The following is a 52,039-nucleotide window of genomic DNA, read 5'->3' as shown; positions in this document are numbered from 1 at the left end:
CAGGAGGTTGGCTTAGAAGCAGCCATCCTTTAAAGATAGCGTAACAGCTCACTGGTCTAAATAAGACGTCCTGCGGCGAAGATGTAACGGGGCTCAAGCCATGAGCCGAAGCCGAGGATGCACATAGTGCATGGTAGCAGAGCGTAGTGTGACATAGTCTCATTCCTCCTTAGTATCTTCGGATACATTGGAGGAGAGAGGCTTTCGATGAAGCCGGGGCGTGAGCCATCCGGTGGAGAGATCACTAGCGAGAATGATGACATGAGTAGCGACAAAGAGTGTGAGAGACACTCTCGCCGAAAGTCCAAGGGTTCCTGCTTAAAGCTAATCTGAGCAGGGTAAGCCGGCCCCTAAGCCGAGGCCGAAAGGCGTAGGCGATGGGAACCAGGTTAATATTCCTGGGCCGTGGAGTGGTGACGGATTGTGAAGGTAGTTCGCTCTTATCGGATTGAGCGGGCTGCTGATCAGTCCCTGGAAATAGCCCTCCTGTCAGACCGTACCCTAAACCGACACAGGTGGACTGGTAGAGAATACCAAGGCGCTTGAGAGAACGATGTTGAAGGAACTCGGCAAAATACCTCCGTAAGTTCGCGAGAAGGAGGCCCGGGTTCAAGGCAACTTGGATCCGGGGGCACAAACCAGGGGGTGGCGACTGTTTATTAAAAACACAGGGCTCTGCGAAGCCGCAAGGCGACGTATAGGGTCTGACGCCTGCCCGGTGCCTGAAGGTTAAAAGGAGGGGTGAGAGCTCCGAATTGAAGCCCAGGTAAACGGCGGCCGTAACTATAACGGTCCTAAGGTAGCGAAATTCCTTGTCGGGTAAGTTCCGACCTGCACGAATGGCGTAACGACTTCCCCGCTGTCTCCAACATCGACTCAGCGAAATTGAATTGCCTGTCAAGATGCAGGCTTCCCGCGGTTAGACGGAAAGACCCCGTGCACCTTTACTACAGCTTCGCACTGGCATCAGGATTGTGATGTGCAGGATAGGTGGTAGGCATCGAAACCGGAACGCAAGTCCCGGTGGAGCCTCCCTTGAGATACCACCCTTCGCACTCTTGATGTCTAACCGCGGTCCGTTATCCGGATCCGGGACCCTGCGTGGCGGGTAGTTTGACTGGGGCGGTCGCCTCCTAAAGAGTAACGGAGGCGCGCGAAGGTTGGCTCAGAGCGGTCGGAAATCGCTCGTTGAGTGCAATGGCAGAAGCCAGCCTGACTGCGAGACTGACAAGTCGAGCAGAGACGAAAGTCGGCCATAGTGATCCGGTGGTCCCGCGTGGAAGGGCCATCGCTCAACGGATAAAAGGTACGCCGGGGATAACAGGCTGATACTGCCCAAGAGTCCATATCGACGGCAGTGTTTGGCACCTCGATGTCGGCTCATCTCATCCTGGGGCTGGAGCAGGTCCCAAGGGTACGGCTGTTCGCCGTTTAAAGAGGTACGTGAGCTGGGTTTAGAACGTCGTGAGACAGTTCGGTCCCTATCTGCCGTGGGTGTAGGATACTTGAGAGGAGTTGCCCCTAGTACGAGAGGACCGGGGTGAACGATCCACTGGTGGACCTGTTGTTGCGCCAGCAGCAGTGCAGGGTAGCTATGATCGGACAGGATAACCGCTGAAGGCATCTAAGCGGGAAGCCCCCCTCAAAACAAGGTATCCCTGAGGGCCGTGGAAGACCACCACGCCGATAGGCCGGAGGTGTAAGCGCAGCAATGCGTTCAGCTGACCGGTACTAATCGCCCGATAGGCTTGATTTGATCCAGTAACAGACAGTGTTACTCAAAACCAAACAAGCAAACACATCCCTAACAAACACTTGGACATGTTGATTGTATTGCCTCCTGCATTTGGAAACGTCTTCGTGACATAACTCCTGGGCGGTCTCTCGCGTATTTACTTCGTAAACACGCTGCCGACCGCGAACCGAGAAAATCCAAATGCCGAAGGCATCTGGATTTTTCTCGGTTTGGTGGCTACAGCGCAAGTGAAACACCCGGTCCCTTCCCGAACCCGGAAGTTAAGCACTGCCGCGCCGATGGTACTTGGGCTCAAGCCCTGGGAGAGTAGGTCACCGCCAAACCTAGTAAAATCCAAAAAACTCTAAACAAAAGAACACCTGTCGCGGGATGGAGCAGCCAGGTAGCTCGTCAGGCTCATAACCTGAAGGTCGCAGGTTCAAATCCTGCTCCCGCAACCAACACAATTTCCTCAGAAATATCAAAGGCTTCGGATCTACTGTCCGAAGCCTTCGCCGTGTTCGCCACTTCCGCACCCGACGCCAGCCGCAACAGCCCGGCCAGATCCCCTTCCAGCGTCAAATCCAGGCCGGTGCCCTCCGCGGCAGGCGTCAGCACGATCCGCTCCACCAATGCGCGCAGCGCCTCCTTGGCTTCCTCCATGCCTTCGGTGGAGCCAAGGGTCTGGATCAGCCGCGACACCCGTTCGCGGTAGGCTTCCGCCATCGACGGGTGAAACACCACCGTGTCCGGGGCAGGGGTATGCTCCAGCTCCCGTTCCAGCTGCTGGCGCCGCGTGTCGAGCTCGATCATCCGGTCCTTCACCTGATCTGCGGGAATGCCCGCAATGATCGCATCCACCAGCTTCTGGTGGTCGCGTTTGGCACGGGCGAGCGCCTGTTCCTTTTCCTTGCGGTTTCCGGCGGCTGCCGCCTTCAGCCGGTTGCGCTCGGCAGTGTATTCTTCGCAGAAGATCTGCACCGCGTCCGGATCCATCAGGTGGTTCGCCAGCGCATCCAAAACTCGGGCTTCCAGATCAGCCTGCTTGATCGTGCGTTTGTTGCTGCAGACCGCGGCGCCCTTGTTCCTTGCGGGGGAGCAGCCGAAGCTGTCCTTCGAAATCTTGGCAAAGCCGCCGCCGCAGCAGCCGCAGGCCATTAGCCCGGAGAACAGCGTCTTTGGCCGCCGCCGGTCCCAGACCGGGACATTGGTGCCTGCGGTCTTCAGCGCGCCCTGGCGAGCCCGGACTGCATCCCAGAGATCCTGTTCGACGATCCGCAACTGCGGAACGTCGGTGATCGTCCACTCGCTTTCCGGGTTCAGCCGCGAGATGCGCTTGCCCGTTTGCGGATCCTTCACGTAGCGCAGCCGGTTCCAGACTTGCCGGCCGGTGTAGAGCTCATTGTTCAGGATGCCGGTCCCGCGCTGGCGGTTGCCGTGAATGGTGGAGGCACCCCAGTGGCGGCCGGACGGGGCAGGCACGCCTTCATTATTGAGCGCCTCTGCGATCTTCTTGGGAGACAGACCCCTGGCATAATCCTGGAAGATCCTGCGCACGATCTTGGCCTCTTCCGGGTTGATCTCGCGCTCGCCGCGGATTACGTCGCCATTGCTCGTGAGTTGCGGCTTCATGCGGTATCCGTAAGCTTTGCCGCCTGCGGATTTGCCCTCCAGTGCGCGCCCTTTGAGACCGCGGTGAGTTTTCATCGCGATGTCCTTGAGCTGGAGCGCATTCATCGTCCCCTTCAGCCCGATATGGATCTCCGAAATCAGCCCATCCGCCACGGTCTCGATCGGGAGGCCGTTGAAGCAAAATTCCTGGTAGATGTGGGCAATGTCGGCCTGGTTGCGGCTTAGACGGTCGAGGGCTTCCGAGATAACCACATCGAAGGTGCCGCCGCGCGCATCGCGCAACAGGGCCTGCATGCCGCTGCGCATAAGGCTGGCGCCGGAGATGGCGCGGTCGGAATAGGTGGCCACGACCTCCAGCCCCTGGGCCTTGGCGTAATCGGTGCAGTCTCGGATCTGGGCCTCGACAGAGGCGTCGCGTTGCAGGTCTGTCGAGTAGCGGGCGTAGATGGCTGCTCTGAGCCTGGGCTGGGACATGGCGGTGTTCTCCGGTGGTTTGGTGTTAACCGGGAGTTTTGCCGTCCCGGTGGTCGGTGCGGGCTGCCTCGCGGGCGAGGGCGCGCAGGAGTTCGTGAAGTGACGCGCGGGTGCTGGCGTCCTGCCGGCAGGAGCCGTTTTGCGGGCGGCCGGGTGTTTCCGGCGCCTGCTGGCATTCGGCATGTCTCTTCCGGTCCCGTGCCATTGGCCGAGGTCTCCTGTCTCCGGTGGGCGGTGGCCGCCCGCGTGTGCTGGTGGAGACAGTTTACTGCGCTGGATTGGGTTGGAGCGACCCAGGTTGTTACCCTGCGGAGACGGAAATTGTGGATAAGGGCCTCGAAATACGGAACTTTCCCTCTGCAGAGGGGGCTGGGGAGGGATGCGGGCATAGACCGCCCGGGCGGGGCTTTGGGGCAAAGTATTTCCAGGAGGGAATTATCCGGATTTTGGGTCAACCGGTGCCTGCACCGCGGAAGTTTGCGCAAAAGCCTTGTGCAAATCCGGTGGCGGCGCGGCTTGGTTGGCGGGCGCATCTACTGGTCCTGGACCGGCTCTGGGCCACTTTTGCGCGGCACATCACGCAGCCAGGACCGGACCGCCTTGGCATCGAACTCACGCTCACGCACCAAAGCCGCAGCCATGTCCTGCAACAGCCGCTGATGTGGGTACAGCAATGCACGCGCGTGGTCCTCTGCGTAGTCGAGCTTCTCACGGAGGCGTTTGCGGTCGGGTTCTGCCAGCTGCGCCGGATCCTGCGGTCCGAACCAGCCGTTGCCGAAGGTCCCTAAACCCAGTTCAAAATCCATCGCCAGGACCATCCGCGCAGCCTGTGCCAAATCGGACGTCGCGCCCCCGCCGGCCCCGGCAGAAACAACCCCGAAGATGAGCCGCTCCGCCGCCCGCCCTGCGAGGTGGATATACAGCTGGCATTCAAAGTCTGCCGGCAGACCCGCGTTCGGGGGAACATCCCGCTCAATTGTGCCGCCAGATGGAGACAGGCTGATCCGCGTGATCGTCTCGCCGTAGCTCCACGAGGTGATGGCGTGACCGGCTTCATGAATGGCGATGCGGTAAAGCAGGCCGTGGTTCTCCTCCTGTGCCATGACTTGCAAATGGCGGCGCAGAAGCTGCAGATCGAGCGCGCAGCCGCTGTGCCGGGCCTCACTGCGGGCTGAGCGCACCGCCGCGTCCACGTCGGCAGCGGTTTTGCCAATGCAGTCCCGCGCCAGCTGCTGCAGCGCATCCGCGGGAACTGCGTCCTGCAGCCGCTCAGCAAGGAGGTGTTGCAGCATCGCCATGCTTGGCAGCGGCATCTCGATCTTGATGTCAAACCGCCCGGCTCTCAGCACCGCGGGGTCGATGTGCTGCGGGTGGTTGCAGGCACCAACCACCATGATCCCTTCCTCCAGGCTAATGCGGTCCATCTGCTCCAGGAGACCAGCGATCACCTGCGATCCATATCTGCTGCCGTGGGTGTCGCCGCTGGTGCGCGAGCTGATCGCGTCGACCTCATCGATGAAAAGGATACAGGGCGCATTCTTCCGGGCTTCGTCGAAGCTTTTGCGCATCGCGAGCAGCAGGTTGCCCAAATGGCCGGCGCTTTGCCACTCGGCGCAGCTGGTCTCGACGCAATTGACAGCGGCGCTCCGGCCCATCGCGCGGGCGAGGTGGCTCTTGCCGGTGCCCGGCAGGCCAAAAAGCAGCAAGGAGTGCGGGATCTCATTCCAGGCCACTTCGCCTTCGGCCCAGAGCCGCAGGTCTGCAACCAGTTGCCGGGCGGTGTCATAGGACGGGCCGATGCCGGTGATCTCTCTTGGTGGTGTTCCGGCTTCGGGTTCCGGCGTTGCCGGGGCGGTAAGTGCCTGGGACAGGCGCTGCGCCATCTTCTTCGCTGTGGGCGCACGCAGGGCGAATGAGAGCGCGGCGGTGGAGAGCTCTTGCAACTGGCCGTTCGGGGGCAGCGCGGCGCGGGCGGCGGCTTCATCAATGCGGCCCGTCCGGCTGTGCGTCTGACGCAGCAGGGCGATCAGAAAATCTGCGTCCACTTGCGGCACTGTCAGCTGATGGCAGTGCTCCGTCACCAGCGGCGCCGGCAGCGCCATCTCATCCGGCAAGCAGATCCACAAAGGCTGGCTATGCGCCAGGCCTTTGATGATGAGATCCTGCAGGTCATCAAAGTGCCGCTGCTCAATCTCGTCATCGCGGACGCTGGGGACAGCGAGGGTCACGCGCTGAGGCAGCTGCACCTGGCGTCGGGAATCATAGGCCTGCCAGCCCGGCGGCAGCAGGGCGTGGTTGAGGAAATTTTCCACGCCGGAAAACCCGGGAACTGGAATGTTGCGCAGGATCAGCACGGCGCCCCGGGTAAGCTGCGCGTCTACTGCCGCCGGGGAGCCGAAGGCCGCGGCGATCCGCAGCAGCAGAAGCAGCTTGTCTGCCGGCAGGTCTGTTTCCGGCAGCCATTGGCCTGAATCGTTACATGCGTACGGGTCGGCGCCTTCTTGCTCCAGCGCTTCCCAGAGTTCCGGCGGTAGATGCCGCGCGTCCGGGTGCTCGCTCAGATGCTGCAGCAAAGAATGGGGGTGATCCGGTGCAGGGGGCACAAGGGGCTCCCCGGTGCCAGCACTGTCGTCTGGCGCGTCTTCTTTGAGTGTCTTGCGCCGAGTTTGCTGCAGCTCTCTGTGATAGAGATTATAGCGGCGGGCGCAGTCTTCGGCGAACTGCCACCAATCGGGGCGCGCGGGGGAGTGGTTGGATTGGTTCATGGCAAACCTCCAGTGAACAGGCAAAGAGGATCAGGCGCCTGGCAGAGCCGGGCGTGAAACAGTTCGGAAATTGAAGAGGGGGGCGCTTAGGTGTCTTCTTCCGCTCGGATGGCGTCGAGCATCGCGAAGATCACCTGGGTCGCATCGGCGAAGTAGACCTCGCTTTTGACGCTCAGCTCTTCTGCGTAGAGGTCTGGCGGCGCGACGCTGTCGGGGTGCTCCGCCTTCAGCCGCGCATGCAGGCCTTTTTCAATTTGCACAGCTGTGTGGCCGGAGCTGATGGGAACTGTCCGCAGGACCTGCGCCTCCGTCTCCTTGGTCTTCAGAAGTTGGTGGTAAAGGCGGGAGACGGGATCGCGGCTGTAGCCGAGTTTGATCAGCTTGGCACCTTTGGCGAGTTTAAGCTTCATGACGTAGAGAAAACTTGGCGCACTGCTCCAGCCCTCGCCGCAGTTGCTGCATTGAAACCGGCCAGTCTGCATGTTGGCACGGGCAATCCGCTGAACATGGCCGCAGGCCTGATGCTGGTACAGACGGTAGTTTTGGTTCCTGTTCGGATCCGGTCCAATCAGCTCCCAACCCTGCGCGGAGGCTTCTTCTTGCTCCTTCTGTTGCTGGCAGAGTTCGCAGCGCACGTCGCAGGTCCCGGCGGCACGCTTCATCATCTCAAATTGTCGGCGCAAGTTATGGCCGCAGGGGGCGATATAGTGGGCATAGTGACGGTCTTCCGGATCGCGGCCTGCCCATTCAAGGCCGGCTGCCGTGGCATCGTCCCGCCAGCGCGCTTCAATGCAGTGCGGGCACTGCGGCTGGCTGTTCATAAGAACAAAGATCTTGCTGGCATGTGTCTGTCGGCAGGTGTGGCAGGACAGGAGCAGGTGATAGCGGTCCTTGACCCGCTGCAAGATGCCGAAGCCCTTGGCTTCGGCGGCGGCGCGCCAGTGGGGGTGAATGGTGAGCGGGAAGGCGGCGGACGTGGCGGTTGATGTATGGGTCATTGAGAACTCCGTTTGCGCAAGGCGGGAGAGAGGGCAGGCGCCGCATATGGGGCACCTGCCGGGAAAATCTGGAATTGGGCATGAAGCGGCCGGGCGCAGGCGGGGAGAACCGCCGCGGGCCGGGTCAGGTTATGTCACGGGGGATTGGGGGGATCAGACCGGCGCGAATTCCGGAGCTGTCACTGCCATCTCCACCACGGTGTCGACTTGCCGCGCCGCGCGGTTCAGCGCTTCGCGGACACCGGGATCATCGGTAGTGAAAAGGTCCCGGTGCTCATGCATCAGCTGCTGGAATCGAAGTGCCTCGTCCAGGCTCTCAGATTCGATCAGAAAGTGCAGCAGCATGCTCATGCGCTGCATTGGCAAATCTTCGGCACTGACCACTTGTGCCGTCAGGATGTCGCCGCTGAGTTGAAGACAATCCTGCCACTTGGCTTCGGCGGCCTCTTGGATATCGGTGGACGCGGGATCCCAGGACAGCGCGTGCAACAGATCACGGTCCAATTCGAGGGCTTCGTCCACTGCTTTGGTCAGCGTGTCGAAGGTGCGGGTGATGAAGGTGGGGCTGTCATCTGCGACAGATGCCGGCCACAGGGCTTTTGCCGCGCCGGGGCGCGTGATAACGGGGATGGTAGTCATGCTGGTCTCCATAGCCGAGGTCAGTGTGATTAGGGCGAGGTAAGAGGTTCCAGCTCTTGCCTCGCCTGAACAATGTGCGATAATGCCATCATGATGTCAACATCAAAATGGTAATATCGGAATGGCCCCTCCCAAGAAAGACACAGAAGCGCTAACGCTCAGATTGCCGCGAGAACTCATAAATGCAATCGATGACCGACGTCGTCTCGAACCTGATCTCCCAACCCGTCCGGAAATGATTAGGCGCGCATTGATTGACTGGCTGGATAAAACAAGCTGATCGGCAACAGGCTACGGAAGCGAAACACCCTTCTGCCATTCAAGATTATCGAAAAAGAATAAGTCATCCACGGCCCCCGGCAGGGCGGGTCCAGCAGGCTGCTGGCCGCAGGAAGCTTTTGAAGGCGAAGGCCTGAAACAAGCTGACGAGGAGGGGATCGAAGGGGGTATCCCCCTCGCGAACTGGTAAGTTGCAATTCCGGGGCCCAGCCCATGATTGCAACTTGCCTAGTGAGTACAAGCCTCACAAAAACAAAAATAAGCCTATCGGGATTTTCTTCGTCTTCGCGGAGACTCGGATCAGAGAAGCAGATCCGAGCAGCAAGATGACCCTACAGCCCAAGTTCACCCAAGCCCAGCCCGTAATTCTAAATGAAGCACCGGTTGTGCTGCGATTTGCAGGCTTGTTTCCGCGGGACCTTGGCAAGTTCAAGATGCATGACAAGCGCGGCGGCGGCGACCTGGATCATGTCGACCTGGAGCTGTCGCGGCTGAACCAGGTGCTGGCCGGCGAGCCGGGCTGGCAGCAGCAGATACGCGGCGAAATTGCTGAGATGCGCCGTCACAATCACGAGGAGCATTTGCGTGCCCTCAGAGCCAAATCACGCATGAAGGACGCCAGGAAGCTGGAGGCGGAAGGGCCTGCAGACCCCTGGCGGTCCTGCAGCAGAGGTCCGCTTCGGGAAGGCATCATCACAGTCAACAAAGATTGGCTGGGCGGGGCAGGGCTCTCTGAATGGGATCCGGAACGTGTCTCTGCTTTCCGCAAAACCGCCATGTCGTTCCTCGGTCAAAACTTTCCACATGGTCAGCTGCGCTATGCAAGCGCCCACGTCGATGAGGAGGCTTACCATATCCACTTTGTCGTGGCCGTTTGGACCGAGAAGCCATCCGCCAACCGCGGGCATCAGATCCTGCTGCAGCCATCTGAGAACCCGCTCATCAAAAGCTATGAGCATGCCCAGGATCTTGCCGGAGAGGCCTTCGAGACAATCGGGATCATCAGGGGGGAGCGCCGAGCCGAGGCCCTGCGCCAGGCTCGGGCAGAGGGAAAACCTCTGCCCGAGCGGCGGCAGCATGTGCCGCCATCAAAGTGGCGTGCCGAGGAGCGCCTCAAGGCGCAAGCGGAGAAGAAGCGCATCCTGGGCGATGCTCTGGATGAGGCAAAGGCGGCCGTTGAAAACGGCCGGGACCTGGCCAAGGCCACGGTAAAAAAGTCGCGCAAGCGCGCGGTGAAAGAGGCGCGGGCCCGCAAACAGCGGACCGCGCGGGAAACTGCAAAGATGATCCGCCGCCGCGATGCGGCGGAGGCAGAAGCTGTGCAGAAGGAAAAAGCGGCTGACGCCGCGAATGCTCTGAAAAAGAAAATTGTGGCTGAGGTCGGGGCATTGGAGCCGAGGGTTAAGGGGTATGAGGCAAGGGCGGAAGAAGCTGCAGAAAAGTACCGGGACGAAACGGCAGCGCGAAAGGCCGAAGGGGAAAAACGCGCGCGGATTATCCAAGAAAGGCAACAGGCCGAGCAGGTGCTGAACGCCACGAAGGCAGAGAAATCTGATCTGGCCGCTCAACTGCGGCGGATGGTTCAGCACCGCGGCCAGGAAGAAAAAGCGGCTGCTGAGGCCCGGGCTGCCCGGCTGGCTGAGGAGAAGAGGCTGCAGGAGGCAGAAGAAAAGGTCCGGTTGAAGGCAACGGAGGCAGAGGTCATCACGGATGCCATCGAGACCGGGTTGGATTTGGTTGCTGATGGGGCGGTCTTCTGGCGGGAGGCGTCTGCGGATCAGCAGGCAGGCTTGACTTGGGGCCCGGCCGCCCCGGATACCAAGGGCGAGCGGGATGAAACGCTGAAAGAAATCCGCCCGGCAATGCCGATGGTCACGCGCATTGCTCAACTGGTGGTGCGGACCGTGAAACGCGTCCTCGCCAAGGAACGGCAAAAGCTGAAGAGTGACGCGGATTATGTCCGCGGCCTGCGCCAGAAATGGGAACCGGAAAATGCAGCGCGGCTGTCGAGGATCACGCTCGGTGGGATAGACAGCGGACCGAAATAGGGCCGATTGCTGACTTTTGCTGCGTGAAAAGCCAAGGTTTGCTGTGCCGGACAAACCCGACATTGGAATTTTGGCCTTTGCTGACGCAGCATCCGTTCGCGCACGCAGCGCGCCCATCTTTGCGATGCAGCGCATTTCGTCGAAGCGGTCGTTCGCGGGTGTCGATTTGACCCGAACCGAGACCGCACTTTCGCCGCAGCCCTCGCCGACAATCCAGACGCCGGACAAACCTGACATTGGACTTTTCGCCTTTGCTGGCGCAGCATCCCTTCGCACACGCAGCGCTCCCATCGTTACAGTGCAGCGCGTGTCGTCGAAGCGGTCATTCGCGGGTGTCGATTTGACCCGAACAGAGACCGTGTTTTCGCCGCGAACCTCGCCGGCAATCCAAACTCCGGACGTTGCGGACATAGTAAGGGGAACAGACCCGATACCAGTTCTTGACCTCCTGAGCGGCTTTCTCGTGATTCATTGCAGCCTCTATAGAAGTGATTGCATTCACGACTTCATTCCTTCCGACGCCGCGGATTGCAGGAATGTCGATCGCCGAACCTCAGCCAGAGGAAAACTACCCCATGCTTAAAGCCTGAGAGACCGAAACGACTGGCAAGAGCGCCTTGTCCAGAAACACAGATACATTAGAGCCGGCAGAAGGGAGGTGTACCGACACGCCTGCAATTGCTGTTGCCCCCTGTAAGACCGGGCAGGCCAGCGTCATTATGCCAGGTGTCACCTCTTGCTGAACTAGCGCATATCCCCTTTCGCGGCAGAGAGAGATTTGCTGCATAAGCTCCTCGGTATCAGTGAGAGACCAAGGAGTAAGTGCTTCTAGTCCGTAGGCAGACAGCTGGGTTTCCACGTGTTCGCGGCTCCGGAAGGAAAGAACGCAGCGGCCGCTGGCTGACAAGTGCATCGGCACTTTCTTTCCGGGGAGCGTGTTTTCGAAATTCCCTGAATATCCTGGCAGCCGGTGAACGTAGACCATCGATCCGCCAAGGGGCACCGACAAAGACACATCCAGCCCAAGCTCCTCCCGGAGTTTTACCAGATGCGGCCAGGCTCGGTTTGCAAATTGATTGCGGGATAGGTAGCTGAATAGCAAATCTACAGTTTTAACAGTCGGTCGGTAGCGTTTAGAGCTCGACTCCTTTTCCAGATAACCTGCGGTGACAAGTGTGGCAGTCAGCCTTTGCAACGTCGGGACCGCCAGTTCGGTTTTCCGTGAAAGTTCAGTCAGCGACATAGAGTTTGAACTGGAGGATAAGGCATCTAGAACCCGAAAGCCCCGCTCGACTGAGGTCAAGTATCTCGGATCCTGCGTCGGGTCGTTACCAGTGAGTGTCTGTTCGAGGAGAAGTGTTCTCATGACAGATTGTATGCCCCAATGGCCAGTGCTGCTTTCTTAACCGCTTCCCCCAGAATGTTCCGCTGGCTGGAAGTCTCAAATGCCGAAGCGGGACCTCCCAGAATGACCGCACCGTGAACCTTGCCATCCGCACCGCTCACCGCCGCGCCAACTGATGCCGCGCCGATCAGAACCTCTTCGCTTTGATAGGCGTAGCCGGCAGATTGAGCTTCGCGGATGGCCTCTTCGACAGCGTCCAAACTGGTCAGGGTCATTGGGGTAATCTTCGAGAAAGCGGAACCCGCCAGGATTTTGCTTCGCATCTCTTCCGGCAAGGCAGCAAGAATTGCTCGTCCTGAAGCTGTACTGACCGCCGGCCAGCGTCTTCCGAGAGGGGAGAGATTCAGGAGTTCATCCCGGTTTGGAATGCGGGAAAGGTAAACAATTTCGGTTCCGTCCAGAACTGTCAGGTCAGCCCGTGTGGAATACCTTTCCGACAGATCGATGAGATAAGGAGTGGCGGCTTCCAGAAACCTGTTATTGCGCAGGTAGCCATAGACCGGACGCAGGCAAGACCGGCCGGGAACGTACCTGCTGCCAGCGTTTTCCCGTTCCAGATATCCAAGCGCTTCAAGGGTATAGGCGCTCCTTTGAACGGAGCTCTCCGTTTCCCCAGTCAGTTTTGAGATATCTTTCACAGTCAGCGACCCGGAGGAAGACTGGAATGCTTCGAGAGCGTTCAGAGCTTTCAGCAATGCGTTTGAACTCATTCGTATCCACTCCCTTCTGGTCAAGTGAAGCATAGGTATCGCGACAGGTGCAACAAGGAGGATGGAAAGATTTGTTGACTGCCTTAAAAAAAGAATACAACATTGATTATCGATCATGAAAATCGATATACGATAACTGGGAGGAGCAATGAAAATTCTACTTAAAGCAGCCGCCCTTGGCCTGGCCGTTTTCGCCACTGCAGCGACAGCGGGGGAATGGCCGGAAAAAAACATCAACCTGACCGTCGGCTACGGAGCAGGCGGCACCACGGATTCGACCGCACGGGTCTTGGCTTCGTTGTTGGAAGAGGAGTTGGGCGCAACCGTCACAGTCATCAACAAACCGGGTGGCGGTGGTTCGGTGGCCGCAGGGCTTGGCGCTGCACAAAAGCCAGACGGCTACAACGTCTTCACCTTCACAACTGGGGCTGCGGTTCTGTCGCCCCATACGCAGGAGTTGCCCTATGACACGCTGACGGACTTCACGTTCATCTCGCAGTACGGAGCTTGGAACCTGGGGGTCGTCGTTCCTGCAGACTCTCCCTACCAAACCTTTCAGGACTTGGTGGAGTTCGCCAAAAGCAACCCAGGCGAGATCAGCTACGCGATTGCCGGCACCGGAACACCCCAGCATCTGACCATGGAGCGCCTTGCGGCTGAAGAAGAACTGGATTGGAAAGCCGTGCCCTTCAAGGGTGGCGCCGCTTCCGTCACAGCTCTGCTCGGCGGGCATGTCGATGTTATGGCAGGTGCAACCGAGTGGCTGCCGCAGGTGCAATCCGGCGAGTTCAGGCTCCTTGCCATCATCACTGGCGCGCGCATGGACCAATTCCCCGACGTGCCGACATTGAAGGACCTGGGCTATGACATCGAGGCGCCCTCCATTCTCGGTATCGCAGGCCCCAAGAACCTCCCTGAAGAGGCAGTGCAGCGGCTTGACGCTGCGATCAAAAAGGCAACTGAAAGCGAGGAGCTTCAGTCGATCATCGACAAGCTGGCCATGAAAATGACCTATCGCAACAGTGCTGACTTCGAGCAGAATGTTCGTGAAAACTATGAGATCCAAGGCGAGATCATTCGCGCCGCGGGCCTCGGCAAGTAACGGGCAAATTACTGGCCCGCCAGCTTGACTGGCGGGCCTTCTTGGTTGGGAGGCCAAGATGAACATCTACAAACTGGACATGATTTCAGGAGCGGGCCTGCTGGTACTTGCGCTCGTCCTGTATTACTTCCTGATACCGAATTTCGTTGCGGACAACGGAATAGGCGCCATGTCGCCGCGCTTTTTTCCGAAACTGGGCACGGTGCTGATCGGAGCTGGCGGATGCATTCTGATCGCGGCCTCACTGCGGTCATCTGATAACCCTCGCAAGGCCGAGGCTCCGTCCGCTCTGAACCAGCCGCAAAAACTAAGCCCGCTGCTGTCCGCAGCAGCCATAGCGGGCTTCATCCTCGTATTCCAATGGTTCGGCTACTTCTTCGCAGCGCCACTGCTGATTGCAGCTCTCATGATTGTCTTCGGCTGCAGGAACCTACTGGCAATCCTTCTGCTTCCGGCTGCGGCCACAGCAATTCTTTTTGCAGTGTTCAGCTTTGGTCTGAACCTGCCCCTTCAGTGAGGTCCCGAAATGGCTGCAGATATTCTATCCGCTCTGGAGATGCTTCTGTCGATCCAGAATATGATCGCAATCTTCGCCGGTGTTGCATTCGGTGTATTCATGGGGGCGGTGCCGGGTTTGACAGGCACAATGGGCATTGCGCTGGTCATTCCCTTAACCTACGCATTTGAACCTATTACAGCTTTTGCCCTGCTGCTGGGAACCTACAAAGGCGCCCTGTTCAGCGGTTGCATCCCTGCCATCCTGATAAACACACCAGGCACACCCGCTGCAGCAGCGACTGTTCTTGACGGGTATCCGCTAACGCAGCAAGGGCGAGGCGGCGAGGCAATGGGTATGGCGCTGTGGTCTTCTGTGATCGGCGACGTGATCTCAACAATTGCGCTCATCTTCGGCGCTTTACTGCTCGCCCAGTTGGCGACAAAGTTTGGTCCTGCCGAGTTCTCAACGCTGGTCCTTTTCTCTCTGACAATCGTTGCAGGCGTTTCTGGAGACTCGTTGACCAAAGGCCTGATTGCGGCGGCTTTTGGGTTTATCTTTGGAACTGTCGGGCTGGACCCGATGATGGCCACCCCGCGCTTTACTTTCGGGGAAATCACCATGCTGAACGGTATTTCACTCATGGCGATGCTGATTGGCTTGTTTGCAGTATCAGAGCTGTTCATTCAGGCCGAGGCCCCGCTTTCAGAAGTGAAGAAAGTTGCCGTACCAAAGGCAAAAATCAGCTGGAAAAAGATCCGGGAGAAGCTGCCCACCATCATGCGCGGTTCTGCCATCGGCATTGTTCTTGGCTCCATTCCGGGGCTGGGCGCTACCCCATCTGCGTTTCTTTCATATTCCGAAGCAAAACGGGCGTCGAAAACACCTGAGAAATTCGGCAAGGGCTCGCTAGATGGAGTTGCCGCGGCGGAATCCGCCAACAATGCAACTGCTGGCGGCGCGTTGATCCCATTGATGGCTTTGGGCGTTCCCGGCGACGTTGTCACTGCTGTGTTGCTGGGGGCATTCCTTATTCATGGGCTGGCACCTGGCCCGCAGCTTTTTGCGGAGCACTTGGACCTGGTTTACGCAATTTTCATTGCGTTGCTGATTGCTGCGCTCATGCTGCCGGTGATCGGTCTCGCTGCCATTCGGCTTTTTTCCCGAATTGCCATGATACCGCGGTACGTTCTCTATCCGGTCATTGCCATCCTGTGCCTGCTGGGTGTTTATGGCTTCAATTCGAGCCCGACTGATCTGTGGGTCATGCTTGGTTTCGGAGTTCTTGGCTATGGCATGCGCAAACTCGCGTTCCCCTTGGCACCGATGATGATCGGATTTGTGCTGGAACCAATCGGTGAGCAATCCGTCCGGCAGGCGCTGACGATATCGTCTGGGAACTGGTCGGTGTTCGTGTCGACACCGATCTCCATCCTCTTTCTCGTCCTGACCATTCTGTCTGTTGCATTCATCACGCGAAGAACAATCAATGACCGGAAAGGGGTTCAAGCATGAGCCGGGCAGCGAGCAAGTCACTTCATATCCGCAAACCGGCCGTCACTAGTAAAAACGGGCTGGTTACTTCACAAAACCGAATTGCGTCGGAAATCGGGGCGAATGTTCTGCACCAGGGCGGTAACGCAATTGATGCTGCGATCGCCACATCACTTGCCCTTGGTGTTGTTGAACCATGGATGAGCGGCATCGGCGGCGGCGGTTACATGGTCATCCGGCGCCGGCAAGACGATTGCGCCCAGGTTGTTGACTTTGGAATGCGTGCTCCAGCGGGTTTGCAAACAACGGACTACCCAATCATTGGCGGCAAAGCCAGCGATCTGTTTCCATGGCCCGCGGTCGAGGATGACGCCAATGTCTTTGGCGCGAAGGCTGTGGCCATCCCGGGTCTGGTTGCAGGGCTTGGTGAAGCCCACCGGGAATTCGGCACCGTTCCATGGGCGGATCTGGTCGCCCCGTCGGTAGCAGAAGCCGAGGAAGGGATGCTGGTTGATTGGTATGCGCAGCTGATCATTGCCGGTTCTGCAAAGGGACTGTCGCATTTTCCAGCCTCTAAAGCAGCGTACTTGGATGAAGATGGTTTCCCCAGGGCGTCGGCGTGGACAGCCTTGGGGCAAACCCGCTGTGATCAAAGCGCTCTTGCTGTGACGCTCGCAACTATTGCGGCCCGAGGGCCAGAGGCATTTTACTCAGGCGCACTGGCAAACAAAATTGTTGGAGATCTTCGGGCAGCGGGCGGCCGTCACAGCATTGAAGACTTCAGTGGTTACCGTGCTCAAATCGTGCCGGCATCCGAGTTCGACTATAAAGGTCATAGGATTTTTGGCACCCCGCATATGACAGCGGGCCCGACTTTGGAAAGGGTGCTTCAGCTGCTTTCAGATTGGTCGCCGAAAGGCCCAAAGCCCTTAGCTGAGGACTTTGCAGAATACGACCGGGCAATTCGGATGGCCAATCAAGAGCGGTATGACACAATGGGCGACATTGCCCACGAACCAGCTCCTAGCTGTACGACCCATTTCAATGTTGTCGACAGCGAAGGCACCATAGTGTCGGTTACACAGACACTGCTTTCGATCTTCGGCTCCCGTATGACCTTGCCGAATAGCGGCATTCTGATGAACAACGGGATCATGTGGTTTGATCCAGAGCCAGGCAAACCAAACAGCATTGGACCTGGCAAACGCTGTCTTGCGAATATGTGTCCAACACTGCTGGAGCGCATTGATGGCCAGAGGTTCGGACTTGGTGCAGCTGGTGGCCGGAAAATCATGCCCGCCGTCGCCCAACTTGCATCCTATCTTCTGGATTTCGGAATGGATCCGGAAGAAGCGATCCATGAAGCACGTATTGACGCGAGCCTTGACGGCACCACAATTGCAGACAGCGCTCTGCCGGCCTCTGCCAAGGAAGCTCTAAGCCAGCTTATTCCCTGTATCACCTTTGCCCCGCGCACGTCCTATCCGTACAACTTTGCCTGCCCGTCGATAGCGGGATGGGATGATGCCTCAAGCCACGGAGTGACTGAAGTCATGGCTTATTGGGCCGATACTGTTGCGGCAGGGGGAGAGTAGGCGCGGCAAAGTACCCAGGGGAAGATCAACCTGTCTGGCAGGCGTTTGCTTACCCGGAGAAAGGCCTGATGAATGATTTGCCTTTCTCTATTTGCTCTGAATTGGCGGGCATTGGTTTGAATGCGTCAACGCAATTCCTCTCAAATAACGCCTTTTGTTTTGAGAGTTGCTGATCGCGGCATCAGATTGTTGGGTGAAAACTAATCTGTAAGCGCGCAATAAACCTGATGCTTGAAAGCTTTGCTGAACCTTTAATAACGCTCGGTGGTTCAACAGTTGCTGTTTGCAAAAACGAAGAATGGAATAAATGAGCACTATACTTGACATAAAGGCGCGCGAGATTCTCGACAGCCGGGGTAACCCGACGATTGAGGTCGACGTGATCCTGGAAGACGGCACCATGGGCCGCGCGGCTGTGCCTTCGGGCGCTTCGAGTGGTGCCCATGAGGCGGAAGAATTGCGCGATGGCGACAAGAAGCGCTACGGGGGACAGGGGGTTCTGGAAGCCGTCGCAGTTATTACCGGTGAGATTGCCGATGAACTGCTCTGCTTTGATGTGCTGGATCAATCAGCATTGGATCAATTCCTGATTAGGCTGGACGGAACTGCCCGCAAGAGCCGCCTAGGCGCGAACGCAATTTTAGGAGTTTCTTTGGCGGCTGCCAAGGCAGCAGCTAAAGTAACTAACCAGCCGCTCTACCGCTACATTGGCGGCACCTCCGCCCGCGTGCTGCCGGTTCCGATGATGAACATCATCAACGGCGGCGGGCATGCCGACAATCCGATCGATATCCAGGAATTCATGATCATGCCGGTGACCGCGGACAACATCCGCGAAGCGGTGCGCATGGGTTCCGAAGTGTTCCACACCCTGAAGAAAGAGCTGTCCGCGGCGGGCCTGTCCACCGGTATCGGCGACGAAGGCGGCTTTGCCCCCAATATCGGATCCTCCCGCGAGGCGCTGGATTTCATCCTGAAGTCGATCGAAAAAGCAGGCTACCGCCCTGGTGAAGAGATCTATCTGGCGCTGGATTGCGCGGCGACCGAATACTACAAGGACGGCAAATACGTGCTGGCGGGCGAGGGCAAGACCCTGACCTCGGAAGAAAACGCCGACTATCTGGCGGCGCTGGTCAATGACTATCCGATCATCTCCATCGAAGACGGCATGTCCGAGGACGACTGGGACGGCTGGAAGCTGCTGACCGACAAGATCGGGAATTCCGTGCAGCTGGTGGGCGACGATCTGTTTGTGACCAACCCGGCGCGTCTGGCCGACGGCATTGAGCGCGGCGTCGCCAATTCGATGCTGGTGAAGGTGAACCAGATCGGCTCCCTGACCGAGACCCTGAAGGCGGTCGATATGGCGCACCGCGCCCGCTATACCAACGTGATGTCGCACCGCTCGGGCGAGACCGAGGACGCCACCATTGCCGACCTCGCTGTGGCCACCAACTGCGGCCAGATCAAGACCGGTTCGCTGGCGCGCTCTGACCGGCTGGCCAAGTACAACCAGTTGATCCGCATTGAGGAAGCGCTGGGTGAAGTGGCTGAATACGCAGGAAGATGTGTATTAAAAAATGGCAAATGACTGGCAAATAAACTGCGCACCGCGCATTTTGACACTTTTTTTGCTGGGGTGTCTTTTTGGAAAGTGGGCGACTAGAGTTTTAACTTCTGGTTTCGTGACGGATTGCGAGCCGCTAGGCCCGGCTCTCTAGTGGCAGTGCATTCGTATTTGATGAGCAGCCAAAAGGAAGAGGTGATTATCTTTCAGTTTGACCTGCCCCTCCCATACAATCAGGAATGATGAGATGAGACTTCTTAAGAAATTCGCGGCTTGGAAATCTGCAATTGATAACCTTAGCACCAAAACAAAAATCGTTCTGGTCGCGCTTTTCCCATTGGTGTTGGTATTGGCGGTTGGGGTTCTTTCGGCGATCAACCTGGGGCGAATTGAAAAAGCCACACAGATGGTTTCTGACACGCAGGCAATTCTAAACGAGGCGCAGACGCTGGCAGAGGCCGCCTCTACGATGGAATCTGGACTGCGTGGCTATCTTCTCGCTGGCAGAGACGAGTATCTAATTCCTTTTGAGACCGGGAAGACAAGGGTAGCACAGTCTTTAGAGATCTTGCGGCAGATGGCAGCTGGTGAGGCAAAGATCTTAAGGCATTTATCTGATGCAGAACAGATGCTTGCTGGGTGGCAGAGCGAAGTGGCCGTCAATGCAATAGAACTGCGCCGAGAGATTGGCGATGCCATGACCATGAATGACATGGCCGATGAAGTAAAAAGGGCCAAGAGCAAGGTATACTTTGAAGAGTTTCGTACACTTGTCGGCCAGATGATCGGAATGGAAGAGCTGCTGCTGGTAGATAATCGTAAATCTCTAACATCACGGATCACTGCGGGCTTGTCAGATCCAGGTTTACTCCAAGAGCCATTCCAAGATGTTGAGAGAAACTATCTTGTACTTGGCATGGCAAAAAACCTACTTGCCGCAGCTGTAGACATGGAGACCGGCATGCGCGGGTTTCTTTTGGCGGGAGAAGAGTTTTTCCTCACACCCTTTGTGCAAGGAACCCAGCGGTTCGATGCTGGTATGGATGCTTTCCGGGCCGCGATGCAGGAAGACATTCTAGTTTTGGATCAGTTGAATGGCATTTCCGAAGTAATTGAAAAATGGCGCGGTGAGGTTGCGGCGCCAATGCTGGACTTGCGTCGAGAAATCGGTGACGCGGCCACTATGGATGACATGGCGGATTTTGTGGCAGAGGGGCGCGGCAAGGCCTTTTTTGATAGCTTCCAATCCACTATGGCGAAACTTCGAAATGAAGTTTCTACGGCGATGGCTGCCAACCAAGCTGCCAGCGAAGAGATAGCAGCTCAGACGCGCAAAATGATCCCTGCCGCCATTGTTGCTGCGATAATAATCGGTGCTGCAATGGCGCTGGTGACAGGATCCGGCATCGCTTCGGGCATTCACCGGATTGTAGTATCCATGCGTGGCCTGGCTGAAGGCAACAACGCAGTGGAAATCCGCGGCCAGAAGCGCGGCGACGAAGTTGGAGATATGGCCCGGGCGCTGGAGACGTTTCGCGCCGAACTGGTTCGTATGCAGGAGGCCGAACAGCAGAAGGCCCAAAGCAAAGACGCCGAATTGGCATATGTGGTGCAGCAGCTAAGCGAGCGCCTATCACGTATGGCAAATGGCGATCTAACTATACGCATCACCGAGGCATTCCCGGCGGAATATGAAAATCTGCGCGACGATTTTAACGGCTCGATCGACAACCTGAACACCACAGTGCAGCAAGTGATCGAGGCTTCTTCGAGTATCCGTAACGGCGGGGCGGAAATCAGCCAAGCCTCGGATGATCTGTCGCACCGTACCGAAAGCCAGGCTGCTACCCTGGAGCAGACAGCGGCGGCGATTGATGAGCTTACAGCCAGCGTGAAATCCGCAGCCGAGGGCGCGCGCCGTGTAGAAAATACCGTCCGAGAGGCCCGCCAAGAGGCTGAAAGCAGCGGCGAAGTGGTGCGAAACGCAGTCGCCGCAATGGGTGCAATAGAGGATAGTTCCAGCAAAATCGACCAGATCATTGAGGTGATCGACGATATTTCCTTCCAGACTAACCTACTGGCACTCAACGCTGGTGTAGAGGCCTCCCGTGCTGGTGAGGCCGGCCGCGGCTTCGCGGTGGTAGCCTCAGAGGTGCGGGCACTGGCGCAGCGTTCCTCGGATGCAGCAATGGAGATCAAGACGCTGATTACCGACAGTTCCCGCCAAGTAGATCAGGGTGTCGATCTGGTAGGTCGGGCAGGCGAGGCTCTGCAGTCAATTTCCACCCGTGTCAGCCATATCTCGAAGCTGGTCACCGAAATCGCCGAAGGCGCAGAGGAGCAATCTACCGGCTTGCACGAAATCAACACCGGCGTGACCCAGCTCGATCAGGTGACCCAAAAGAATGCCGCGATGGCGGAAGAAGCCACGGCCGCAGGCCATATGCTGAATTCCAACGCCATCAAGTTGGCAAAACTGGTGGGCCGGTTCAAGGTCGATGGCAATGGTGCTGAGCCCGTGGCCCCGGCAGTGACGGAAGCGGTTGAGACACACTCCTCAGTACATGCTAGTAAGCACTGGGAAATCTAGATTAACCTGTAAGACACGGGACTTGATCTGACATTTCTGCTCTTCTGGAGCGCAAGCATGAAGGACCGCTCCTTCCGCTGCTCTGCGGCGCTGAAATCTGAGCGCTTGTAGCATTTCTGATCTTGCGTGTGCATGCAGCGCGAAATTCGAATTCACAGGTTGGGCTCGAAATCAGATTTCGCCGCTTGCAGTGCGAACCACTGCTCTTGAGATGCTAACGTCCGCGCGCCGCACGATTCGGCCAAAGATCAACGGCTTGCTGGAATATTCCGGCGGCTGGTTCCGTTACCGCTTCAACTTTAGACCTGCTTCATGAGCATTCGGCGGCTCTGAGCCCAATTCGACAGATGCTGCGTTCGGGACGAACGTCAGCGTTGCAAGAAAATCTGACAATTCCATCGGAATTGACGTCAAAGTTCCGGCAACCGCCGCTTTGGCAATTTAATCTGAGCGCGGTCTATTTTGGCGGCATCTTTCAACGGCCATCAGCTGCAAAGCCGCACCAGTTCCGTGGTTGTCCTGTGACCCTCTTGCAAATGTCGATCTTGCTACTTTTTGAAACCATTAATTACCCACGCAGCAGAAAGGCGACGGTCATTCCCAGGCCAACAGCGATGACGATAGCACGCACGGCCTGAACTGGCAGGCGGCGGGCCAGACGCGCACCGGCGTATCCGCCGATTGTGGCCGCAACCATCATCAACGCCGCCTCCTGAATGTAAATGATGCCCGCCAGGGCGAAGGTCGCTACCGAGGCTCCCGACAGGATGAAGGACAGGGCATTCTTCAGCCCGTTCATCAGGTTGATGTCCCGGAATCCCAGGCCAGAGAACAGCGCCAGAAGCACGATCCCGAGACCGCCGTTGAAATAGCCACCGTAGGTGGTCACAGCAAGTGTGGCTGCTGTCCTGCCGAAAGGACCGCTGCCAGGCCTCCCGGGTGGTCATTGCCCGCAGCTGCTTGTCAAAGGCAAATAGCAGTGTGGCGAACAACAACAGCCAGGGGACCACAAAACTGAACACTTCGGAAGGCGTCACCAGCAGCAGCAAAGCACCCGCAATACCACCGGCGATAGACAGGCCCGTCAACGTGAACAGCGCACGGCGGTCATAGCTGCGCAGTTCTTCCTTGAAGCCCGCGGCCCCTGACAGGTAGCCAGGGAAGACGGCAACCGCGCTGGTGGCATTGGCCGGGATCGGCGGCACACCGGTAAAAACCAGCGCCGGAAAGGTCAGAAAACTGCCGCCGCCTGCAATGGCATTCAGGACTCCGGCCAGGAAGGCGGCCGTGAACAGGATGGTCAGATCAAGCATTGCTCACCAGGTAGTCATGCGCGGACAGGGCAAAGATATCAACCAGCGCAGTCAGCTCTTCAAGCAGGATATGTTCATCCGGCGCGCCGAGGTTAAATGCGGTAAGGCCGCAGACCACCGAAGGCACGCCCGCATATCGGTAGAGCCGCGCATCAGAAGCACCGACGCGCATGGTCACGGCAGGTTCCTCACCCAGTACGGCGGCGCAATTGGTTCTGACGGTTTCGATCACTGGATGATCCGGCGCCGTCCAGCTGGGCTCATAGCGGCGGGTGATGTCCAGCGTGACACCTTCGATCTCGTCGCAAATCCTCTGCAGCTCCGCCTCAGCACGTGCCACAGACACACCAACCGGCAGGCGCAGGTCACAGGTGAACTCGGCATGATCCGCCACCAGGTTCGATAACCGCCCGCCGCTGATCGTGCCAAAGGTGATTGTGGCAGCCTTCAACACCCGGGTTTCGCCTTCACCCGAAAGTGCCTCTGATTTCTCGGACCAGCGGTCGATCAGTGGGAGCACATTGTTGCCTTCGCTGCCGGTTGGCAGCTCGCGGATGGATTTGAACGCCTCCATCACGCTGGTCAGCCTTTCAATGGCGCTGTCACCCTTGTGGACATGAGCAGCATGGGTCGACCGCCCTTTTGCTGTGACTTTGGCCCAGATCATCCCTTTTTCTCCGAAGCGCAGCACATGGGGAGAGCCGACATCACCGCTGATCATGGCGTCGCCGCGCGCGTGGGGCACGGTGTCGAGGAGAAACTTGGTACCCAGAACCCCCATGGTTTCCTCATCCCCGGCGAAGGTGCAGACCAGTTCTCCAGGGAAATCCGCACCGGTTTCTGCCAGGCATTTCAGCGCCATGAGGCTGGCGGCGATACCCCCTTTCATATCCGAAATGCCCAGGCCATAGGCCTTGTCGCCAACCACTTCTCCCTCGGGAGAGCGGGTCCATGCGCTGAGATCACCGGCAGGGAAGGTGTCCAAATGCCCGTTGAACACCAGCCGCTTGCCGGGGCGGTTGCCCCGCAACCGCAGCACCAGGTTGTGGATCGGCTCCTCTGAAATGTGCCGTTCTATCTCCACCCCCGGGATCTGTGACGCGATGGCCGTGATCTGATCCGCCATGCCGCGCACGTCGCCTTCGGGCTGGGGACTTTTGATCCGCACCAGGCGCAGGGTGAGGTCCAGGACCTCCTCCCTATGTGTTTCGAGCCAGAACCAGATCCTGTTGCGCAGGTTTGCTTCGGTCAGTTGTACGGCCATGGTCACACTTCCACTGGTTTGGGATTTTTGGTTTTCATTCTGCGCCGCTGCATCAGAACAACGCCCGCATAGGCCAGGAGACCGAAAATATAAATGATCTCCTTGGGCGGACGGCCAGACTGCTCCAGCCCGACGGCTGTCACATAGTCGCCCCAGGTGATGCCGATCTGCTCGGCAGGTGCGTTAAAGGCAACATCGGTCACGCTGGCGCGCCCGTCCGGCTCTGCGGCCAATTCCAAGCCGATCGCCGATGCTATATTCTCCGCTGCCTGCGGGGCGGTGACAGTAAAGAGTTTGTAACGGTCGCCGTATTCGGTCTCGCGTGTCACATAGACACGGATCCTCTGGCCTGCCTCGACGGGCATTGTTCCGTTTACAACCCTCTCAAGCGGCGCATCCGCAAAGGCCGGGCTGAAACGGTCGAGCACGAAATCCGGGCGGAACAGGCTGACCACGACAAACACCAGCAGCACCGCCTCGACCAGCTTGAGGCGCACGAACATCCACAGCAAAGTGAGTGAGGAGAAGGCGAAGATCGCAATCAGCGACACGATAAACACCAGAATGGCGTGCCAAATGCTGTCGACTCCGACCAGCAGCAGTTCAGGGTTGAAGATGAACACCAGAGGCAGAATCGCAGTACGGATCGCGTATTTGAACGACTGCACACCCGTCTTCATTGGGTCAGCACCGGAGATGGCCGAAGCGGCGAAGGCAGCCAGGCACACCGGGGGTGTCGCATCCGCCATTAGTCCGAAGTAGAAGACATAGAGATGCACGGCGATCAGCGGCAGCACCAGGCCCGAGGCATTGCCCAATTCCACCATCACACCGGCCATCAGCGAGGCCACCACGATGTAGTTCGCAGTGGTTGGAAGGCCCATTCCCAGCACGATGCTGACACCAGCCACCAAGCCCAACAGGATGTAGATATTGCCCTGCGACAGCGCTTCGACAATTCCCAGCATGGCGTTGTTCAGCCCGGTGGACGACACGATACCCACGATGATGCCAGCGGCGCCGACGGCAGCTGTCACCGCAGTCATCGACTTTGCGCCTGCCACCAGAGAATAGAAGACAATGATGCCGCCGGACCGGATGCCCTTGGCGATGGACAACCCGTGTTCGCGCGCCAGCACAACCTGCTGCACAACGATGATCCCTGCCATCATCAGGATTGACCAGAACACTGCACTGCCGGGGCTCCAGCGTTCGACAAGCAGAAGGTAAACCAGCATACCGATCGGGATCAGGAAGTACGCACCTTCTTTCAGTGTCTTGCGGATTGCAGGCAAGTCAGCCTTGGGCAAGCCTTCCAAACCCAGCTTTAAGCTTTCCAGATGCGAGATGTAGAACAGCGAGAGATAAGCGATGAAGGCCGGGATCATCGCATGCACGATCACATCGTAATAGGAGATGCCAATGAATTCCGCGATGATGAAGGCCGAGGCACCCATGATCGGCGGCATAATCTGCCCGTTGATCGACGCAGACACCTCAATCGCCCCGGCCTTGTCTCCAGGGAAGCCGGTTTTCTTCATCACCGGAATTGTGAAGGCGCCAGTTGTCACCGTGTTGGCAATGGATGAGCCAGAGATCATTCCAGTCAGACCAGATGCCAGAATGGCCGCCTTGGCAGGCCCGCCGCGGTACTTGCCAACAGCAGCAAAGGACAGGTCCAGGAAGAACTTGCCGGCACCTGCGGTATCCATGAAGGCGCCGAACAGCACAAACAGGAACACGTAGCTGACGGAGACCGCAATCGGGATCCCGAAAATCGCCTCGCTGGTCAGCCAGTTGTAGCCCGTCATCCGAGAGATCGACACGCCGCGGTGGGCGATGATCTCGGGCATGTATGGTCCGAACAGCGAGTAAACCATGAAGATACCGCAGACGATAACCAGAGGCAGCCCCACGCCCCGGCGCGTGGCCTCCAGCAACAGGGCCATGCCCACGGCGGACAGGACGGCCTCGAACGGAACGGAAATGCCCCAAATATCCAGGTCAAGCAGGATGCCCGCACGCAGGACGATACCGTCATAACCCAGCCAGACATACAGCGCACAGGCGGCTGAAATCCCTGCCAGGATCAGGCTGAACCATGCCTTCCCAGCCCGCTCCTGCTCGAACTTGGCAGGAAACAGCAGGAAGCACAGGAACAGGCCAAAAGCCAGGTGAATGCCACGGGCGGGCAGGTCCACGAAAATGCCCCAGCCAAGTGCATAGGGAACCGGGGATGCGATCCACAGCTGGTAAAGGGACCAAAGGGCGGCAACGGTGATGAAGGTTTTGGGCCAAGGGCCGAAGTAGTCGCTGCGTTCGACTTTCAACGCCTCATCAACTGCAGCTTGTTGCAGTGATTTATCAGACATGGTGATTTCCGGGTTGAAGGAAAATTCGGTCTCTGCCTGAACGGCAGAGACCAGCTGTAATCGAGTGGGGAGGAGATCGTTACTCGATCCAGCCTTTCTCGCGGTAGTATCGGGCCGCACCTTCATGCAGCGGTGCGGAATTACCGTTATGGATCATGCTTTTGGGATCCAGATTGGCGAAGGCCGGGTGCAGCGCCCGGAAATCGTCCAGGTTTTCGAACACCGCCCGGACGACCTCGTAGACAAGATCTGCATCGACATTCTCATGCGAGACGATGGTGGCATAGCCGCCAAAGGTGGTCACATCTTCTTTCTGCGAGGAATAGACACCCGCCGGGATGTTTGTTGCCGCATAGAACGGGCGTTCTTCGATCAGCTGCTTTTCCACATCGGTGTTCAGGCTGACGATCTGCGCCCCGCAGCCTTCGGTTGCCACCGCAACGCCCGAGTTCGGAACACCAACAACATAGGTGAATGCATCAATGTTGCCATCGCACAAAGCGTTGGAATGCTCCGATGACGTCATCTCGGTTACCAAGCCGAAATAGTCGCGGCCCGTGCCATAGCGCTCCATGAGAAGCTCGGTGGTGCCGCGCTGCCCGGATCCCGGGTTGCCGATGTTGAGCCGCTTGCCCTTTAAGTCTTCCCAGGATTTGACCCCGGAGTCTGCGGACACGATCAGCTGGAACGGCTCCGGATGCACTGAGAACACGGAGCGGAAGCCAGGATCGTTCACAACTTTTTCGGAGGTGCCGTTCACGGCATAATACTGCCAATCGGATTGCGAGACACCGAACTCGAACTCACCCTGCGAAATCTGGGCCAGGTTATATGTGGACCCGTTTGAGGATGGTGCCGCACAGCGGTAACCATGCTGACGCCCCTGCTTACGTCCTTCGGCCGCTTCTTTGTGGATCATTCGGCAAATTGCGTTGCCGGCTACGAAGTAGACGCCGGTCGGCCCACCGGTTCCGATTGTCACAAACTTTGTTTCCGCCTGTACAGGCTGTGAGACACCAAACGCCGCAAAGGCCGCCAGTGCTGTGGTTGCCAGGAATTTCTTCATTATTCCCTCCCTTGAGTTCTGAACGAATTCACGGGGACAGGGTAAATTTAGCAGGCCATCACTTCTAATAATTTTACTTACATAAACTATAATCACTGATTATAGTAAATCCATGCAAGTACGTGAAATTGAATGTTTTCAAGCAATTATGACCGCAGGCACCATGACACGTGCGGCGGAAATCTTGCGGATTTCACAGCCGGCAGTAAGCAACACCATTGCCACCTTGGAGCACCGGCTGGGTTTCAAGCTGTTCCTGCGCAAGTCCGGCCGTCTGCAGCCCACTCCTGAAGCGCTCATCTTCTATGACGAAGCTCAGCGGGTACTGGAAGCGGTGGGACGCGCCAGCGATGCTGCGCAGCGGCTGCGCCGCGGAGCAGCTGGCCATCTCACCATTTCCGCTTTCCCCGGCATCTCGATTAAGTTCCTACCGAGGCTCATTGGCCAGTTTCAGACCGACCGGCCTGATGTGAAGGTGCGCCTGCTGTCGCGCAGCTCGCATATCGTGATCGATCAGCTGCCCAGCCAGCTGTTCGATATTGCCATTGCGGAAAAACCAGCGGAATTCGCCGGAGTGAACGCCGATGAATTCACTTTCGCTTGCCAATGCCTGCTTCCGCCAGACCATCCGCTGGCTGCACATGAGACCCTGACGCCTGAACTGCTTGATGGCGTCCCATTTGCCGCTCTGTTCCGCGACCACATGACAACCTTTCAAATCGCCCGCGCCTTTTCGGATGCTGGTACACGCTGGAACGTCGTACTGGAGGCACAGTATTTTGCATCAGTTGCAGAATTCGTGAAATCCAGCGGCGGCGTCGCCATCGTCGACCCGGTGAACAGTTCAGGATTTACGGAGGGCTGCATTCTGCGCGAGTTCGCACCGAAAGTGAGCTACCAGATCGGTCTGCTCGTGCCTCAGGATAAACCCCTTTCGAAAGCCGGTGGTGCGTTTCTTTCCCTTCTTCGATCCGAACTGAAACGTGTTGCGGGAAGAGCTGAAGCAGATTAACCGCGTTCAACTTTTTGCGGCTATTGAAGTATAAATGTCAGATGGCGGCTATTTCCGCACCTTTCGGGCTAAAACACCGTGCAGCGAAAAGGTGGTTCGAAACTCGGCGGGATCGAAACGGCTGAACGGCTTGCGTGGATAACTCCTGCATAACAAGACATTTCTGATTTGGTTTCGCACTGATCAGAAGCAGACGTGTGTCCGGCCTGTTTGCGCGGCACACGCAACTACAGAAGCCTCTCCACATTCTAGGTCCAGCAAACCTGCACCGGGGAACCGGCTTTAAGGTCGTCTTTCGCCAGGACACCCGGCAGAAAAGCTATGCCCATTCCTCTTTGACCTTAGCGGGGCACAAAGGCGTTTTCGCCAGGACGCATATCATTGGTGATGCGGTCCCGTACATATTTCGGCACCGTTTTTGAATCCAAATCAATGTTGCCGCAGCCCTTTAGAGCGTTGCGCAGATCAATCTCCTGCCCCAGGAAATTATAGACGACCCGATAACAATGGATATCGCGAACAGAGTCCGTAGCGATCCCCATCGTCAGGCCAGACAAAAACTTAGAGGCTCTCAAGTCCGTCGCATAAACGACGGTTTGCCAGATGCGATCGCCGATCGGGCGTTCTCTTTCATAGATGAAAAGCCGTTCAGCATTGTACAGCGCAACGCCATCATATTTTTTAACAATGGCGGCCCCATCGCTGTCATCGGGAAACCGCTCAATATTTTTTGTCAATATGGCCCCTTTGTGCTCATAAATGGAAATCAAGGAGCGAACCATTTTGTTGGGGTTCGTTCCCATAACGAAATGAGAATAGTAGTACCCGATGAATTTCTCGACCGACCTTCGCGTGGCCGCATCATACTGAAAGCCAGCTGAAAAGTAGTCTTGCGAGGGATGCCGGACCTTTGGCACCGGTGGGCGCACGGCCACGAGTTCGTGGAATTCACCCTTAGCAGGCTGCTGAAGAAGTCGGCTCTCGACGCGGCCTGAGGAACATGATTCACCCTCAGCACAATTTCGGCGGGGGTTGGTGATGCGCGGGACGGACGAAGCGAGCGGATCGCTTTTCAGCTATGTCGATCTGGAAGAGCGCATCCCAGCACGGCACCCTCTCCGCAAGATCAGGCAGGTGGTCAACGACGCGCTGGCCAGTCTGGATGCCGATTTCGAGGCGGTCTACACCGATTTCGGCCGCCCCTCGATCCCGCCGGAACGGCTGATCCGGGCCAGCCTGCTGCAGATCCTGTTCTCAATCCGCTCCGAGCGGCAGTTGATGGAACAGATGCAGTATAATCTGCTGTTCCGCTGGTTCGTGGGCCTCGGGATCGACGATCCGGTATGGGTGCCGACGGTGTTCACCAAGAACCGCGACCGGCTGCTGACGGCCGACATGTCGCGCAAGGTGATGGCGGCTATCCTGGCGCATCGCGAGGTCGCGCCGCTCCTGTCGGACGACCACTTCTCGGTCGATGGCACGCTCATAAAGGCCTGGGCATCGATGAAGAGTTTCCAGCCGAAGTCGGCGGGCACGCCGCCCGGCGATGATAGGCCGGATGACCCGCCCGCGACATCCATTGCCCCTGCCGCACAACCCGCCCAGACCGAACCCGAGACCGCTCCAATGCCCCGCTACAGCCGCCGCACCCGAAATCCCGAGGTCAACTTCAAGGGCGAGAAGCGTTCGAATGCGACCCATGCCTCGGTCACCGACCCGGACGCACGGCTCTATAAGAAATCCCCTGGCACAGGTGCGGTGCTGTGCTTCATGGGGCATGCGCTGATGGAGAACCGGCACGGGCTGGTTGTGCAAGGCGACCTAACCCACGCTGACGGCCGCGCCGAGCGAAAGGCTGCGCTGGACATGCTGCACCGCCACTCCCCCGGATCGACCCGGCGGCTGACCTTGGGAGCCGACAAGGGATACGATGCGGCCGAATTCGTCGCAGATCTCCGCCAGGCCTGCGTCACCCCGCACGTCGCCAGGAAGGCGCGGCATTCAGCAATCGACGGTCGCACAACCCGGCACAAAGGCTATGCCCTGTCCCAGAAGCACCGCAAACGGATCGAGGAGGCGTTTGGCTGGGCCAAGACCGTTGGCGGCATGTCCCAGACCGTCTATCGCGGCGCCGAACGGGTGCAGTCGCGCTTCATCCTGACGCTCGCAGCCGGAAATCTCGCCCGGCTGCCCCGGTTGCTGGCGGAATGAGGCTGGAGGGGGGGACGCAGGCCTGCTTCCAGCCACCCAATCCGGAAGACCGATGAGAGAACTCATTCCACCACGGAGAACAGCGTCCCACTGGCCTGACTAATTCAGCGGCCTGTTAAAGCGGGAAGCCGGGCGCGACGTCGAGGTGATGTGGCTGGATCCGGCAGGAGATCCAGCACCAGCAGGACACGGAACGTGTGCCGAAAGAAGTTTCAGACCACCGGATCTCCCTGACCGGTCCCGGTCCCGAGATCTTGGGCAACTGGAGCAAGGGCATGTATGCGAAGGTCGGCTTCACCTATGACGCAGTTGCGGATGCCTATCGGTGTCCCGCTGGCAAGGCGCGGGCATTTCGATACACGACCGAGGCCGGCGGCCTGTTTAACGGCATGCATGGCTGAATGAGCAGAAATCCTGCCTTGATGGCGCTCCGCGGGCCGGGTGCCGGGCACCTGCATGGCATGATTTTGCCGTGGATGGATGATACCCGTTATCGGATGCGGCGGTTAGGAAGGTTGGCCGGAGGGGTTTGCACCGCTGCAAGGCTTCGCGGACGGCGGCGGCTTTGCGGAAGATGTGGGGACCAGTGATGGGCTGTCTTTGGCGGACCAGGCATATGTCCGCTATTGGCAATTGTGCGGTTCAGATCGAAACGGACTTGCCATGCAGGAAGCTCCCGCACAGGGTTTTCGTTGCGCGTGGCATCAGTGAGCTTCTCCCGCTTCTCTCAACAGACTGTTTCCTTACCCTCAAACCGGCGCGGGAATATCTGATTAATCCGGCGTTTCATGCCTTTATCTTGTCCTGTCTTGTGCTTTACAGGCTGCAGTTCCCTCCCGTAGTAAAATTCAGCCTTGAAAAAGTCTTAAAAAATAATTTACCCCCTTGATTGAGGGCGCATGTGCCTCGCTACTTTTGATTGTTTGAATGGTTTTGCGTTTACCAATTCCGAAAGCTGGTCAACCGGATGAATTTTCATGTGTCTAGATTGCATTGAACGCTCCGCAGCCAATGACTCCGGTAACATAGACGCCGCCAGGATCGTCGAAGTCTCGGACGCGGGTCATGGCACCTGGACCTCTTACCGGATGGCTCCTGGCGACACATTTCAGGGAAATCTTTCAAGCAGCGGTGACCGGGACTGGGTCGCCATCACCCTTACCGAAGGTCAAACCTACACGATTGATCTGTCCGGCTCGGGCAGCGGTATCGGCACGCTGAGCGATCCCTATCTCCGGTTGCACTCTGCCAGTGGAAGCCAAGTTGCCTATAACGACGACAGCGGGCCGGGATTGGATTCCTCCCTGACCTACACTGCTCCCTCATCCGGAACCTTTTACATCAGCGCTGGTGCGTACATTGACCGCAGCACCGGCAGCTATACGATTTCTGTATCTGAGCCGGCGGCACCAGGCACATTGGATGAGTTGGCAGATTACCTAACGCATGGCTATTGGCAGGACAGCGGCCGGTCAGCCAGACGCTTTGACGTTTCGAGTGATAACATCATCACAGTGAACTTGTCCGATCTGACCGAAGATGGCGCCAGGCTGGCCCGCTGGGCCTTGGAAGCCTGGGAGTTGGTGGCCGGGATAGAGTTCTCCGAAACCTCTAGCAGCGCTGATATAACCTTTGATGATGATCGCTCCGGCGCCTATGCGTCGTCCTCGGTGTCCGGGGGCCGTATCCTGTCCTCCGAAATCAACATCAGCACCAGTTGGCTTTCGACCTATGGCACCAGCATCGACAGCTATTCCTTCCAGACCTACATCCACGAAATTGGGCACGCTTTGGGCTTGGGCCATCAGGGCAACTATAATGGCACGGCTACCTACGGCCGCAGCGAGACATTTGCCAACGATAGCTGGCAGATGTCGATCATGTCTTATTTCGATCAGCAAGATAACACCTCTGTCGATGCAAGCCGGGCCTACCTGCTCACCCCGATGATGGCTGACGTCCTGGCAATCCAGAATCTCTATGGCGGGCCGGGTGCCAATAGCGCGACCGCAGGGGATACGACTTGGGGCGGCGGCAGCAATTTGCCCGGCGTACTGGGGGACAACAGCAGGACCGCCCGCCATTTCGAGGGCAGGTCTGTTGCTCTCACCGTTGCTGACCAGGGCGGTACAGATACACTGAATTTTGCGCGTTACTCTGCCAATTCCCGGATCGACTTGCGCGAAGGCCGGCTCTCGGATGTTGGCGGGCTCACCGGCAATGTCGGCATCGCCCGCGGAACTGTTGTGGAGAACCTGATTTCAGGCAGTGGCAAAGACCAGGTCATGGGCAATGCGGCAGGCAACTACATCCGCACTCAAGGCGGCAACGACCGAATTAGTGGCCGGGCCGGAAAAGACACCATACGCAGCGGCTCCGGAGACGACAGGGTTGATGGCAATACCGGAAACGACCACCTTAGCGGTCAAGATGGTAACGATAGTGTTACAGGCGGTGACGGTAACGACAAAATCTTTGGCGGCCAAGGCTTCGACTTGCTGAGCGGAAACCTGGGCAACGACACGCTGCAGGGCGGTTCCGGATCTGACACGCTGACCGGGCACCGCGGCAACGATCACCTCAGTGGCCAGGGGGGCTATGACACTCTGGTTGGCGGAAAAGGCCATGACACGATCTACGGCGGCAAAGGCAACGATGAGGTGACCGGGGGCGACGGCAAAGACAAGCTTTACGGTGCCTATGGTGCGGATACCCTGGACGGCGGTGATAGTGCAGACACCCTGGACGGAGGGGAGGGCGATGACGCTCTCGACGGCGGCAATGGCGAAGACCATCTCTTTGGCGGTGCCCACATGGACACGCTTTACGGGCACCGCGGCAATGATCATCTCAGCGGTCAAGACGACGGCGATATTTTGTTTGGCGGCCGGGGCAGGGATACTGTCTATGGTGGCCAGGGCAACGATGAACTGAAGGGCGGCAGCGGCAGCGACAAACTCTATGGCGGCGATCAATCAGACTCGCTGGACGGCGGTACCGGAAACGACGTGCTAGGTGGAGGTGCCGGTGCGGATCTCTTTATCTTCAAGAAAGGCTTTGCCTCCGATCAGATCGTCGATTTCGGCAACGGTAGTGATACATTGGCGCTGGGCGGCTTCGGGTTTTCTTCCGCAAAAGTGGCCATAGAAAGCCATGCACAAGAAGTTGGAGAGAATGTGGTCTTTGACTTTGGAGGGGGGGATGTTCTGACCCTGCTCGACCTGCAACTTTCAGACTTGACGGGTAATATCAGCGTTATCTGACTGCTGGCACTGCTGGCACTGCTGGTTGCGGAGACAGGGCAACCACGCCAGTTGGCTCTGTGTCACAGGCGGTTTCAATTCCGCAAATCACACTACCAAGCGAGGTTCCGAAACCAAGCTTTACCTGGAAGTATTTGCCATCATCTGGCGGCAGCCAATCCGCGGGGCTTCCGGCGGCCGTGCCTGCTCTGCCTGCGGCCTGTCACGCCAGTTTAAAACTGTTTTCTGCCACTCTGCCTTTGAAGAAACCCCAAGGGCGGAGAGAGGCGTTAAGGAAAATAGGTAACTTTCACTTATTAATTACGGTATACAAGTGAATTCAATTGAATGAATCACCTCTCCCGAACAACCGTGCATGAACAGCACTTGCATTCACGCAAAAAGGGGCGTGACCATGTTCGGTCAGCATGAGGCATTCAAGGCAGTTCTTGGCGTCAGCGGCGCGGACTGCCCAATTCTTGGCAGCAGCATCATCCGTCAGCGGCTGGAGCAAAACGGAGTACAGGTCACCGGCCCGGCGGTCACTGAGGACCACCAGGCGCTGGTTGCGGCAGCCAAGTCAACCGCGGCGGATGCGATCCTGATCTCCTGCAGCTACGGGCAAGGTGAAACGGCCTGCCGCGGCCTGCGGGCGCTGTGCGAGGCAAGCGGGCTGAAGGGGATCACCTTGTATGCGGGCGGTAATTTGATGGCCGCCGATCCGGGCTTTGCAGAGGTGGAGCGGACCTTCCGGGCAATCGGCTTCGACCGGGTATTCCCACCGCTGGTGTCGCTGGCTCTGGTGGCCGAGCAATTGAAAGAGGACATCCGCCGCAAGCGCAGATCCCTGAAGGGACGCATTGCCGGCCCCGCGCGGTTCCCCAATCCGGCTACCCCTGCGGGGCTGAACCTGGCCTTTGCCCATATGTACGGCTGACCTGCGCCGCTGACCGGGGCAGGGGGTTAAAGCGCAAAGGGGCTTCCGGCAAAGAAGCCCTGCATGAACCGTGGCCCCGTGCGGCGCACGAACTCGCGGAACTGCAGCGCCGCCCGGCCCAGCCGGATCCCCCGGGGGTGCAGGATGTACCATTCGCGGTTTTCGGGCATGCCTTCGGCGTCCAGCACGCACAACTTCCCGGCTGCATATTCCAGTGCAATGGTATGGGCTGACAGAAACGCCAGCCCGAGGTCCGCCATCACGGCCTGTTTGATATTGGCGTTGCTGTCCATTTCCTGCGCCCTTGGCAGGCTGAGTTCGGCTTCGGTGAAAAAATGGTCATGCACCATGCGGGTGCCGGATCCTTCCTCCCGCGCCAGAAACCGGTGCGGCACCAGATCCGCCCGGGTAATCCGGCTGGAGCGGGCCAGTGGGTGATCCGGGTGGCTGACCAGCACATAAGGGTGTTTGGCAAAGGCAAAGGCCTCGACTTCGAACCGCCGCGGCGTCCGCCCCATGATGGCCAGATCCACCTGGCGGCTTTCCAGCATATCCAGTACACCCTTGCGGTTGGCGATCTGCATCTCGACCTTGACGCCGGGCCAAGCCGATTGGAAGTCCCGCAACAGCTGCGGCCCGAAATGCCGCGAAGTCGACACCATTGCCACCCGCACGCTGTTGTCGCGAGCCTCTTGTTTGGCACTGATTTCTTCTGCCGCCTGCTGCAAGGTGGCCCGGATGGTTTCGGCAAACGGCTGCAACTGGTGTGCCGCTTCGGTGGACCGGATACTGCGGCCTTCCTTTTCGAACAGCTTCACCCCCAGCGCTTCCCCCAGCTTGCTCATCTGCATTGAGACCGCGGGAGGGGACATGCCCAGATGCTCCGCCGCCTGGACAAAGCTCTGGTGTTCCAGCGCAGAAAGGAAGATTTGCAACTGCCGGATGGTTATGCCGGAGGCGGGTTCGGACATGGCTGGGCGGATCCTCGGAATGCGCGGATTACAGATGTGTGGTCATCTTGTATCCCGGCGCAAAGAACAGTTTGGCCAGCGTCACCGGCTGGCCGCGCAGCCAGGTGATCCGCTCGGCGGTGAACACGGGGTCGCCTGCGGGTGCGTCCAGGAACTCCCCCACAGTCTGATCCGCCTTGGTAGCCATGAAACTCAGCTCCAGATTGGTAAAGGGCACTTTCTGCACCAGCCAGTCGTTGGGGCCGGACTGCGAGAAATCCGCCTCAAGAACCTCGGGAATGCTGTCCGGGATTACCCAGCGGACCTCGTATTGAAAGGGGGCATTGTCCGCATAATGCATGCATCTGACGTGCAGCACCTGCTGGTCCTGCGGCAGGTCGAGGCGGGCCGACAGCCAGGCGGGCGCGGCCTGCAGCTCCCGTTCCACCAGCGCATAGCGGTAGACGGCGCCGGTCCCGGCGATCTCGTCGCGCACCAGCGGGATCGAGAACTGGGCCTTGCGCACCGGCGCATTCAGAACCCGGGTGCCGGCTTTGCGCTTGCGTTCCAGAAATCCTTCCTCGGCCAGTTCCCGCAACGCCCGGTTCACCGTGGTGCGGGTGCTGGAGAATTCTTCGGCCAGTTCGGTTTCGCTTGGCAGCAGGCTGTCCGGCGCCCAGATCCGGGTCTGAATCCGGTCGAGCACGACCTGCTTGATGTCCCGGTAGCTCATGTTCGCGCGCGGCGCCGCCATGCTGTCTCTCATCCTCAATAAAGAATTTTATTGCATTTAAATATACACATAATGCTTCAGCAGGGAAGCCGCATCTGAAACGGACGGGCAGGTGCTGATCGGGCGCCGGTAGGCGCAGACTATTGTATATTTGTGTAGACATTAGTGGGCTTCAAGTTTAATGGACACTTGTGAACAGTTGTGGGCGGAATACAGTAGGCCTTTCCGGCCGTCACCATTTTCCGCCTGAGACGGGAGTTTCAATATGCCGTTTGATCCCTCGGTTGCGCCGGGCCGGCCCCTGCTGGAACCGGTGCTGCTGGATAAGCCGCTTTCCCCGGAACACGTTGTTGCGGTTGCCCGCGGAGCGCAGCTCAAGCTGTCTGAAGCCGCAATTCAGCGCATCCGCTATGCCCGGCAGATCGTCGAGGGTCTGGTGGCAGGCAGCATACGCGGCTATGGCATCAATACTGGCGTCGGGGCGCTGTGCGATGTGATCATCAGTCACGAGGATCAGTCGGCGCTGTCCCGCAACATCCTGTTCAGCCATGCCTGCGGTGTGGGCGAACCGCTGGAGGCCGAAGGGGTGCGGGCCATTATGGCGACGCAGATCAACAACTTCGCGCTGGGCAAGTCCGGCATCTCCTGGCAGGCGGTCGAGACCCTGCTGGCGCTGCTCAACGCGGGGGTGGCACCGGTTGTGCCGTCACGCGGCTCGGTCGGCTATCTGACCCATACCGCCGCCATCGGGCTGGTGCTGATCGGCGCTGGCGAAGCGCTGCAAGGAGACGAGCGGATCTCCGGAGCAGAAGCGTTGCGGCGCCTGGGCCGCCAGCCGCTGGTACTGGGAGCCAAAGAGGGGCTGAGCCTGGTCAACGGCACGGTCTGCGGCACCGGCCTGGCCGCGCTGGCCCATGCAAGGCTGCGCGATCTGGTGGAATGGGGCGATGCGGCCGGCGCTTTTACCTATGAGGTTCTGGCACGGCAAGAAATGACTTTCCACGGCAGCAGACAGACCTTCCGCGACACTTCCGGCGTGCGCGGCACCGCCGAGAACATGCAGCGCTGGCTGGAGGGCATGAATGCCCCGGATGCCGGCAGTTTCAGCACTCAGGATCCGCTCAGCCTGCGGGCCATCCCGCAGGTCCACGGCGCCATCCGTGACGAATTGGACCAGATCGGCGAGATCCTGACCCAGGAGCTGCGCTATGTCTCCGACAACCCCGCCGTGGCCGGCACGCCCGACGCTCCGGAGGTCTACAGCCAGGCCAATGCCGTTGGCGCGTCTGTTGGTTTTGCCGGCGACCGCCTGGCGATGATCGCTGCACAGCTGGGCGCCATTGCCGAACGCAGGGTTGACCGTCTGGTCAACCCGCTGGTCAGCGGCTTGCCCGCCTTTCTGGGGGCCGAAGCCGGGCGCGGCTCAGGTTTTATGATCGCGCAATATACTGCGGCGGGGCTCAAGGGCGAAAACCGGATGCTGGCCTTTCCGGCCTCACTGGCCGGCGGCGTCACCTCAGCGCTGCAGGAGGACATGCTGACCCATGCCACCCCGGCGGCGGAAAAGTCGCTGCGCATCATCCGCAATACAAGAATGATCCTGGCCATTGAACTGTTGTGCGGCGCCCAGGCGCGGGACCTGGCCCGCAAGCCCTGCGGCTCGCAACGCCTGCACGGGATTTACCAGGCGGTCCGGGACGTAGTGCCGCTTTATGCGGACGATCGGCCGTTGAGCCAGGACATGGAGCGTGTCAGCGCAATGCTGTCTGCACGCCAACCCGGTTGCTAGGCCGAAAGTCCATCAGGAAGTAACCCCCCCGGCGCCCAGCGGCACCGGGGGCAGGCAAGATTTGCCCTTCCGTCAGATCAGGTCGTCAAAGGCAACGGTCTGATCGGCAAAGACGAGCAGATCAATGTCCAGCAGCTGGTCGCGGCCCTCGTAGAACCCGTCGGCCCCGCCGCTGGCGGTGTCGGTGACGGTCAGGCGGGTGATGTTTCCGCCCCGGTTGGAGTCGTAATAGGTGTAGCTTTCAAAGCTGTAGTCCTCGTAGTTGCCGTCGAATACGGCCCGGTCCTTGGTTGACACCCCCGAGTTGTTCCAGGCGTGCCCGTACAGCCGGTCATCGCCGAGACCGCCATAAAGCCAGTCCTTGCCGCTGTCGCCATAGAGACTGTCGTCGCCGTCGCCGCCAAAGAGCGTGTCGTGGCCGAACCCTCCGGCGAGCAGGTCGGCGCCGTCCTGGCCGGACAAAGTATCGGTGCCATCGCCGCCATAAAGGCTGTCGTCACCGTTGTTGCCCCGCAGAAGGTCATCGTTGCCATAGCCCAGAATCCGGTCCGCGCCGCCTTTGCCGATCAGCGCATCGGCGCCGTCTGCCCCGCGGATCTCGTCCTGGCTCCTTGACCCGATCTGAATGTCCGCAGCCCGCACGGTGGTGTCCGTGAAGGCGGCGAATGCGTCATCCGGATCCAGGCTATGCGTTGTTCCGCCCTTGCTGATCTCGATTTCGCCGCCGTTGCGGTTGAACTGGAAATTGTCGATCCGGCTGTTGAAATAGGCATAGTCGCTGCGGGCACCGCTGCCGAACAGCTCTTCCGCGGCCAGCTCCTGATCAAAAACCGCCAGATCGCTGATTGTGCCGTCGAAATAGCTGTGGATCTTGTCCGTTCCGCCCGGCGTGTTGCTCCATCCCGAAGCCCCGGCAATCAATGCTTCCTTGTTGCCGGTCCAGTCAAACTCCAGTTTGGTGTCATAGGCAATCCGCGCGCCATTGAGGTAGATTTCCACCCCGCTGCTGCCGAAGTTCAGGCTGAAATCATATTCCTTGCCGGTCTCCACCGCATTGGCAGCGGTGAAGTAATAGGAATCCTCCCGGTCCTGAACGCGCACCGTCAGTTTTCCGGTCTCATCCAGATAGACCGACAGATGCCCGCCCTTGCCATTGCCGGAGGCATCCTTGGACAGCAGCGTCTGATAGCTGGACAGGCTGTCAGCCGTAAAACGGAACGCAATGGTGCCGCTGGACAGCTGCAGCTCTTTGTCATGGCCGAACACATATGCAGAGCGGTCTTCTGCTTCAAAGCTGTGGCTGCCGGTCATTGCAAACACGGGGGGTTCCGCAGTTTCCAGGTCCAGATCCCCGGCGTCTGGCAGGGCGTCTTTAGCGACTTTGATTTTGCCGGTGTTCTCGGAGACGCTCAGCGGGGCGATGGCCTCGTCCAGGCTGGCGATGCTGCTGACGATGCCATAAGCCGGGGCGGCGGTGTGCTCGATGTCCGACTGTTTCACCAGATCGCCGTAGACGGTGATCTTGCCCAGCCGGTCGTCGTTATGGGCGCCGCCGTTGCTGCCCTGGTCGGAGTAGAGCCGGATCACCGAATGGTCCATCACCCCGTCGCCGTTGCGGTCGCCATAAGTGATCGAGGCGATCTCGGTGGTGTGGCCCTCGATCACGATGCGGTCGCCCTCGGCGCGGCTGAAGTCCTGCACCACATCATTGCCGAGAATGTCGACCCAATGGTTGTGCAGCTTGTCGTTCTCGCCCGCCACCCCGTGCCAGTTGATGCTGCCGTCATCGCGGGTGTGCTTCTCGATATAGCGCTTTTTGGCGTTGATAAGGGTCTGGAAATAAAAGATGTCCGCGCCGCTGCCGCCGATCAGCAGGTCGTCCGCCGGCACCGGCTGGTCCGGGTAGAGCTTGCCGTTTGTCAGCTCGTTCAGCGGATCGCCCTCGTCGCGGTCTGGGTCGTACCAGATCGCGCCCTCGCGGCCGTCGGCGCGGCTGATCAAGAGGTCGTTGCCCTTGCCGCCTTTCAGCGTGTCCTCGCCGTGGCCGCCGTCCAGCACATCGGCGCCGTTGCCGCCCAGCAGGGTGTCGTTGCCGTAGCCGCCCTGCAGCACGTCTTCGCCGCCTTCGCCGCTGATCCTGTCATTGCCGCCGCCGCCGTTGATGCCGTCATCGCCGCCGCTGCCGGCCGCCTCATTGTCGCCGCTGCCGCGGCTGATCATGCTGAGGCTGCGGCTGAGGTGGCCGTGATGGCTGACGCCGTAATCCGCCAGGATGTCCAGGAAGGTGTCGCTGGCGCCGTGCAGCTGGCCGAAGGCCGGGGCCAGCTTTTCCATCGCCGCCGCCATTTCTGCAGCCGCTGCGGTGCCGGCTGCCCCGGCCAGCGCGATCTGCGCCTTTTCGTCCAGCTGGCGGTCGAAGATGCGGACATCGCCGATGCTGCCTTTGAACAGCGAATGGGCGTCATCGTCCTGATCGCTGCGCCAGGCCCGCGAGCCGCCGATCACCAGCGCGTTGCTGTTGCCGGCCAGGCCCTGCTTGAACTCAGGCTCCGCCGCCACCAGCGCGCCGTCGAGCCAGATCATCAGCCCGTCTTTGCCGAAGGACAGCGAGATGTGGTAGGTGGTATTGGCCGACAACACCAGATCCGGGACTTTCAGATATTCGGTCTCGCCGCCGCCGGACTGGGTGGCGACCAGGGTGCCGTCCTTGACCCAGAGCGTGAAGTCGCCATTGCCGGCGCCGCTGCCATCCTTGGACACCAGCGCCATGTCGCCCGGCAGGCGGTCCAGCGAAAAACTCAGCGATACCGTCGCCGCCTTCAGCGCAAGGCTGTCCAGATGGCCCGCGTTCAGGTAATCGCCGTCATTCCCGCTCAGCACATGCTGGCCAGGCAGGACAAACACCGGCGCCCGTACGCCAGGCACGGCAAAATCCCCGGCGTCTGGCAGGGCGTCTTTAGCGACTTTGATTTTGCCGGTGTTCTCGGAGACGCTCAGCGGGGCGATGGCCTCGTCCAGGCTGGCGATGCTGCTGACGATGCCATAAGCCGGGGCGGCGGTGTGCTCGATGTCCGACTGTTTCACCAGATCGCCGTAGACGGTGATCTTGCCCAGCCGGTCGTCGTTATGGGCGCCGCCGTTGCTGCCCTGGTCGGAGTAGAGCCGGATCACCGAATGGTCCATCACCCCGTCGCCGTTGCGGTCGCCATAAGTGATCGAGGCGATCTCGGTGGTGTGGCCCTCGATCACGATGCGGTCGCCCTCGGCGCGGCTGAAGTCCTGCACCACATCATTGCCGAGAATGTCGACCCAATGGTCGTGCAGCTTGTCGTTCTCGCCCGCCACCCCGTGCCAGTTGATGCTGCCGTCATCGCGGGTGTGCTTCTCGATATAGCGCTTTTTGGCGTTGATAAGGGTCTGGAAATAAAAGATGTCCGCGCCGCTGCCGCCGATCAGCAGGTCGTCCGCCGGCACCGGCTGGTCCGGGTAGAGCTTGCCGTTTGTCAGCTCGTTCAGCGGATCGCCCTCGTCGCGGTCCGGGTCGTACCAGATCGCGCCCTCGCGGCCGTCGGCGCGGCTGATCAAGAGGTCGTTGCCCTTGCCGCCTTTCAGCGTGTCCTCGCCGTGGCCGCCGTCCAGCACATCGGCGCCGTTGCCGCCCAGCAGGGTGTCGTTGCCGTAGCCGCCCTGCAGCACGTCTTCGCCGCCTTCGCCGCTGATCCTGTCATTGCCGCCGCCGCCGTTGATGCCGTCATCGCCGCCGCTGCCGGCCGCCTCATTGTCGCCGCTGCCGCGGCTGATCATGCTGAGGCTGCGGCTGAGGTGGCCGTGATGGCTGACGCCGTAATCCGCCAGGATGTCCAGGAAGGTGTCGCTGGCGCCGTGCAGCTGGCCGAAGGCCGGGGCCAGCTTTTCCATCGCCGCCGCCATTTCTGCAGCCGCTGCGGTGCCGGCTGCCCCGGCCAGCGCGATCTGCGCCTTTTCGTCCAGCTGGCGGTCGAAGATGCGGACATCGCCGATGCTGCCTTTGAACAGCGAATGGGCGTCATCGTCCTGATCGCTGCGCCAGGCCCGCGAGCCGCCGATCACCAGCGCGTTGCTGTTGCCGGCCAGGCCCTGCTTGAACTCAGGCTCCGCCGCCACCAGCGCGCCGTCGAGCCAGATCATCAGCCCGTCTTTGCCGAAGGACAGCGAGATGTGGTAGGTGGTATTGGCCGACAACACCAGATCCGGGACTTTCAGATATTCGGTCTCGCCGCCGCCGGACTGGGTGGCGACCAGGGTGCCGTCCTTGACCCAGAGCGTGAAGTCGCCATTGCCGGCGCCGCTGCCATCCTTGGACACCAGCGCCATGTCGCCCGGCAGGCGGTCCAGCGAAAAACTCAGCGATACCGTCGCCGCCTTCAGCGCAAGGCTGTTTGTATGGTCAATGCTGAGAATGTCTTCCTGTGCACCTGTCAACTGCCGGGTTTCCAATTGCGAAAACACCGGCTCCGGAAAAGATGTAGCGGCCACGCTTAGGGTCCTCCTTGCTATGGCTTTTGTTCTTGGGAAAGCTACTGCTCGACCACGAGTTTATCGTGGCCACACTTGGGCGATCCAAGTCTTTCCGTGGCGTAAGCGGGATCTTGCGCGTTCCCCCGTAACAAACTGAAATTACGGTTAATGCAGCTGCTGCCAGGCGCTGGCTTTGCGCGGATTGTGTCTGAATTGCGGCGAAATCCGGGCGCTGCGGCCGGAAATGTGCCGGCTGCCGCCGCAAGGCGCGCGATCCTGCGGCGAAAATGTGGCTGGGTGATTTGCCCCGGCCGCAGTCCCGGCCGCGAGCGCAGAAAGGCCGGTGAAGCGGAACCTTCACCGGCCTGAATTCAATGCTTCGGGTTGACGGGAAGCCGTCAGGTTTTGACCCGCCCCTTGGCCAGGGAGTGGTAGATTACACCCCCAAGCACGGCGCCGATCACCCAGCTGTAGCCGGACAGGAAGCCGAGTAACGGCACCCAGACGGTTGCGACCGAGAACACCGCTGCAAGCCCGAAAGCTTTGACCGCTGCTCCGTGCCAGCCATTGCCGTAGTGGTAGATGCCGCTCTCCATGTTATAGAGGTCATCCTCGCGCAGCTGTTCTTTGCGCAGCAGGTAGTAGTCCACGATCATGATGCCAAAGACCGGCGCCAGCGTCGCGCCCAGCGTATTGACAAAGCCGCTGATGCCGAACTGGCTGATGAAGCTGTTCCAGAACCCTCCGATCACCAGGGCAAAGAGCGACGTGATTAGGCCGGCTTTGCGGAAGCTGATCTTCTCAGGCGCCAGGCTGGCGATGCCGTTTACCGCGGGGATGAAATTGGCCACCAGGTTAATACCGACGGTAGCGGCAAAGAAGGTGATTGCCGCGATGATGCCTAGAACAACGCTGTCGGTGCGCTCGACGATCTCGGTCGGGTTGATGATCTCCTCGCCAAAGACCACGGCTGCGCCGCCGGTGGTCAGCAGCGCCAGCGCTGAAAACAGGATCATGTTGAACGGCAGCCCGGCCAGGTTGCCCAGGATCATTGCGGGCTTGTTCTTGGCATAACGCGAGAAGTCGCTGAAGTTGATCATCACGGCCGCGAAATAGGCGACCATGGTGCCGACAATGGCGACAAAGCCCTTGATCTCGGTCCAGACCGTGCCTTCGGGGTTGGCAAAGATGGTGGCGGTGGCCTCAAGCAGCTGCCCGTTCGAACGCTGCCACAGCACCACGACCAGGCCGATCATCACCAGATAGACAAAGGGGCCGGCAATGTTCAGGAAAGTCTCGACCCAGCCCATGCCGCGCCAGAAGATCACGATGTGAAAGCCCCAGACGATCACGAAGGACAGCCAATCGATGCCGGTGAGGCCAAGGATCTCGGCGCCGCCGCTGAGGCCGGTGATTGAGCGGATCAATAGCGCCAGTGCGGTGGAGGCGAAATAGACCTGCACCCCGTACCAGAACACCGCCACCGTCGCCCGCAGCACTGCCGGCAGCTTGGCGCCTTCAGTGCCCAGGCTGGCGCGGGCCAGAACAGGGTAGGGGATGCCGTATTTCTCGCCCGCGGCGCCGGACAGGTTCACCATCCACATCACAAACAGCCCGGCCGCAATCAGCGCGGCAAAGGCGGTCCAGCCGCCGACGCCGTAGGAAATGAACAGCGACGCTACCAGAGAATAGCCGAACAGCGACTGCACGTCATTGGCCCAGATATTGAAGATGGCGAACCAGCCCCAGGTTTTTTCGTCGCTGCCGACGGGGTTCAGCGCATTGCCCTCGGGGTCCATTGTCCCTCCGTGATGCACATGCATTTCATCAGTTGCGGTCATTGTTTCCTCCCTAAAGCCCCTTGGAAGGCATCTGTGAGGCCTGCTGCGGGCGGGCCGCCAACCTGTGCCGAAATTGAGCTTGCACCTAACATGTTACGAGGTATTCTATAAAATAGACTATAAAGAATTTCAGATAGCACCTTAAGGCAAGTGCGTGAAATGACGGCGGGAGAACAGGCAATGAGAAAGGCGCAGGACGTTCAGCTATTGGCGGATCAGGCTCAGGAAGCGCTGTGGGCTGCCCTGCGCAGCGGGGTGCTGCGGGCCGGGCAATTCCTGTCGATGCCGCAACTGGTGACGCTGCTGGACTACCCCCTGGCTGCGGTGCGCGAAGCCGTGAAACAGGCCAGCTCCCAGGGTCTTTTGATCACCCTGCCGAAACGCGGCATCCAGGTGATGGAGGCAAGCCCGGAGATCATCCGCGACTGTCTTGATTTCCGTATGGTGCTGGATCAGGAGGGCGCGCGGCGGCGGGTTGCAGATGGCAGTTATGACGGTCTGGCAGCGCTGAAGGAACGGCACCAGCAGATGCTGGAGGCCGCCCGTGTGAATGCCGGCAGCGATCTGCCGCCGCAGGCTATTCAGGTCGATCTGTCGCTGCATGATTTCCTGGCAGCGGGGCTGGAAAACGCTCAGCTTTCTGCGGCCTATAACGCCAACCGGATGCGCATTGCGATCATCCAGAACGCGCGCCCCTTCCTGCAGGTCCGTATCGTCTCGGCCATGGAAGAGCACCTGGCCGTGATCGAAGCCCTGGAAAGCCGCGATGCCCAGGCCGCAGCCGCAGCGATCCGCCGCCACTGCGATCAGACCCTGCGCTGGTGGGGCGTGGCATGAGGCCTGCCGTTTCCCGCGCTTGACACAGCCGAGACAGGGCTTTTACAAGGCAGTGATGGTTTTCCCCGGGGCCACTTCCGGGGAGATGAAAAGGGAACACGGTGAGGTGTAGCCATCAGGCGCCAATTCCGTGACTGCCCCCGCAACTGTGTGCGGAGAGCAATGCTGCCACAAGCCACTGCCCCAAAGAAGGGCGGGAAGGCGCAGCAAAGCCTCGACCCGCGAGTCAGGAGACCTGCCATCAGATGTTCAACCAACCCGGGGCGGGGCGTCCTGGAAGGAGGCTTCTATGGCACGTGTTTCCTGTGCCCTCATGACTGGCAGCTTCTCTCCGCGCACGCAGATTTGCGAGGCGGACCATGCTGGAATTTCGTGACCACACCATCCTGATCTGCGCCACCTGCAAGGGCGCGGTCGAGGCCAGCCGGCTGCGCGCGGCCCTCTCGGATCGCATCCCCGGGCGCTTTGCGCTGCGGGCCGTTGATTGCATGGCCGGATGCGGCCGGCCGGTGACGGTGGGCTTTCAGGCTGAGGGCAAAGCCCAATACCTCTTTGGCGGCATCCAGTCCCCGGCGGACACAGAAGCGCTGGCCCGCTTTGCGCACCAGTACCTGGCCAGCGAGACCGGCTGGACCAACGCCAGCGAACGCCCGGCCCAGTTGTATGATAAAACTTTGGCCAGGCTGCCGCGGATCAAGGCGGAGGCCGCGCCATGACCCAGCCTTTCCTCAGCGTGCGCGGGCTGGAATATTACGCGCTGAACGGCGATGCCCTTGTCAGCGGTGTCTCCTTCGATCTGGACAAGGGCGCCGTGCTTGCCATTGCCGGCCCGAACGGGGCAGGCAAGTCGACGCTGCTGAACCTCCTGTCCGGGATCGAGCCGCTGGCGCTTGGCGATGTGCTGGTCGGCGGGCAGAGCCTGCGGCAGATGAAGGCTGAGGACCGCGCCCGGCTGATTGCCGTCGTCAGCCAGCAATCCGCGCCTGACGGGCGGCTGCTGCTGCGCGACTATGTGGCGCTGGGCCAGATGCCGCTGGCCAGGGCGCGCTCCGCCGGGCAGGACGCTGATGCTCTGGCCCGCATTCTGGACCTCACCGGCCTTGCCCATAAGGCGGGCAAGCCAATGGCCCAGCTGTCGGGCGGCGAGCGCCAGCGCGCCCATATCGCCCGCGCCCTGGCGCAGGAGCCGGCCCTTCTGATCCTGGATGAACCCACCAACCACCTGGATCCGGATGCCAAGGGGCGGATGCTGTCGCTGGTCGCCTCGCTGGGGGTCACCGTGGTGATGGTGGTGCATGACCTGGTGATGATCCCCGAATTCGCCACTCATGCGGCGCTGATGAAGGCCACCCGCCTCACCGCCTTCGGCCCGGCTGCCGAGGTGCTGACACCGGAAAGCGTGCAGGACACCTTCGGGGTCAGCTACCTGCGCTTGCCCCACGAGGGGCGGATGATCCCCGCCCTCGATATCCGGAAATCCCAAATTCAATTCTGACTGATGGAGACGTGAAATGAAACTGATCTGGACGGCTGCCGTTGCAGCCAGCCTGGCCACCGGCGCCGCCGCCGGGGTGACGGTCGACAACTGCGGCGCACCGCTGGAGTTCGATACTGCACCGGAACGCCTGGTGGTGCATGACATCAACATGTCCGAAATGGCCTTTGCCCTGGGCCTGCAGGACAAAATGGTCGGCCTGACCGGCATCACCGGCTGGTACAAGACCAGCGCCGCGTTCGATGATGCCCGCGGTGATATCCCGGAACTGGCCCCCAAGTACCCAACTGTGGAAAACCTGGTCGCGGCCTCACCCGACCTGTTCTTTGCCGGCTGGTACTACGGCATGAAACCCGGCGGCGAGGTCACCCCCGACACGCTGGAGCCTTTCGGCATCAAGACCATGGTGCTGACCGAAAGCTGCGTGCATCTGGACAAGGAACGCCCGGTAGCCTCCATGGATCTGTTGTTCAACGACGTGCTGCGCCTGGGCCAGGTGATGCATGTCGCGGACAAGGCCGAGGCCCTGGTCTCCGGCTGGCAGCAGCAGCTGGCCACCATCGAAGCCAAGACCGCGGATCAGCACAAGCCCCGCGTCTTCCTGCTGGACGGCCCGGCAGATGCGCCTTTCACCGCGGGTAAATTCGCAATTCCGGATGCAATGATCTCGGCCGCGGGCGGCGAAAGCGTCACCCACGGGCTCGACACCAGCTGGGGCCGCACCTCCTGGGAGGCGGTTGCCGCCGCCAACCCTGAATTCCTGGTGCTGCTGGACTACCAGAACGGCAACGGCGCCGAGGACACCTTCAAGTTCCTGCAGGAGCACCCCGTGATGGCCCATACCGACGCGGTCAAGAACGCCCGCTGGGTCGGCCTGCGCTATGAGGAGCTGACACCGGGGCCGGCAAACATCGCTGCGATCGAAAAGATCGCCAGGGCCATGCACCCGGACCAGTTCTGATATGGGCCGTTTCGGCCTTTCGTTGACATTGGGGGCGGCCGTTCTGGCCGCCCTCCTTCTGCTGTCGGTGCTTTACGGCACCACGGATGTTCCGGTCTCCGAAGTTTTCACCGCAATCGTCTCGGGCCTTGGGTTCAGCGCTGCCGAGCCCGAACCGATGCACCGGATCATCTTTGATCTGCGCCTGCCGCGGGCGCTGTTTGCGGCGCTGATCGGTGCCGGGCTGGGGCTTGTCGGCGTGGTGCTGCAAACGACCACCCGCAACGACCTGGCCGACCCGTTCCTGTTTGGTCTCTCTTCCGGGGCAGCCGCCGGCGCAGTTCTGGTGATCACCGTCACCGGCGACGTGCTGGGGATCTGGACCCTGCCGCTGGCTGCCTTCTGCGGCGGCTTGGTGGCCTCTGCCATCGTGCTGGCACTGGTCCAATCCTTGCGCACCAGCGCTCCTGAGAAACTGATCCTGGCAGGGCTTGCCGTCTCTTTCCTGTTTGCAGCCATCACCAACTACCTGATCTTCTCCGGCGACAACCGTGCGGCCCATTCGGTGATCTTCTGGATGCTGGGCGGCTTGGGCCTTGCCCGCTGGGAAACCCTGCCGCTGGTCGCCGCAGGCCTGGGCCTGATCCTGGCCTATGCGCTGTGGCGCAGCCGCTGGCTGGATGCGCTGCTGGCGGGCGACATCACCGCCGCCAGCCTCGGCGTGCCGGTGAAATCCATGCGCTTCCGCATGTTTCTGGTTGCTGCGCTGTCAACCGCGGCCTTCGTCTCGGTTGCAGGCGTCATCGGCTTTGTCGGCCTGATGGTGCCCCATATCGCCCGCGGCCTGGCCGGTCCTCTGCACCGCCGCCTGCTGCCTTTGGCCGCCTTGACCGGCGCCATCCTGCTCACCGGCTCCGATATCCTCTCCCGCCTCCTGCTCGCCCCGCAGGAGCTGCCGGTGGGCATTGTGACAACCTCTGTCGGCTCTGCCTTCGTCTTCCTGCTGCTCTTGGGAACCCGCAGGCACGGCCGCTGACCGGCAATTCGGCCCTTGAAAATCTGGGCTGGCATTTCGCGACAATATAATTGACATTGTCAATTACTGTGACCGAATCCCGTTTCCGCCTTCACCACTCCCTGGGCTATCAGATCACCATGCTGGCCCGGGTGATCGAACGCCGCTTTGAGCAGCGCATCGCCGGCTACGGCCTCACCCGGCCGATGTGGTGCGTGCTGCTGGCGGCCGGCCTGGAAGGGCTGCATACGCCCTCAGAGATCGCTGCGTTCATCGGCATCGACCGCACCGCCACCTCCCGCACCCTCCGGCTGATGCAGGAGCGCGGTTTCATCCTCCGCAGCAGCGGCACTGGGGACGGGCGCTCGATCCGGGTGGAACTGACTGCAAAAGGCCAGACCTCCCTGGACGCGGTGCTGCCGATGGCGCAGGAAAACGCTGCCCATTTCGAGGCCAAACTTTCCGGGGCCGAGCTGCAAGAGTTGCGCCAGTCTGCCGCCAAGCTGCTGCAGGACGAGCCGCGCTCCGTCCCGAAACTGTAATCTGCAAAGGCCAGACCATGGGTAAACTGTTCTCCTACCGCAACCGGCCGGTGCACCTGGGCCCGTATCCGCTGGAAACCCTCGCCCGGCAGACGGCGCCCGCGGATCTGGACGCCATCCCGCCGCTGCAGCAGACCTCCTTCCGCCGTCCCGGGGCGCCGCTGTCGATCGTCAACGCGATGCGCGACTACCAGGCGATGCTGGATGCCACCCGCGAAGGGCTGGTGAAGAAGGAACGCGGGGCCATACCCGCGGATCCGCAGGACCGCGCCGATCACCTCAAGGCTTTCGGCTACTTCTGCGACGCCTCGATGGCGGGCACCTGTGCTGTGCCGCAATCCGCCTGGCTGCAAGAGCCGCTGGTCAACCCGGACGTGGACACCCTGGCCGAGACCCTGCGCTCCAAGCAGACCCAGACCTTTGCCTCCGGCATCGACGTGGTGCTGGCGAACTTGCGAGAGGCGATGAAGGCGCCTCCGGCCAGCTGCCACCACCACCCGCACGCCCTGGTCTTTGTCTACGAATTCCCCCGCGACCCGGAGGCAGGGGAGGAAGGCACCGAGTGGCTCGCTGATGCCCAGGACCAGCGCGCCTGCCTGCGGGCTGCGGAAACCGTTGTGACGCTTGCCAATTACATCCGCCTGCTGGGCTGGGAAGCCCGCGCCCATACCGGCGCTGCAACCGACGTGCACCTGGGCAAGCTGGCGGTGCAGGCGGGCCTTGCGGCCTATGAGAACGGCAAGCTCACCAACCCGTTCCTTGGCAGCCGCTTCGGCATCGCCGCAATCACCACCACGCTGGAGCTGGCGCTGGACCTGCCGCTGGCACCGGGCCAGGCACCGGGCCTCAAGTACCGCCTGGGTCTCGGCACCCACGCCAAAAGCGCCGCCAGCCGCGACCCCTATGCCAAACGTGCCTTCAAGGACGGCCCGCACCCGTTTGAAACCCTGAAACGCGTGTCTGATCCCACCACCTATATCGACGAGCCCAACGTTGCCCGCGTCCCCAAGCGCGCCGACATGTTTGCCCGCGCGCTGTTCGGCGACATGGGAAAAGGCCCGCAGGAAGCCGCCAAAAACGGCAACTACGTCCGCAAGTCCCCGGCTGCCTTTGCCTTCCGCTCCCCTCTGGCCGCCTTTGTGCTGCTGCAGGACGGCGAAGCCGCGCCGCAGGTCCACCCCTCCACCGCGGATGCTGCCCGCAACGCCGCCAATATCAAGGCCGCGGCTTATTTCCTCGGCTGTGACGCGGTGGGCATCTCGCGCTGCCCGGACTGGGCCTACTACTCGCATGACGCAGGCGGCGAACCGCTGGCTCCGTACCACGAAAACGCCATCAGCATGATCATCGACCAGGGCCATGAAACCATGGAGGGCGCCTCGGGCGACGACTGGATCGCCTGCGCCCAGTCGATGCGCGCCTACCTGCGGTTTTCGCTGCTGGGCGGGGTGATCGCGCAGCAGATCCGCAACCTGGGCTACACCGCCCGGGTGCATTCGGTGATGGACGGCGAGGTGCTGCAGCCGCCCTTGCTGCTCTTGTCGGGTCTGGGCGAGGTTTCCCGCATCGGCGAGGTGATCCTGAACCCCTTCCTCGGCCCCCGGCTGAAGTCCGGCGCGGTGACCACCAACCTGCCGATGACCCACGACAAGCCGGTCGATTTCGGCTTGCAGCGCTTCTGCGAGGCCTGCAACAAATGCGCCCGTGAATGCCCCTCTGGCGCCATCACCGCCGGACCCAAGCTGATGTTCAACGGCTACGAGATCTGGAAATCCGACAGCCAGAAATGCACCACCTACCGGGTCAGCACCCCCGGCGGCGCCATGTGCGGCCGTTGCATGAAGACTTGCCCCTGGAACCTCGAAGGCCTGTTTGCCGAAGCGCCGTTCCGCTGGGCCGCGATGAACCTGCCAGGCAGCGCCAAGGCGCTGGCAAAACTCGATGACGCGCTGGGCAACGGCGAGGTGAATGGCACCAAGAAATGGTGGTGGGACCTCGAGATGGCGGACGAAGGCCCTTATGATCCCACGCCCCATCCGGTAAACGCGCGTGCACTCTCCAAGGATCTGGATCTGAAGTTCAAGGATCAGACCCTGGCAGTCTACCCCGCACCGCTGGCGCCGCCGCCCTATGCCTGGCCCGCAACGATGGACCGCGAGGCCGGGATTGCTGCCTATCAGAACATGATCACCGCACAGGAACACAAACGCCGCCGAGCCGCGGGTCTGCCGCCAGAACATGTCTACACCGCCGGCAAGGGCGGCGCGCCGGTGATGCGGGTGCGCCTGTCGAAGGTTGAGCATTTGACGGATGCGGTCACCAAATATGAGTTCTCCCTGCCGGACGGCGCACCCTTGCCCCCGGCCACGGCAGGTGCCCATATCGACGTGGTGGTGGCGCCGGAGTTCTTCCGGCAATATTCTCTGTCCGGCGATCCTGCAGACCGCTCGAAAT

General features: G+C 60.0%; 36 protein-coding genes, 1 tRNA gene, 2 rRNA genes, 1 pseudogene and 1 riboswitch (2 of these 41 only partly in view). Of the genes and pseudogenes, 24 read left to right on the top strand and 16 right to left on the bottom strand.

All coding sequences use genetic code 11. The features are described from left to right. From ACXAEH_RS11605 to ACXAEH_RS11595, 3 genes are all read left to right on the top strand, one after another. A 23S ribosomal RNA gene (locus ACXAEH_RS11605) occupies positions 1-1,756 on the top strand; it begins 1,073 nt to the left of the window's first position. A gap of 208 nt (positions 1,757-1,964) precedes the next feature. Then, a 5S ribosomal RNA gene (rrf, locus tag ACXAEH_RS11600) occupies positions 1,965-2,079 on the top strand. Between the two features lie 40 nt (positions 2,080-2,119). After that, positions 2,120-2,196 (top strand) — tRNA-Met (locus ACXAEH_RS11595). Here ACXAEH_RS11595 and ACXAEH_RS11590 read toward each other — a convergent pair. Then, positions 2,153-3,841: a recombinase family protein gene (locus tag ACXAEH_RS11590; RefSeq protein WP_475035564.1), complete on the bottom strand. Its 1,689-nt coding sequence runs from the start codon at positions 3,839-3,841 to the stop codon at positions 2,153-2,155. The two genes, ACXAEH_RS11595 and ACXAEH_RS11590, sit on opposite strands and share 44 nt — an antisense overlap. Here ACXAEH_RS11590 and ACXAEH_RS11585 point away from each other — a divergent pair. Further along, complete coding sequence (locus ACXAEH_RS11585) at positions 3,813-3,944, top strand: hypothetical protein (RefSeq protein WP_475032938.1); 132 nt, start codon at positions 3,813-3,815, stop codon at positions 3,942-3,944. The genes ACXAEH_RS11590 and ACXAEH_RS11585 overlap by 29 nt on opposite strands. A gap of 430 nt (positions 3,945-4,374) precedes the next feature. Here ACXAEH_RS11585 and ACXAEH_RS11580 read toward each other — a convergent pair whose 3' ends face one another. The 3 genes from ACXAEH_RS11580 to ACXAEH_RS11570 form a co-directional block, all read right to left on the bottom strand. Beyond that, complete coding sequence (locus tag ACXAEH_RS11580; RefSeq protein ID WP_475032936.1) at positions 4,375-6,414, bottom strand: AAA family ATPase; 2,040 nt, start codon at positions 6,412-6,414, stop codon at positions 4,375-4,377. Between the two features lie 278 nt (positions 6,415-6,692). Beyond that, on the bottom strand, positions 6,693-7,604 hold the full coding sequence (locus tag ACXAEH_RS11575) for a GIY-YIG nuclease family protein (protein WP_475032935.1): 912 nt from the start codon (positions 7,602-7,604) through the stop codon (positions 6,693-6,695). 153 nt (positions 7,605-7,757) lie between these two features. After that, positions 7,758-8,243, bottom strand: a complete 486-nt coding sequence (locus ACXAEH_RS11570) for a hypothetical protein (protein WP_475032934.1) — start codon at positions 8,241-8,243, stop codon at positions 7,758-7,760. Between the two features lie 503 nt (positions 8,244-8,746). Here ACXAEH_RS11570 and ACXAEH_RS11565 point away from each other — a divergent pair. Further along, the gene (locus tag ACXAEH_RS11565) at positions 8,747-10,570 is read left to right on the top strand and encodes a plasmid recombination protein (RefSeq protein ID WP_475032932.1); all 1,824 of its coding nucleotides are present in this window, start codon (positions 8,747-8,749) and stop codon (positions 10,568-10,570) included. A 568-nt stretch (positions 10,571-11,138) separates the two neighbouring features. Here the strand turns inward: ACXAEH_RS11565 and ACXAEH_RS11560 are convergent. Together ACXAEH_RS11560 and ACXAEH_RS11555 are read right to left on the bottom strand one after the other, a co-directional pair. Next, positions 11,139-11,873, bottom strand: coding sequence for an IclR family transcriptional regulator (locus ACXAEH_RS11560; protein ID WP_475032931.1), 735 nt, complete (start codon positions 11,871-11,873; stop codon positions 11,139-11,141). Positions 11,874-11,932: 59 nt separating this feature from the next. Further along, a complete protein-coding gene (locus ACXAEH_RS11555; protein ID WP_475032930.1) occupies positions 11,933-12,802 on the bottom strand; it encodes an IclR family transcriptional regulator in 870 nt (289 codons plus the stop codon). A 31-nt stretch (positions 12,803-12,833) separates the two neighbouring features. On the opposite strand from ACXAEH_RS11555, the gene ACXAEH_RS11550 reads away from it, so the two are divergent. The 6 genes from ACXAEH_RS11550 (at position 12,834) to ACXAEH_RS11525 (ending at position 21,529) form a co-directional block, all read left to right on the top strand. Then, on the top strand, positions 12,834-13,787 hold the full coding sequence (locus ACXAEH_RS11550) for a tripartite tricarboxylate transporter substrate binding protein (RefSeq protein ID WP_475032928.1): 954 nt from the start codon (positions 12,834-12,836) through the stop codon (positions 13,785-13,787). A gap of 58 nt (positions 13,788-13,845) precedes the next feature. Further along, complete coding sequence (locus ACXAEH_RS11545) at positions 13,846-14,304, top strand: tripartite tricarboxylate transporter TctB family protein (RefSeq protein ID WP_475032927.1); 459 nt, start codon at positions 13,846-13,848, stop codon at positions 14,302-14,304. A 9-nt stretch (positions 14,305-14,313) separates the two neighbouring features. Continuing rightward, entirely contained in the window at positions 14,314-15,798 is a 1,485-nt protein-coding gene (locus ACXAEH_RS11540) for a tripartite tricarboxylate transporter permease (RefSeq protein ID WP_475032926.1), read from the top strand. Then, positions 15,795-17,372 carry a gamma-glutamyltransferase family protein gene (locus ACXAEH_RS11535; RefSeq protein ID WP_475032924.1) on the top strand — a complete coding sequence of 526 codons (1,578 nt, stop codon included), beginning with the start codon at positions 15,795-15,797 and terminating at the stop codon, positions 17,370-17,372. The genes ACXAEH_RS11540 and ACXAEH_RS11535 overlap by 4 nt, the downstream gene beginning before the upstream one ends. A gap of 307 nt (positions 17,373-17,679) precedes the next feature. Continuing rightward, positions 17,680-18,963: a phosphopyruvate hydratase gene (gene eno, locus ACXAEH_RS11530; protein WP_475032922.1), complete on the top strand. Its 1,284-nt coding sequence runs from the start codon at positions 17,680-17,682 to the stop codon at positions 18,961-18,963. Positions 18,964-19,186: 223 nt separating this feature from the next. Then, positions 19,187-21,529: a methyl-accepting chemotaxis protein gene (locus ACXAEH_RS11525; protein ID WP_475032921.1), complete on the top strand. Its 2,343-nt coding sequence runs from the start codon at positions 19,187-19,189 to the stop codon at positions 21,527-21,529. Positions 21,530-22,097: 568 nt separating this feature from the next. Here ACXAEH_RS11525 and ACXAEH_RS11520 read toward each other — a convergent pair. From ACXAEH_RS11520 to ACXAEH_RS11500, 5 genes and pseudogenes are all read right to left on the bottom strand, one after another. Further along, positions 22,098-22,418 (bottom strand): TSUP family transporter, encoded by a 321-nt coding sequence (locus ACXAEH_RS11520; RefSeq protein WP_475032919.1) that lies wholly within the window; start codon positions 22,416-22,418, stop codon positions 22,098-22,100. 103 nt (positions 22,419-22,521) lie between these two features. Continuing rightward, positions 22,522-22,842 (bottom strand): annotated as a pseudogene (locus ACXAEH_RS11515) (sulfite exporter TauE/SafE family protein); the annotation flags it as partial. Continuing rightward, positions 22,835-24,106, bottom strand: coding sequence for a M20/M25/M40 family metallo-hydrolase (locus tag ACXAEH_RS11510; RefSeq protein ID WP_475032917.1), 1,272 nt, complete (start codon positions 24,104-24,106; stop codon positions 22,835-22,837). The pseudogene ACXAEH_RS11515 and the gene ACXAEH_RS11510, both read right to left, overlap by 8 nt. A 2-nt stretch (positions 24,107-24,108) precedes the next feature. Continuing rightward, on the bottom strand, positions 24,109-26,478 hold the full coding sequence (locus tag ACXAEH_RS11505; protein ID WP_475032915.1) for a TRAP transporter fused permease subunit: 2,370 nt from the start codon (positions 26,476-26,478) through the stop codon (positions 24,109-24,111). A gap of 79 nt (positions 26,479-26,557) precedes the next feature. Then, the gene (locus tag ACXAEH_RS11500) at positions 26,558-27,544 is read right to left on the bottom strand and encodes a TAXI family TRAP transporter solute-binding subunit (protein WP_475032914.1); all 987 of its coding nucleotides are present in this window, start codon (positions 27,542-27,544) and stop codon (positions 26,558-26,560) included. A 112-nt stretch (positions 27,545-27,656) separates the two neighbouring features. On the opposite strand from ACXAEH_RS11500, the gene ACXAEH_RS11495 reads away from it, so the two are divergent. Next, the gene (locus ACXAEH_RS11495; RefSeq protein WP_475032913.1) at positions 27,657-28,556 is read left to right on the top strand and encodes a LysR substrate-binding domain-containing protein; all 900 of its coding nucleotides are present in this window, start codon (positions 27,657-27,659) and stop codon (positions 28,554-28,556) included. Positions 28,557-28,897: 341 nt separating this feature from the next. On the opposite strand, the gene ACXAEH_RS11490 is transcribed toward ACXAEH_RS11495, so the two are convergent. Beyond that, on the bottom strand, positions 28,898-29,491 hold the full coding sequence (locus ACXAEH_RS11490; RefSeq protein WP_475032912.1) for a hypothetical protein: 594 nt from the start codon (positions 29,489-29,491) through the stop codon (positions 28,898-28,900). A 103-nt stretch (positions 29,492-29,594) separates the two neighbouring features. On the opposite strand from ACXAEH_RS11490, the gene ACXAEH_RS11485 reads away from it, so the two are divergent. From ACXAEH_RS11485 to glmS, 4 genes are all read left to right on the top strand, one after another. Then, positions 29,595-30,767, top strand: a complete 1,173-nt coding sequence (locus tag ACXAEH_RS11485) for an IS5 family transposase (RefSeq protein WP_475030626.1) — start codon at positions 29,595-29,597, stop codon at positions 30,765-30,767. Between the two features lie 197 nt (positions 30,768-30,964). Further along, on the top strand, positions 30,965-31,168 hold the full coding sequence (locus ACXAEH_RS11480; RefSeq protein ID WP_475032910.1) for a hypothetical protein: 204 nt from the start codon (positions 30,965-30,967) through the stop codon (positions 31,166-31,168). Positions 31,169-31,855: 687 nt separating this feature from the next. Further along, entirely contained in the window at positions 31,856-34,030 is a 2,175-nt protein-coding gene (locus tag ACXAEH_RS11475; RefSeq protein WP_475032909.1) for a M10 family metallopeptidase C-terminal domain-containing protein, read from the top strand. Positions 34,031-34,424: 394 nt separating this feature from the next. Then, complete coding sequence (gene glmS, locus ACXAEH_RS11470) at positions 34,425-34,946, top strand: methylaspartate mutase subunit S (RefSeq protein WP_475032908.1); 522 nt, start codon at positions 34,425-34,427, stop codon at positions 34,944-34,946. 26 nt (positions 34,947-34,972) lie between these two features. Here the strand turns inward: glmS and ACXAEH_RS11465 are convergent, their stop codons facing one another. Together ACXAEH_RS11465 and ACXAEH_RS11460 are read right to left on the bottom strand one after the other, a co-directional pair. After that, the gene (locus ACXAEH_RS11465) at positions 34,973-35,917 is read right to left on the bottom strand and encodes a LysR family transcriptional regulator (RefSeq protein WP_475032906.1); all 945 of its coding nucleotides are present in this window, start codon (positions 35,915-35,917) and stop codon (positions 34,973-34,975) included. Between the two features lie 28 nt (positions 35,918-35,945). After that, positions 35,946-36,650 carry a UTRA domain-containing protein gene (locus ACXAEH_RS11460; protein ID WP_475032904.1) on the bottom strand — a complete coding sequence of 235 codons (705 nt, stop codon included), beginning with the start codon at positions 36,648-36,650 and terminating at the stop codon, positions 35,946-35,948. A 244-nt stretch (positions 36,651-36,894) separates the two neighbouring features. On the opposite strand from ACXAEH_RS11460, the gene ACXAEH_RS11455 reads away from it, so the two are divergent. After that, positions 36,895-38,418 carry an HAL/PAL/TAL family ammonia-lyase gene (locus ACXAEH_RS11455; protein WP_475032902.1) on the top strand — a complete coding sequence of 508 codons (1,524 nt, stop codon included), beginning with the start codon at positions 36,895-36,897 and terminating at the stop codon, positions 38,416-38,418. A 72-nt stretch (positions 38,419-38,490) separates the two neighbouring features. Here ACXAEH_RS11455 and ACXAEH_RS11450 read toward each other — a convergent pair whose 3' ends face one another. After that, complete coding sequence (locus tag ACXAEH_RS11450) at positions 38,491-42,933, bottom strand: LamG-like jellyroll fold domain-containing protein (protein ID WP_475032900.1); 4,443 nt, start codon at positions 42,931-42,933, stop codon at positions 38,491-38,493. A gap of 380 nt (positions 42,934-43,313) precedes the next feature. Continuing rightward, positions 43,314-44,756 carry an NCS1 family nucleobase:cation symporter-1 gene (locus ACXAEH_RS11445; protein ID WP_475032899.1) on the bottom strand — a complete coding sequence of 481 codons (1,443 nt, stop codon included), beginning with the start codon at positions 44,754-44,756 and terminating at the stop codon, positions 43,314-43,316. Between the two features lie 180 nt (positions 44,757-44,936). Between ACXAEH_RS11445 and ACXAEH_RS11440 the strand changes: the two genes are divergently transcribed. The 7 genes from ACXAEH_RS11440 to ACXAEH_RS11410 form a co-directional block, all read left to right on the top strand. Beyond that, complete coding sequence (locus ACXAEH_RS11440; RefSeq protein ID WP_475032897.1) at positions 44,937-45,593, top strand: GntR family transcriptional regulator; 657 nt, start codon at positions 44,937-44,939, stop codon at positions 45,591-45,593. A gap of 39 nt (positions 45,594-45,632) precedes the next feature. Beyond that, positions 45,633-45,850: riboswitch (cobalamin riboswitch) on the top strand. A gap of 102 nt (positions 45,851-45,952) precedes the next feature. Further along, positions 45,953-46,309 carry a DUF1636 family protein gene (locus ACXAEH_RS11435; protein ID WP_475032895.1) on the top strand — a complete coding sequence of 119 codons (357 nt, stop codon included), beginning with the start codon at positions 45,953-45,955 and terminating at the stop codon, positions 46,307-46,309. Then, positions 46,306-47,088 carry an ABC transporter ATP-binding protein gene (locus ACXAEH_RS11430; protein ID WP_475032894.1) on the top strand — a complete coding sequence of 261 codons (783 nt, stop codon included), beginning with the start codon at positions 46,306-46,308 and terminating at the stop codon, positions 47,086-47,088. The genes ACXAEH_RS11435 and ACXAEH_RS11430 overlap by 4 nt, the downstream gene beginning before the upstream one ends. A 16-nt stretch (positions 47,089-47,104) precedes the next feature. Beyond that, positions 47,105-48,049 carry an ABC transporter substrate-binding protein gene (locus ACXAEH_RS11425; RefSeq protein ID WP_475032892.1) on the top strand — a complete coding sequence of 315 codons (945 nt, stop codon included), beginning with the start codon at positions 47,105-47,107 and terminating at the stop codon, positions 48,047-48,049. 1 nt (position 48,050) lies between these two features. Next, a complete protein-coding gene (locus tag ACXAEH_RS11420) occupies positions 48,051-49,064 on the top strand; it encodes a FecCD family ABC transporter permease (RefSeq protein WP_475032890.1) in 1,014 nt (337 codons plus the stop codon). Positions 49,065-49,132: 68 nt separating this feature from the next. Beyond that, positions 49,133-49,585 (top strand): MarR family winged helix-turn-helix transcriptional regulator, encoded by a 453-nt coding sequence (locus ACXAEH_RS11415; protein ID WP_475032888.1) that lies wholly within the window; start codon positions 49,133-49,135, stop codon positions 49,583-49,585. A gap of 17 nt (positions 49,586-49,602) precedes the next feature. After that, a protein-coding gene (locus ACXAEH_RS11410; protein WP_475032886.1) for a 2Fe-2S iron-sulfur cluster-binding protein crosses the window boundary here: on the top strand, positions 49,603-52,039 show its 5' portion. The gene runs 761 nt beyond the window's last position; 2,437 of the gene's 3,198 nt are visible here — the first part of the coding sequence; its start codon is at positions 49,603-49,605; the stop codon falls past the right edge of the window.

Source organism: Leisingera sp. ABM4_060 (assembly GCF_056158765.1).
The sequence above is the reverse complement of the archived record's forward strand: the minus strand, read 5'-3'. Positions and strand labels throughout refer to the sequence as shown.

Bases quoted from the DNA above. Each gene is read 5' to 3' on its own strand.
- ACXAEH_RS11495 (WP_475032913.1), top strand. From the start codon at position 27,657: ATGCAAGTACGTGAAATTGAATGTTTTCAAGCAATTATGACCGCAGGC.
- ACXAEH_RS11590 (WP_475035564.1), bottom strand. From the start codon at position 3,841: ATGTCCCAGCCCAGGCTCAGAGCAGCCATCTACGCCCGCTACTCGACA.
- ACXAEH_RS11500 (WP_475032914.1), bottom strand. From the start codon at position 27,544: ATGAAGAAATTCCTGGCAACCACAGCACTGGCGGCCTTTGCGGCGTTT.
- ACXAEH_RS11525 (WP_475032921.1), top strand. From the start codon at position 19,187: ATGAGACTTCTTAAGAAATTCGCGGCTTGGAAATCTGCAATTGATAAC.
- eno (WP_475032922.1), top strand. From the start codon at position 17,680: ATGAGCACTATACTTGACATAAAGGCGCGCGAGATTCTCGACAGCCGG.
- ACXAEH_RS11555 (WP_475032930.1), bottom strand. From the start codon at position 12,802: ATGATCGATAATCAATGTTGTATTCTTTTTTTAAGGCAGTCAACAAAT.
- ACXAEH_RS11465 (WP_475032906.1), bottom strand. From the start codon at position 35,917: ATGTCCGAACCCGCCTCCGGCATAACCATCCGGCAGTTGCAAATCTTC.
- ACXAEH_RS11420 (WP_475032890.1), top strand. From the start codon at position 48,051: ATGGGCCGTTTCGGCCTTTCGTTGACATTGGGGGCGGCCGTTCTGGCC.
- ACXAEH_RS11550 (WP_475032928.1), top strand. From the start codon at position 12,834: ATGAAAATTCTACTTAAAGCAGCCGCCCTTGGCCTGGCCGTTTTCGCC.
- ACXAEH_RS11455 (WP_475032902.1), top strand. From the start codon at position 36,895: ATGCCGTTTGATCCCTCGGTTGCGCCGGGCCGGCCCCTGCTGGAACCG.
- ACXAEH_RS11430 (WP_475032894.1), top strand. From the start codon at position 46,306: ATGACCCAGCCTTTCCTCAGCGTGCGCGGGCTGGAATATTACGCGCTG.
- ACXAEH_RS11535 (WP_475032924.1), top strand. From the start codon at position 15,795: ATGAGCCGGGCAGCGAGCAAGTCACTTCATATCCGCAAACCGGCCGTC.
- ACXAEH_RS11460 (WP_475032904.1), bottom strand. From the start codon at position 36,650: ATGGCGGCGCCGCGCGCGAACATGAGCTACCGGGACATCAAGCAGGTC.
- glmS (WP_475032908.1), top strand. From the start codon at position 34,425: ATGTTCGGTCAGCATGAGGCATTCAAGGCAGTTCTTGGCGTCAGCGGC.
- ACXAEH_RS11545 (WP_475032927.1), top strand. From the start codon at position 13,846: ATGAACATCTACAAACTGGACATGATTTCAGGAGCGGGCCTGCTGGTA.
- ACXAEH_RS11585 (WP_475032938.1), top strand. From the start codon at position 3,813: ATGGCTGCTCTGAGCCTGGGCTGGGACATGGCGGTGTTCTCCGGTGGT.
- ACXAEH_RS11445 (WP_475032899.1), bottom strand. From the start codon at position 44,756: ATGACCGCAACTGATGAAATGCATGTGCATCACGGAGGGACAATGGAC.
- ACXAEH_RS11475 (WP_475032909.1), top strand. From the start codon at position 31,856: ATGGCTCCTGGCGACACATTTCAGGGAAATCTTTCAAGCAGCGGTGAC.
- ACXAEH_RS11575 (WP_475032935.1), bottom strand. From the start codon at position 7,604: ATGACCCATACATCAACCGCCACGTCCGCCGCCTTCCCGCTCACCATT.
- ACXAEH_RS11505 (WP_475032915.1), bottom strand. From the start codon at position 26,478: ATGTCTGATAAATCACTGCAACAAGCTGCAGTTGATGAGGCGTTGAAA.
- ACXAEH_RS11485 (WP_475030626.1), top strand. From the start codon at position 29,595: ATGCGCGGGACGGACGAAGCGAGCGGATCGCTTTTCAGCTATGTCGAT.
- ACXAEH_RS11540 (WP_475032926.1), top strand. From the start codon at position 14,314: ATGGCTGCAGATATTCTATCCGCTCTGGAGATGCTTCTGTCGATCCAG.
- ACXAEH_RS11570 (WP_475032934.1), bottom strand. From the start codon at position 8,243: ATGACTACCATCCCCGTTATCACGCGCCCCGGCGCGGCAAAAGCCCTG.
- ACXAEH_RS11435 (WP_475032895.1), top strand. From the start codon at position 45,953: ATGCTGGAATTTCGTGACCACACCATCCTGATCTGCGCCACCTGCAAG.
- ACXAEH_RS11510 (WP_475032917.1), bottom strand. From the start codon at position 24,106: ATGGCCGTACAACTGACCGAAGCAAACCTGCGCAACAGGATCTGGTTC.
- ACXAEH_RS11425 (WP_475032892.1), top strand. From the start codon at position 47,105: ATGAAACTGATCTGGACGGCTGCCGTTGCAGCCAGCCTGGCCACCGGC.
- ACXAEH_RS11440 (WP_475032897.1), top strand. From the start codon at position 44,937: ATGAGAAAGGCGCAGGACGTTCAGCTATTGGCGGATCAGGCTCAGGAA.